Source organism: Methylobacterium sp. EM32 (assembly GCF_040593685.1).
In the GTDB taxonomy this organism is placed as follows: Bacteria; Pseudomonadota; Alphaproteobacteria; order Rhizobiales; family Beijerinckiaceae; genus Methylobacterium.
In genome coordinates this window covers 1-54335 of the sequence record NZ_JBEXZS010000112.1, presented here as the reverse complement: position 1 = coordinate 54335, position 54335 = coordinate 1, and the positions used below count along the sequence as shown (strand labels likewise).

54 protein-coding genes, 3 tRNA genes and 1 pseudogene (1 of these 58 running past the window's edge) are annotated in these 54335 nt (G+C 71.9%); 32 read left to right on the top strand and 26 right to left on the bottom strand.

From position 1 onward, the window contains the following. Both ABZT49_RS15950 and ABZT49_RS15945 read right to left on the bottom strand, forming a co-directional pair. Nucleotides 1-547, bottom strand: partial view of a hypothetical protein gene (locus ABZT49_RS15950; protein WP_355286988.1) — the 5' portion only. It extends 128 nt beyond the left edge of the window; 547 of the gene's 675 nt are visible here — the first part of the coding sequence; the start codon lies at nucleotides 545-547; its stop codon lies off the left edge, out of view. A 10-nt stretch (nucleotides 548-557) separates the two neighbouring features. Beyond that, entirely contained in the window at nucleotides 558-1199 is a 642-nt protein-coding gene (locus ABZT49_RS15945) for a hypothetical protein (RefSeq protein WP_355286986.1), read from the bottom strand. Between the two features lie 123 nt (nucleotides 1200-1322). Between ABZT49_RS15945 and ABZT49_RS15940 the strand changes: the two genes are divergently transcribed. Continuing rightward, nucleotides 1323-2306, top strand: coding sequence for a hypothetical protein (locus ABZT49_RS15940; RefSeq protein WP_355287006.1), 984 nt, complete (start codon nucleotides 1323-1325; stop codon nucleotides 2304-2306). 267 nt (nucleotides 2307-2573) lie between these two features. Here the strand turns inward: ABZT49_RS15940 and ABZT49_RS15935 are convergent, their stop codons facing one another. Continuing rightward, nucleotides 2574-3758, bottom strand: coding sequence for a glycosyltransferase family 4 protein (locus tag ABZT49_RS15935; protein WP_355286984.1), 1185 nt, complete (start codon nucleotides 3756-3758; stop codon nucleotides 2574-2576). Continuing rightward, complete coding sequence (locus tag ABZT49_RS15930) at nucleotides 3758-4798, bottom strand: glycosyltransferase family 4 protein (RefSeq protein WP_355286983.1); 1041 nt, start codon at nucleotides 4796-4798, stop codon at nucleotides 3758-3760. The genes ABZT49_RS15935 and ABZT49_RS15930 overlap by 1 nt, the downstream gene beginning before the upstream one ends. Nucleotides 4799-4858: 60 nt before the next feature. Here ABZT49_RS15930 and ABZT49_RS15925 point away from each other — a divergent pair, with 60 nt between their 5' ends. From ABZT49_RS15925 to ABZT49_RS15895, 7 genes are all read left to right on the top strand, one after another. Continuing rightward, nucleotides 4859-6937 (top strand): HAD-IIB family hydrolase, encoded by a 2079-nt coding sequence (locus ABZT49_RS15925; RefSeq protein WP_355286981.1) that lies wholly within the window; start codon nucleotides 4859-4861, stop codon nucleotides 6935-6937. Beyond that, entirely contained in the window at nucleotides 6927-7787 is an 861-nt protein-coding gene (locus ABZT49_RS15920; protein WP_355286979.1) for a galactosyltransferase-related protein, read from the top strand. The genes ABZT49_RS15925 and ABZT49_RS15920 overlap by 11 nt, the downstream gene beginning before the upstream one ends. A gap of 8 nt (nucleotides 7788-7795) precedes the next feature. Beyond that, nucleotides 7796-8926, top strand: a complete 1131-nt coding sequence (locus ABZT49_RS15915; protein ID WP_355286977.1) for a glycosyltransferase — start codon at nucleotides 7796-7798, stop codon at nucleotides 8924-8926. Nucleotides 8927-8964: 38 nt separating this feature from the next. After that, nucleotides 8965-9891 carry a glycosyltransferase gene (locus tag ABZT49_RS15910; RefSeq protein WP_355286975.1) on the top strand — a complete coding sequence of 309 codons (927 nt, stop codon included), beginning with the start codon at nucleotides 8965-8967 and terminating at the stop codon, nucleotides 9889-9891. Beyond that, nucleotides 9888-10979, top strand: a complete 1092-nt coding sequence (locus tag ABZT49_RS15905; RefSeq protein ID WP_355286973.1) for a glycosyltransferase — start codon at nucleotides 9888-9890, stop codon at nucleotides 10977-10979. The genes ABZT49_RS15910 and ABZT49_RS15905 overlap by 4 nt, the downstream gene beginning before the upstream one ends. After that, a complete protein-coding gene (locus ABZT49_RS15900) occupies nucleotides 10976-11653 on the top strand; it encodes a class I SAM-dependent methyltransferase (RefSeq protein ID WP_355286972.1) in 678 nt (225 codons plus the stop codon). Before ABZT49_RS15905 ends, ABZT49_RS15900 begins: the two co-directional genes overlap by 4 nt. Nucleotides 11654-12070: 417 nt before the next feature. After that, nucleotides 12071-12148: transfer RNA gene (locus ABZT49_RS15895), tRNA-Pro, on the top strand. Nucleotides 12149-12400: 252 nt separating this feature from the next. Here the strand turns inward: ABZT49_RS15895 and ABZT49_RS15890 are convergent. The 3 genes from ABZT49_RS15890 to ABZT49_RS15880 form a co-directional block, all read right to left on the bottom strand. Beyond that, nucleotides 12401-13054, bottom strand: a complete 654-nt coding sequence (locus tag ABZT49_RS15890; protein ID WP_355286970.1) for a hypothetical protein — start codon at nucleotides 13052-13054, stop codon at nucleotides 12401-12403. Continuing rightward, the gene (locus ABZT49_RS15885; protein WP_355286968.1) at nucleotides 13054-13854 is read right to left on the bottom strand and encodes a TPM domain-containing protein; all 801 of its coding nucleotides are present in this window, start codon (nucleotides 13852-13854) and stop codon (nucleotides 13054-13056) included. The genes ABZT49_RS15890 and ABZT49_RS15885 overlap by 1 nt, the downstream gene beginning before the upstream one ends. A gap of 208 nt (nucleotides 13855-14062) precedes the next feature. Beyond that, entirely contained in the window at nucleotides 14063-14668 is a 606-nt protein-coding gene (locus ABZT49_RS15880) for a LemA family protein (protein WP_109974161.1), read from the bottom strand. A 195-nt stretch (nucleotides 14669-14863) separates the two neighbouring features. Here ABZT49_RS15880 and ABZT49_RS15875 point away from each other — a divergent pair, with 195 nt between their 5' ends. After that, nucleotides 14864-15838, top strand: coding sequence for a hypothetical protein (locus ABZT49_RS15875; RefSeq protein WP_355286966.1), 975 nt, complete (start codon nucleotides 14864-14866; stop codon nucleotides 15836-15838). A gap of 67 nt (nucleotides 15839-15905) precedes the next feature. Here the strand turns inward: ABZT49_RS15875 and trpS are convergent, their stop codons facing one another. From trpS to ABZT49_RS15860, 3 genes are all read right to left on the bottom strand, one after another. Continuing rightward, entirely contained in the window at nucleotides 15906-16922 is a 1017-nt protein-coding gene (trpS, locus tag ABZT49_RS15870) for a tryptophan--tRNA ligase (protein WP_355286964.1), read from the bottom strand. A gap of 194 nt (nucleotides 16923-17116) precedes the next feature. Then, entirely contained in the window at nucleotides 17117-18094 is a 978-nt protein-coding gene (locus ABZT49_RS15865) for an amidoligase family protein (protein ID WP_355286962.1), read from the bottom strand. Between the two features lie 41 nt (nucleotides 18095-18135). Then, nucleotides 18136-19410, bottom strand: a complete 1275-nt coding sequence (locus ABZT49_RS15860) for an adenylate/guanylate cyclase domain-containing protein (RefSeq protein WP_355286961.1) — start codon at nucleotides 19408-19410, stop codon at nucleotides 18136-18138. 293 nt (nucleotides 19411-19703) lie between these two features. On the opposite strand from ABZT49_RS15860, the gene ABZT49_RS15855 reads away from it, so the two are divergent. Then, entirely contained in the window at nucleotides 19704-20138 is a 435-nt protein-coding gene (locus tag ABZT49_RS15855; protein ID WP_355286959.1) for a CopG family transcriptional regulator, read from the top strand. Between the two features lie 93 nt (nucleotides 20139-20231). Beyond that, nucleotides 20232-21542, top strand: a complete 1311-nt coding sequence (locus ABZT49_RS15850; protein ID WP_355286958.1) for a PHB depolymerase family esterase — start codon at nucleotides 20232-20234, stop codon at nucleotides 21540-21542. A gap of 18 nt (nucleotides 21543-21560) precedes the next feature. Here the strand turns inward: ABZT49_RS15850 and ABZT49_RS15845 are convergent, their stop codons facing one another. From ABZT49_RS15845 to ABZT49_RS15835, 3 genes are all read right to left on the bottom strand, one after another. Beyond that, nucleotides 21561-23141, bottom strand: a complete 1581-nt coding sequence (locus ABZT49_RS15845; protein WP_355287004.1) for an iron ABC transporter permease — start codon at nucleotides 23139-23141, stop codon at nucleotides 21561-21563. Between the two features lie 191 nt (nucleotides 23142-23332). After that, on the bottom strand, nucleotides 23333-24346 hold the full coding sequence (locus ABZT49_RS15840) for an extracellular solute-binding protein (RefSeq protein ID WP_355287002.1): 1014 nt from the start codon (nucleotides 24344-24346) through the stop codon (nucleotides 23333-23335). A gap of 110 nt (nucleotides 24347-24456) precedes the next feature. Continuing rightward, nucleotides 24457-25527, bottom strand: a complete 1071-nt coding sequence (locus tag ABZT49_RS15835) for an ABC transporter ATP-binding protein (protein WP_355286956.1) — start codon at nucleotides 25525-25527, stop codon at nucleotides 24457-24459. A gap of 215 nt (nucleotides 25528-25742) precedes the next feature. Between ABZT49_RS15835 and ABZT49_RS15830 the strand changes: the two genes are divergently transcribed. Next, the gene (locus ABZT49_RS15830) at nucleotides 25743-26159 is read left to right on the top strand and encodes a hypothetical protein (RefSeq protein WP_109974169.1); all 417 of its coding nucleotides are present in this window, start codon (nucleotides 25743-25745) and stop codon (nucleotides 26157-26159) included. A 13-nt stretch (nucleotides 26160-26172) separates the two neighbouring features. On the opposite strand, the gene ABZT49_RS15825 is transcribed toward ABZT49_RS15830, so the two are convergent. Next, nucleotides 26173-26931 carry a hypothetical protein gene (locus tag ABZT49_RS15825; RefSeq protein WP_355286954.1) on the bottom strand — a complete coding sequence of 253 codons (759 nt, stop codon included), beginning with the start codon at nucleotides 26929-26931 and terminating at the stop codon, nucleotides 26173-26175. Nucleotides 26932-27361: 430 nt separating this feature from the next. Between ABZT49_RS15825 and ABZT49_RS15820 the strand changes: the two genes are divergently transcribed. The 3 genes from ABZT49_RS15820 to ABZT49_RS15810 are packed head-to-tail and all read left to right on the top strand — an operon-like array spanning nucleotide 27362 to nucleotide 30208. Continuing rightward, nucleotides 27362-29113 carry a glycosyltransferase family 39 protein gene (locus ABZT49_RS15820; protein ID WP_355286953.1) on the top strand — a complete coding sequence of 584 codons (1752 nt, stop codon included), beginning with the start codon at nucleotides 27362-27364 and terminating at the stop codon, nucleotides 29111-29113. A gap of 29 nt (nucleotides 29114-29142) precedes the next feature. Beyond that, nucleotides 29143-29877 (top strand): glycosyltransferase family 2 protein, encoded by a 735-nt coding sequence (locus ABZT49_RS15815; protein ID WP_355287000.1) that lies wholly within the window; start codon nucleotides 29143-29145, stop codon nucleotides 29875-29877. Nucleotides 29878-29881: 4 nt separating this feature from the next. Beyond that, entirely contained in the window at nucleotides 29882-30208 is a 327-nt protein-coding gene (locus tag ABZT49_RS15810; RefSeq protein ID WP_355286952.1) for a lipid-A-disaccharide synthase N-terminal domain-containing protein, read from the top strand. A gap of 163 nt (nucleotides 30209-30371) precedes the next feature. On the opposite strand, the gene ABZT49_RS15805 is transcribed toward ABZT49_RS15810, so the two are convergent. Continuing rightward, nucleotides 30372-30812, bottom strand: coding sequence for a PRC-barrel domain-containing protein (locus tag ABZT49_RS15805; RefSeq protein ID WP_355286951.1), 441 nt, complete (start codon nucleotides 30810-30812; stop codon nucleotides 30372-30374). A 188-nt stretch (nucleotides 30813-31000) separates the two neighbouring features. Here ABZT49_RS15805 and ABZT49_RS15800 point away from each other — a divergent pair, with 188 nt between their 5' ends. The 3 genes from ABZT49_RS15800 to ABZT49_RS15790 all read left to right on the top strand — a co-directional run bounded on the left by ABZT49_RS15800 (nucleotide 31001) and on the right by ABZT49_RS15790 (nucleotide 32918). Continuing rightward, entirely contained in the window at nucleotides 31001-31288 is a 288-nt protein-coding gene (locus tag ABZT49_RS15800; protein ID WP_093564910.1) for a GlsB/YeaQ/YmgE family stress response membrane protein, read from the top strand. A 204-nt stretch (nucleotides 31289-31492) separates the two neighbouring features. Continuing rightward, a complete protein-coding gene (gene lipA / locus ABZT49_RS15795) occupies nucleotides 31493-32455 on the top strand; it encodes a lipoyl synthase (protein ID WP_093564912.1) in 963 nt (320 codons plus the stop codon). 4 nt (nucleotides 32456-32459) lie between these two features. Continuing rightward, on the top strand, nucleotides 32460-32918 hold the full coding sequence (locus ABZT49_RS15790; protein WP_355286950.1) for a type II toxin-antitoxin system RatA family toxin: 459 nt from the start codon (nucleotides 32460-32462) through the stop codon (nucleotides 32916-32918). Between the two features lie 204 nt (nucleotides 32919-33122). Here ABZT49_RS15790 and ABZT49_RS15785 read toward each other — a convergent pair whose 3' ends face one another. Together ABZT49_RS15785 and ABZT49_RS15780 are read right to left on the bottom strand one after the other, a co-directional pair. Next, nucleotides 33123-33653, bottom strand: a complete 531-nt coding sequence (locus tag ABZT49_RS15785; RefSeq protein WP_355286949.1) for a hypothetical protein — start codon at nucleotides 33651-33653, stop codon at nucleotides 33123-33125. A gap of 43 nt (nucleotides 33654-33696) precedes the next feature. After that, nucleotides 33697-33849 carry a hypothetical protein gene (locus ABZT49_RS15780; protein ID WP_355286948.1) on the bottom strand — a complete coding sequence of 51 codons (153 nt, stop codon included), beginning with the start codon at nucleotides 33847-33849 and terminating at the stop codon, nucleotides 33697-33699. Nucleotides 33850-33902: 53 nt separating this feature from the next. Between ABZT49_RS15780 and ABZT49_RS15775 the strand changes: the two genes are divergently transcribed. Beyond that, nucleotides 33903-34457 (top strand): GNAT family N-acetyltransferase, encoded by a 555-nt coding sequence (locus tag ABZT49_RS15775; RefSeq protein WP_355286947.1) that lies wholly within the window; start codon nucleotides 33903-33905, stop codon nucleotides 34455-34457. Nucleotides 34458-34461: 4 nt separating this feature from the next. On the opposite strand, the gene ABZT49_RS15770 is transcribed toward ABZT49_RS15775, so the two are convergent. After that, on the bottom strand, nucleotides 34462-35787 hold the full coding sequence (locus tag ABZT49_RS15770; RefSeq protein ID WP_355286946.1) for a GDSL-type esterase/lipase family protein: 1326 nt from the start codon (nucleotides 35785-35787) through the stop codon (nucleotides 34462-34464). Between the two features lie 355 nt (nucleotides 35788-36142). On the opposite strand from ABZT49_RS15770, the gene ABZT49_RS15765 reads away from it, so the two are divergent. Both ABZT49_RS15765 and ABZT49_RS15760 read left to right on the top strand, forming a co-directional pair. Then, nucleotides 36143-36619 carry a hypothetical protein gene (locus ABZT49_RS15765; protein ID WP_355286945.1) on the top strand — a complete coding sequence of 159 codons (477 nt, stop codon included), beginning with the start codon at nucleotides 36143-36145 and terminating at the stop codon, nucleotides 36617-36619. An 84-nt stretch (nucleotides 36620-36703) separates the two neighbouring features. Continuing rightward, nucleotides 36704-37435, top strand: coding sequence for an alpha/beta fold hydrolase (locus ABZT49_RS15760; protein ID WP_355286944.1), 732 nt, complete (start codon nucleotides 36704-36706; stop codon nucleotides 37433-37435). Between the two features lie 46 nt (nucleotides 37436-37481). Here the strand turns inward: ABZT49_RS15760 and ABZT49_RS15755 are convergent, their stop codons facing one another. Together ABZT49_RS15755 and ABZT49_RS15750 are read right to left on the bottom strand one after the other, a co-directional pair. Then, nucleotides 37482-37766 (bottom strand): hypothetical protein, encoded by a 285-nt coding sequence (locus ABZT49_RS15755; protein WP_355286943.1) that lies wholly within the window; start codon nucleotides 37764-37766, stop codon nucleotides 37482-37484. Between the two features lie 85 nt (nucleotides 37767-37851). After that, entirely contained in the window at nucleotides 37852-38163 is a 312-nt protein-coding gene (locus ABZT49_RS15750; RefSeq protein WP_355286942.1) for a hypothetical protein, read from the bottom strand. Nucleotides 38164-38345: 182 nt separating this feature from the next. On the opposite strand from ABZT49_RS15750, the gene ABZT49_RS15745 reads away from it, so the two are divergent. After that, complete coding sequence (locus ABZT49_RS15745; protein WP_355286941.1) at nucleotides 38346-39095, top strand: gamma-glutamylcyclotransferase; 750 nt, start codon at nucleotides 38346-38348, stop codon at nucleotides 39093-39095. On the opposite strand, the gene ABZT49_RS15740 is transcribed toward ABZT49_RS15745, so the two are convergent. Beyond that, the gene (locus ABZT49_RS15740; protein WP_355286940.1) at nucleotides 39050-39370 is read right to left on the bottom strand and encodes a hypothetical protein; all 321 of its coding nucleotides are present in this window, start codon (nucleotides 39368-39370) and stop codon (nucleotides 39050-39052) included. The two genes, ABZT49_RS15745 and ABZT49_RS15740, sit on opposite strands and share 46 nt — an antisense overlap. Before the next feature lie 124 nt (nucleotides 39371-39494). On the opposite strand from ABZT49_RS15740, the gene ABZT49_RS15735 reads away from it, so the two are divergent. Continuing rightward, nucleotides 39495-40088, top strand: coding sequence for a pyridoxamine 5'-phosphate oxidase family protein (locus ABZT49_RS15735; RefSeq protein WP_355286939.1), 594 nt, complete (start codon nucleotides 39495-39497; stop codon nucleotides 40086-40088). Between the two features lie 258 nt (nucleotides 40089-40346). On the opposite strand, the gene metC is transcribed toward ABZT49_RS15735, so the two are convergent. Beyond that, nucleotides 40347-41534 carry a cystathionine beta-lyase gene (gene metC / locus ABZT49_RS15730; RefSeq protein ID WP_355286938.1) on the bottom strand — a complete coding sequence of 396 codons (1188 nt, stop codon included), beginning with the start codon at nucleotides 41532-41534 and terminating at the stop codon, nucleotides 40347-40349. A gap of 231 nt (nucleotides 41535-41765) precedes the next feature. On the opposite strand from metC, the gene ABZT49_RS15725 reads away from it, so the two are divergent. The 4 genes from ABZT49_RS15725 to ABZT49_RS15710 all read left to right on the top strand — a co-directional run bounded on the left by ABZT49_RS15725 (nucleotide 41766) and on the right by ABZT49_RS15710 (nucleotide 46080). Continuing rightward, on the top strand, nucleotides 41766-42788 hold the full coding sequence (locus ABZT49_RS15725; protein WP_093564929.1) for an amino acid ABC transporter substrate-binding protein: 1023 nt from the start codon (nucleotides 41766-41768) through the stop codon (nucleotides 42786-42788). A gap of 76 nt (nucleotides 42789-42864) precedes the next feature. Next, nucleotides 42865-44076 carry an amino acid ABC transporter permease gene (locus ABZT49_RS15720; protein ID WP_355286937.1) on the top strand — a complete coding sequence of 404 codons (1212 nt, stop codon included), beginning with the start codon at nucleotides 42865-42867 and terminating at the stop codon, nucleotides 44074-44076. A 7-nt stretch (nucleotides 44077-44083) separates the two neighbouring features. Next, complete coding sequence (locus ABZT49_RS15715; RefSeq protein WP_355286936.1) at nucleotides 44084-45241, top strand: amino acid ABC transporter permease; 1158 nt, start codon at nucleotides 44084-44086, stop codon at nucleotides 45239-45241. Between the two features lie 8 nt (nucleotides 45242-45249). Then, nucleotides 45250-46080: an amino acid ABC transporter ATP-binding protein gene (locus tag ABZT49_RS15710; protein WP_407943516.1), complete on the top strand. Its 831-nt coding sequence runs from the start codon at nucleotides 45250-45252 to the stop codon at nucleotides 46078-46080. A 269-nt stretch (nucleotides 46081-46349) separates the two neighbouring features. Here ABZT49_RS15710 and sseA read toward each other — a convergent pair whose 3' ends face one another. Then, nucleotides 46350-47192, bottom strand: coding sequence for a 3-mercaptopyruvate sulfurtransferase (gene sseA, locus ABZT49_RS15705; RefSeq protein WP_355286935.1), 843 nt, complete (start codon nucleotides 47190-47192; stop codon nucleotides 46350-46352). Between the two features lie 525 nt (nucleotides 47193-47717). Here sseA and ABZT49_RS15700 point away from each other — a divergent pair. Beyond that, on the top strand, nucleotides 47718-47939 hold the full coding sequence (locus ABZT49_RS15700; protein WP_355286934.1) for a hypothetical protein: 222 nt from the start codon (nucleotides 47718-47720) through the stop codon (nucleotides 47937-47939). A 128-nt stretch (nucleotides 47940-48067) separates the two neighbouring features. Here ABZT49_RS15700 and ABZT49_RS15695 read toward each other — a convergent pair whose 3' ends face one another. Beyond that, nucleotides 48068-48244, bottom strand: coding sequence for a DUF1328 domain-containing protein (locus tag ABZT49_RS15695; RefSeq protein ID WP_048431004.1), 177 nt, complete (start codon nucleotides 48242-48244; stop codon nucleotides 48068-48070). 212 nt (nucleotides 48245-48456) lie between these two features. Next, nucleotides 48457-48532, bottom strand: a tRNA-Asn gene (locus tag ABZT49_RS15690). A gap of 272 nt (nucleotides 48533-48804) precedes the next feature. Between ABZT49_RS15690 and ABZT49_RS15685 the strand changes: the two genes are divergently transcribed. Beyond that, nucleotides 48805-48878 (top strand) — tRNA-Cys (locus ABZT49_RS15685). A 283-nt stretch (nucleotides 48879-49161) separates the two neighbouring features. On the opposite strand, the gene ABZT49_RS15680 is transcribed toward ABZT49_RS15685, so the two are convergent. Beyond that, on the bottom strand, nucleotides 49162-50373 hold the full coding sequence (locus ABZT49_RS15680) for a hypothetical protein (protein WP_355286933.1): 1212 nt from the start codon (nucleotides 50371-50373) through the stop codon (nucleotides 49162-49164). Between the two features lie 589 nt (nucleotides 50374-50962). Between ABZT49_RS15680 and ABZT49_RS15675 the strand changes: the two genes are divergently transcribed. From ABZT49_RS15675 to ABZT49_RS15665, 3 genes and pseudogenes are all read left to right on the top strand, one after another. Continuing rightward, nucleotides 50963-51631, top strand: a complete 669-nt coding sequence (locus ABZT49_RS15675; RefSeq protein WP_355286932.1) for a protein-L-isoaspartate O-methyltransferase — start codon at nucleotides 50963-50965, stop codon at nucleotides 51629-51631. A 579-nt stretch (nucleotides 51632-52210) separates the two neighbouring features. After that, entirely contained in the window at nucleotides 52211-53566 is a 1356-nt protein-coding gene (locus ABZT49_RS15670; RefSeq protein ID WP_355286998.1) for a TolC family outer membrane protein, read from the top strand. 194 nt (nucleotides 53567-53760) lie between these two features. Next, nucleotides 53761-54335: pseudogene (locus tag ABZT49_RS15665) on the top strand (hypothetical protein); the annotation flags it as partial.

Genomic DNA, 54335 nt, shown 5'->3' with positions numbered 1-54335 from the left:
GATCGTAGAAATCGAGCAGGTCCGGATACCGCTGCTGGAGGAAGGCGGGCCTCTGCCCCCGGCGGGCGAGCCAGTGGTCGATGACGACCTGGTCGCCGTGGACCGCGTTCGGGACCGGGCCGCAGGAGCCCGGCTCCATCCAGCGCCCGGGCTCGGCTGCGAACGCCGCGTAGAGCGGGGACAGCGCGTCGCCCTGCCAGCGCAGCAGCGCGCTCGAGACGCGTCCTTTGTGAAAATAATCCTCCATCGCCGCGAGGCCCGGCTCGGCCAGCGCGTCGGCCGGCCCGGTCAGGATGGTGTCGAGGTCGCACAGGAGCACCGTCCCGTCGGCGAGGCCGGGGCGAAACGCCTCCATCTTCGCCCACCAGGCCGGCCAGTCGTGCCGGAGCGGCACCCGCTCGACGCCCGCGACCGCGAGGGGCAGGTCGGTGAGGCAGAGGATCCGCCCGAAGGCCGGCGCGTGGCGCCGCACGCCGCGGGCGAGGCGCGCGACCCACGTCGCGTCGTAGCGGCCGCCGCTCTTCAGGACGGTGATCAGGGTTGCCATGATGGAAAGGTCATCCGTCGGACGGGGGAGGGTGCAGGCGTAAGCGGCCGGCCGCCGCGGCGGCGCTGAACCAGGCGCGCTCGGCCGCCCAGGGATGGCCGGGCCAGCCGGCGAAGCCGAAGCCGTGGGCCTCGACAGCGGGCGCGCCCGCCGGGCGCCCGAGGAGGAGGGCGAGCGCCATGAGGAAGCCGGTGCTCGGGTTCGGCCTGCCGCCGGCGCCAATACCGGCCTTGAGCACGCGCCGGGCCTCGTCGTGGAGCGCTTCGGGCAGGACGTGGACCGGCTTGCCGAGGGGGCGCAGCAAAGCCAGCGCCCCGCGGGTGAAGCAGATCGGCTCGGGGCGATTGTGCGCCTCCGGCAGCATCGGGAACGGCAGCACGAAGGCCTCGGTCTGCCGGACCACCGGGCGGTCGAGGAAGCCCGGATCGGCGAGCCATTCGCGCATCTGCCCGCCGCGATTGACCAGGGCGAGATGGGTGACCCGCGATCCGCTCCGGCCGCCGAAGCCCGGCGCGTTGTTGAAGCGCAGCACGGCCGCGGCCGCGTCGGCCGCTCTCGCCTCGGTCCCGGGGGCGTTGCCCACGAGGGCGACCGCGCCGAGGTCGGACAGGCCCGGCCAGGCCGCGCGGAGGGGGTCGACGTCGTCGGGCACGCGCGGCAGATGTCTCGGGGCGGGGGAACCGACGACCGGGTTCGTCGGATGCACCCCGGAGGTATGGCGCCCGGCCCGCGCGACCAGCCCCGACCGGTACGGACCCGAGCGATGCCCGTGACGATCTCTTCGCGCCGCTGCTTCCTCTGCGCGGCCGCCATGCTGGCGCCGGGCGACCGCCGCCTGACCGATCCGTCCGGGCGCGAGCGCGCCTTCCCGGTGGCCTGCGGGTCCTGCGGCGTCCTGACCGAGCGGGACGCGGATCCGGCGGCGTGCTGGCGCGACCTCGGACATCGACTCGCCGCGCCCACCTTCGTGCCCGACCTGGCGGCGCCCTACGGCCTCGACCTCTACACCCTGCGCATCGCCGCGACCCGCCTCGGCCGCGGCCTCGCCCCGCTCGATCCGGAGGGCCGTGCCGCCCTCCTGGCGCCGCACAGCCGACGGGCGGCGCGGGCCCGGCTCCACGACCTCGGGGAGGGCCCTCCGGTCTCCCTCGGCCTGCTCTGCCGCCCGGCCGAGCTCGCCGCCTTGCTGGCCGGCCTCGCGCCCCACGCCGCCTGGACCGACGACGTCGCGATCCTCCTCGACGGCGCGGCGGCGCCGCCCCGCGCGGTGGCGGTCGCGGGCTTCGCCGACGGCGCGGTGCGGGTGGCGAGCCGCCCCCTCGCGGGCGACTTCGCCGGGCAGCGCAACGCCCTCCAGGACCTGGCGCGCCACGCCTGGATGCTGCAGCTCGACGCCGACGAGACCCTCGAGCCTCAGACGGGCCGGCTTCTGCCGGCGCTCGCGGCGCTGGCCGAGGACGGCGACGTCGTCTCGGTCGGGCTGCCCCGGCGCAACCGCGTCGACGGGATCCTGTCGGACGTCTACCCGGACGTGCAGTACCGGCTGAACCGGACGACCGTGCGCTATACCGGCCGCGTCCACGAGCGCCCGGTCCTCGACGGCGGCTGGCGCCGCAGCTTCATCGCCCTCCACGGCGCGATCGATCATCGCTTGAGCCGCGCCCATGTCCTGGCCCGGTCGCGGACCTACGAGGCGCTCGATCCGGGGCGGGGGCGGATCGAGGAGGAGGAGGCGTTGCTGCGGCCTTACCTCCCGTGATGTCGGAGCTTGTTCGAGTTAGCCGACCGCATTGAAACCCTCGATGTCATCCCGGGGCCGCGGAGCGGAACCCGGGATCCATAACCGCTGACGGTGCCGGGCAAGGCGGCCGGCGTTCCGCCTCATCTTGCACCGTCGGCGGTTATGGATCCCGGGTTCTCGTCTTCGACGAGCCCCGGGATGACGTAGAGAGATGTCAACCTGTGCGCGGATCGATTGGCGCAACCGCTCAAACAGGCTCCCGGACGACTCAAGGCAGACGCTGGATCACTCTCCACGCGCCGCCGCGATCGCCCGCCGATACAGCGCAAGCGTCTCAGCCCCCAGGCTCGCCCGGGTGAAGCGCCCGGCCGCCGCGAGCGCACGGGCGCGGTAGGCCCGGCGCAGGGCGGGATCGCGCAGCAGCGGGCGCAGGGCGTCGGCGAGCGCCGGGCCGGTGGCGGCCGCCGCGAGCGGTCCCGCCTCGGGCACGCCGACGAAGGCGCGGGCGCTGGCATCCTCCGCGCAGGCCACCACCGGCCGGCCATAGGCCAGGGCCTCCTGGTAGACGAGGCCGAAGCTCTCGTAGCGCGAGGGCGCCAGGACCGCGTGCGCCTCGGCATAGGCCGCGGCGAGCGCCCCGGAATCGATCCGGCCGCGGGCGCGGAGGCGTTCCAACGCCGCCGCGGGCAGGTCCGCCGGCAGGTCGCCGGGCGGCACCCCGACGAGGTCGAGCCGGAACGGCGGCACCTCGCCCCGCTCCTGCTCCGCGGCCAGCAGCGCGACCGCGGAAAGCAGCGCGTCGAAGCCCTTTCGCGGTTCCGCCCGCCCGACGAAGAGCAGGCGCACAGGTGCCTCCGCCGCCGGGTAGGGCGCGTCGCGGGCGCTCGTGGCGATCTCCGGCGGCAGGCTGAGACCGATCACCGCGTCGGGCCGGCGGCCCGGGAGGCGGTAGGCCCGGGCGATCACCGCCGCGTGCGCCGCGGTGTTGGCGATGAGCCCGGCGCTCCCGCGCGCCTGGCGCCGTTCGAGGGCGTCGGCGGTTTCCCTGTCGAGGCGGTCGCGCAGCGAGGTCGGCACACCGCGGGTGAAGGCCGCCGGGGTCGAGGAGCGGGTCACCAGCGGCAGGTCGCGGCGCCCGGCGAGCAGGGCCGCCGGGGCGTACCAGTTCGTCGCCTCGACCACGTCGAAGGGCGCGCGGGCCTGGGCGGCGAGCACCGCGCGGCGGAAGGCGAGCGGCGCGGCGAGGTGGCCGACCGAGCCCCATAGGCGCAAAGCGGCGAGGCCGCCCGCCGGCGGCAGGCCGAGGCCGACGACCGTGACGCCGCCGACCCGCACCGTGCCCGTGCGGTCGAGGGTGAACACCGTCACGTCGGCGCCGGCCTCCGCCAGGCTCTCGGCGATCTCCCGCGCCGCGGTCGAGAGGCCGCTCGGGGCCGGCGGGTAGTCCCAGGCGAGGAGGGCGGTGCGCATCAGGCCGCCAGCAGGCGGCGGTAGAGGGCGAGGTAGTCCCGCGCCATGCGCTCGGCGGTGAACCGCTCCTCGAAGCGGCGGCGCACCCCCGCCCGGTCGATCTCCCCGATCCGGGCCAGCGCCGCCACGGCCTCGTCCTCGGAGGAGACCACAAAGCCCGTCACCCCGTCCTCGACGATCTCCGGCACCGAGCCGCGGTTCCAGGCGATCACCGGGGTGCCGCAGGCCATCGCCTCGATCATCACGAGGCCAAACGGCTCCGGCCAGTCGATCGGGAACAGGAGCGCGGCGGCGCCGGAGAGAAGCGCGCCCTTGGCCGCGTCGTCGACGGGGCCGAGATAGACCGCGTCATCGCCGAGCAGCGGGCGCACCGCCCGGTCGAAATAGCCCGGATTGCCGACATCGATCGTGCCGCCGAGCCGGATCGGGAAGCCCGCCGCCCGCGCCACCCGGATCGCGGTGTCGGGCCGCTTCTGGTCGGTCATCCGCCCGACGAAGGCGAGGTAGTGTCCCGGCGCGAGGCAGGCGGCGTAGCGGTCCCGGTCGATGCCGTGATGCACCATCCCGGCCCGGTTCGCGGCCGGGATGCCGCCCTGTTGCGCCGCCGAGATCGCCGCCACCGGCAGGTCCGGAAACCCTTCGAAGAACAACGCCCGGTCGAGCTCGTCGACCCGCCAGTGGATCGTCGTCAGGCTGCGTCGCCGGCGCTCGCCCAGGAGCGCGGCATGGGCGAACTCGCCGTGGCCATGGACGATGTCGAAGTCGTCGAGGCGCAGGCGCAGGGCCTCGAGCTGCAGGGCGTCGAGCGCCGCCGGCACCCCGGGCGCAACGGTGCCGTAGCGACGCTCCAGGGCCGCGAGGCTCGGATAGCTACCGATACGGGGTAAGTGTGTCGCACTGTCCGAGGGGGCGAACAGCGTTACCTCCACGCCCAAGCTTCGCAGCGCCGTGCTGAGGTCGTGGATGACCCGCTCCGTGCCGCCGTGATGGGTCGGGGGAATGGGAAAGATGTTCGGAGCGATTTGGGCGACGCGGATCACAGACTGTACCTCACCTGAATCGTCCTATCCTTCGGGATACCCCGCTACGGCAGCGGTTTGATGTTCGTTCTTCACGTCGCCCTGCAGGGCTGCCTGCGCGGCCGGGACGTCGTCTACGGGCTCACCGCCGATACCGGCGGCCATATCCGCTACCTGCTCGATCTCGTCGCCGCCTCGGCGCAGGATCCCGGGATCGACCGGATCGTGGTGGCGACGCGCCTGTTCGATGGCCCGCCCGGGCCCGATTACGCCGTGCCCGAAGAGCGCCTCGGCGACAAGGTCGCGCTCGTGCGGCTGGCGAGCGCGTCCCCGGGCTACCGGACCAAGGAGGAGATGCACGCGGAGGTCGCGAGCTTCGCCGGGAGCCTGATCGCCTGGATCGGCGCGCAAGGATCGGCCCCCGACCTGATCCACGCCCATTACGCCGACGCCGCCGCGGTGGCGGCGATCGTCGAGGCGCGCCTGGGCATCCCGTTCGTGTTCACCGCCCACTCGCTGGGCCGGGTCAAGGCGTCGATGCTGGGGGAGGGGGCGGCGGAGAACCCCGACCTCGCCCGCCGGATCGCCACCGAGGAGGCGGCGCTCGCCCGCGCCAGCCTCGTCATCGCCTCCTCGCGCGACGAGGCGGAGGTGCAGTATGCGGGCTATGCCGCCTACGATCCGGGCCGGGTGCGCGTCCTGCCGCCGGGCAGCGACCTCGCCCGCTTCGCCGACAGCCGGCCCGACCCGCGGGTCGACGCCACGATCGCGCGCTTCCTGCACGATCCCGAGAAGCCGGTGCTGCTGGCGCTGGCCCGGCCGGTGGCGCGCAAGAACCTCGCCGCCCTGGTCCGGGCCTATGGCGAGAGCGCAGACCTCCAGGCGCGGGCGAACCTCGTCGTCGTCGCCGGCACGAGGGAGGACATCGACGCCCTCGACGGCGACATGGCCGCCACGATGCGCGACCTCCTGGTCCTGATCGACCGCCACGATCTCTACGGCCGGATCGCCTATCCGAAGACCCACCGGCCCGAGGACGTGCCGGCGCTCTACGCCCATGCGCGGGCGCGCGGCGGCCTGTTCGTCAACCCGGCGCTCAACGAGCCCTTCGGCCTGACCCTGCTCGAGGCCTCCGCCGCCGGCCTGCCGCTCGTCGCCACCGACAGCGGCGGACCGAACGACATCGTCGAGACCTGCGGCAACGGAATCCTGGTCGATCCGCGCGACCCCGGCGCCATCGCGGCGGCCTGCACGCGCATCCTCGACGACGCAGGCCTCTACGCGGCCTGCGTCGCCGGCGGCGCGCGGGCGGCCGCCGCCTACGACTGGGACCGGCACGCGGCGCGCTACCACGCCCTGCTGCGGGCGCTCGGCACGCCGGTGCCGCCGTTGCGGGCGCCGCGCCAGCTCCTGATCTGCGACATCGACAACACGCTCGTCGGCTGCGCGGCGGGCTTGAGCACCTTCCGGCGCTGGCGCAGCCGGCAGGCCGGGCTGGCCTTCGGGGTCGCGACCGGGCGCTCGTTCCACAGCGCGATGGCGGTGCTGGAGCAGCAGGACAGCCCGCGGCCGCAGGTGATGATCACCTCGGTCGGCTCCGAGATCTACCACCTCGATGGCAACGGCGTGACCTACACGGCGGATGCCGCCTGGCGCGGGACGATCGCCGCCGGCTGGGAGCGGGAGCCCTTGCGCGCCGCGCTTCAAGGCCTCGACGGGCTCGCACCCCAGGGCCCGCTGGAGCAGCGCGCGTTCAAGCTGAGCTATTTCGGCGACGCGGCGGCGGCTCAAGGCGTGCGGGCCCGCCTCGCCCGCGCGGGGCTGCGCGCCAGCGTGATCCACAGCCACGGCCGCTACCTCGACGTCCTGCCCGAGCGGGCCTCGAAGGGGACCGCCGTCGACCACGTCCGCGCCCTCTACGGCCTGCCCGAGCGGGCCCTGTTCGTGGCCGGGGATTCGGGCAACGACGTCGAGATGCTGCGCGCCCGCGCCCAGTCGATCATCGTTGCGAACTATTCCGACGACCTCGCCGGCCACGCGGCGCTCCGGCACTCCTACGTCGCCCGGGCCTCGCATGCCCGCGGCATCATCGAGGGCGTCGGGCATTTCCGCCGGGCGCTCGCGCATGCCGACGCTTATGCCGACGCCCATGCCGGCTGACCCCAGCGTGCTGACCCTGGTGCGCGGCCGGGCCGACCGGCTGCGCCACCTGATGCGCGGCCTCGCCCGCCAGACCGCGCGCCCGCGCGAGCTCGTCATCGCCTGGATGCAGGCGGAGCCCGCCCCCGACCTGCCCGATCCCGGCTGCCCCGTGCGCCACCTGCACGTGCCGGGCGAGCCGATGCCGCTCGCCGCCGCCCGCAACCGGGCGGCGGAGGCGGCGTCCGGCGACCTCCTGGTCTTCCTCGACGTCGATTGCATCCCGGGCGCCGGCCTCGTCGCGGCCTATGCGGGGGCCGCCGCGCGGACCGACGGCCTGTTCCTCGGCGAGGTGCTGTACCTGCCCCCCGACGCCGCGGCGGGCGACGAGGCGGCGCTCGACCGGCTCGGCCGCGCCCATCCGGCCCGGCCCCCGGCGCCCGTGACCGGGATCCGCCCCGAGCCCGATTCCGGCCAGCTCTGGGGCCTGTCCTTCGCGCTCACGGCGCGGGCCTGGCGCGCGGTCGGCGGCATGGACGAGGCCTACGAGGGCTATGGCGGCGAGGAGACGGATCTGGCCGCCCGCCTCAGCCTGAGCGGCCTGCCGACCTTCTGGGTCGCCGGCGCGCGCGCCTACCACCAGCACCACCCGGTCCACGTGCCGCCCCTGCAGCATTTCGCGCCGATCCTCGCCAACGCGGCGCGCTTCCGGGCCCGGCACGGGCGCTGGTGCATGACCTACTGGCTCGGCCAGTTCCGCGACGCCGGCCTGATCGACTGGGACGAGGGCGCCGAGGCGATCCGCCTCCTCCGCCCCCCGACCCTCCCTGAGATCGCCGCCGCCTTGCGGCCCGACGCCCTGTATTCCTGAGAGATCTCATGAAGAAGCCGATCGCGTTCTTCGTCCATCACCAGGGCCGGGGCCACGCCAACCGCACGATGGCGGTGGCGGCCGAGTTCGCCCGCGACCGCCCGGTCTCGGTGCTGACCGCCGGTCCCCACCTGTTCGAGGGCTTTTCCCGCGACGTCGAGATCGTGGCCCTGCCGAACATGATCGGCGCCGCGGTGCCGACCCCGCGCCTCTACGCCGAGCCGACGCCGCAGGTGATGCATTGCGTCCCCCTCGGGCTCACCGAGATGCGCCGGACGATGCGCCAGATCCTCGATCACCTCGACGAGCGCGGCATCGGCCTGTTCGTCGTCGACGTCTCGGCCGAGATCGCGCTCCTCGCCCGCATCGCCAGCGTGCCGGCGGTGCAGATCCGCATGCACGGCGACCGCCAGGATATCGGCCATGTCGGGTCCTACGAGGCCTGCGTCGGGATGCTGGCGCCGTTCGACGCGCGGATGGAGCAGGACGACTATCCGGCTCACTTGCGGGCGAAGACCTTCTACAGCGGCGGGTTGTGCACCAGCGTCGACCGGGTGCCGGATCGGGCCGAGGCGCGGGCCAGGCTCGGCCTCGACCCGGACCGCGAGATCGTCGTGGCGGTCACCGGCGGCGGGGGCAGCGGCACGCCCTACGCCCCGCTCACCGTCGCGGCCCGCGCCGCGCCCGACGCCCTGTGGCTGACCCTCGGGCCGACCCACCGCGAGGGCCACGAGACCGATTTCGCCAACCTGCGCGAGCTCGGCTGGGTGCCCTCGGTCACCGAGTACCTGGCGGCGGCCGACCTCGTGGTGGCCTCGGCCGGCGACAACACGGTGCACGAGGTCGCCCGCGTCGGCGGCCGCCTGATCGTGATGCCGGAATGGCGCTATTTCGGCGAGCAGACCCGCAAGGCCGAGGCCCTGGTGCGCCTCGGCGCGGCGGTCCAGGCGCCGGTCTGGCCCGGCGACCTCCAGGGCTGGCGCGATCTCTTGGCCCGCGCCCGCGCCCTCGACGGGGCCGCTCTGCAGAGCCTCTACGCGCCGGACGCCGCCGCCCGCGCCGCCGGCTGGCTCGAAGGGCTGACCGACGAGCTCTGGCACGGCGCCGCTCCTCCGCTGCGCGTCGTCGCGGCCGGCTGACCCCTCCTCATCCCCCCTTGCCGGAGCCGAGAGCCCGCATGTTCACCGTTTCCGTCGTGACCCTGGCCAAGGGCCGGCCTGCCCATCTGGCGAACGTCCTGCGCGGCCTGGAGCGCCAGACGCATCGACCCGTCGAGTTCATCGTCGCGGTGATGCAGGACGACCTCTACGATCTGCCGCAGGCGTCCTTCCCGGTGCGCCAGATCCGGGTGCCGGGCGCGGCGCTGCCGCTCGCCGCCGCGCGCAACCGCGGCGTCGCGGCGGCCACCGGCGAGGCGATCGTCTTCCTCGACGTCGATTGCATTCCCGCCCCCGGCCTCGTCGCCGATTACGCGGCGGGCCTCGCCGCCCTCGACGGCCTGCTGATGGGCGAGGTCCTGCACCTGCCCGAGCACGCCGCCACCGGGGACTGGACCTACGAGGGACTGGCCAAAGTCGCGGAAAAGCATTCCGACCGCCGCGGGCCCCCGGCCTCGGGGATCGAGATCTGCCCCGACTACCGCTGCTTCTGGTCGCTCAACTTCGCGATCCGGCGCGCCACCTTCCTCGCCAGCGGCGGCTTCGACGAGCGCTATACCGGCTATGGCGGCGAGGACACCGATTTCGGCAAGGCCCTCGATCGGAGCGGCCTGCCGATCGCCTGGATGAAGGGCGGGCTCGCCTATCACCAGTACCACCCGCACCACATGCCGCCGGTCCACCACCTCGACAGCGTGGTGCGCAACGCCGAATTGTTCGAGGCCAAGTGGGGCTACCGCACCATGGGGCACTGGCTCCACGCCTTCCGGGTGATGGGGCTGATCGACGACACGCCGGACCGGCCGATCCGCATCCTGCGCCGCCCCGACGCCGACGACCTCGCGCTCACCGGCCAGCAGGGCCACCAGCCCTACACCAACTCGGCCTCCGTCATCCGCGCGATCGAAGCCCGCGGCGCGGCCGTCGCCGTTGCGGTCCCTGCGTGAGGATCGCGCTCCTCGCCCATCTGCGCCACCCGATCGCGCCGCCCTTCGCGGGCGGCCTCGAGGCCTATTGCTGGCACCTCGCCGCGGGGCTGACCGCCCGGGGCCACGAGGTCGTGCTGTTCGCCTCCGGCGACAGCGATCCGCGCTTCACCCTCGACGCGGTGAGCCCGGTCCACCACGAGGCGCGCTTTCCGGGGCTGGAGCATCGGGGCGATCCGGGGCTGAGAGCCCATGTCGACGCCGCCTACGAAGCCGCCTGCGACCGGATCGCGGCGGGCGGCTTCGACGTCCTGCACAACAACTCCTTCAGCCGCCTGCCGCTGGAGCAGCGGCGCACGGAGACGATCCCCACCGTCACCTCGCTCCACGCGCCGCCCTACGACGCCCTGCGCTGGTTCGTGCATGACAGCCCCGGCCCGACCCACCGCCTCACCGCGACCTCGGCCGCGCATCTCCGGGCCTGGTGGCCGGACGGCGCCCCGCCGGAAGCGTCGATCCTCCACAACGGCATCGATCCCGCCGCCTGGCCCTGGAGCGAGCGCGGCGACGGCTCCGCCGTCTGGAGCGGGCGCCTCACGGCCGTGAAGGGCGCGCATCTCGCGATTCACGCGGCGCGGCGTGCCGGCCTGCCCCTGACCCTGTTCGGCCCGGTCGAGGAGCCGGATTACTGGGAGGGCGCGGTCGTCCCGCTGCTCGGCGGGCCGGTCCGCTACGGCGGCCACCTGCCCGGACCGGCGCTCGCCGCCGAACTCGGCCGCGCCTCGGTCTTCCTGTTCACCCCGTGCTGGGACGAGCCGTTCGGCCTTTCGGCGATCGAGGCGATGGCTTGCGGTCTCCCGGTCGCCGGCTTCGCCCGCGGCGCCGCCGCGGAGATCGTCGGCGAGGCCGGCCGCCTGGTTCCGTCCGAGGACGCCGCGTCCCTGGCCGCGGCGATCCCGGCGGCCCTCGCCATCCCGCGCCGGGTCCCGCGCGAGCGGGTCCTGCGCCTGTTCACCCGCGACCGCTGGTTAGAGGCCTGCGAGACCCTCTACGCCGAGGCCCGCGCCGGCGCGCCCTCTTCGTCCCCCGCCTTCCGAGCCGCACCATGACCCGCCAGACGATCATCGACGCACTGTGGCACGGCCGCGACCCCTTCGCGAATCCGCCGAAAACCTTGCGCCCCCTCGACCTCCAGGGCTGGCGCAGCGTCCACCCCTATCTCGACGAGGCGGTGCAAGAGTGGCGCCCCGGCGTGGTGGTCGAGATCGGCACCTGGAAGGGCGCGAGCGCGCTCCACCTCGCCCGGACGATGGAAGCGGGCGGCGTTCCCGGCACCGTCATCGCGGTCGATACCTGGCTCGGCGCCGTCGACCACTGGGCCGATCCGGCGTTGTTCGCGGAGCTCGCGATGGAGAATGGCTATCCGAGCCTCTACCGCACCTTCCTGGCCAACGTCCTGCGCGAGGGCATGGCCGACCGGATCGTGCCGCTGCCGCTCGACTCGGTGAACGCCGCCGAGCTCATGCGCCTGCGCGGCGTCGCCGCCGACGTGATCCACCTCGATGCCGGCCACGAGGAGGCGTCGGTGGCGGCGGATCTCCGGGCGTGGTGGCCGGTCCTGCGCCCCGGCGGGTTGTTCATCGCCGACGACTACGACCGTCTCGGCGGACAATTTCCCGGCGTAGGCCGCGCCGTCGACGCGTTCTGCGCCGAGCACGGGCTGGAGGGGCCTTGGTCGTTCCGGGGCAAGGCCAAGTTCCTCAAGCCGCTGTCGGGCGGATGAGCAGGGGGAGTGGCGGTGCCCGTGGGCGGCATCGCTCGGACCGAGGCTTGCAGGATGTGGCCCAGCGCGGCATCGAGCGTCTAGCCGGAGCTGACATCGCGCCGTCCATTGGCAGCGTCGGCGCCTCGCCCGATGACCTCCGAGGTCATCCACGGGCGCGGCCCGACCCGCCCGAAGGTGATTTTCCGGCTTCGTCATTGCCTTCCCGGACCGCGTCCGGGCCCGGTACGAGTTCCCCACCGACCAGGCGACCCTGCGCCTGCGCACCACCGCTTCCGACGGCGTCGCCTTCCTGATCAACAGCGTCCCGCCGGCCATCGCAGCCCCGACGCCCACGCCGATCGACCCGCGCGTGCGGAAGGGGCTTGCGTCCCGATGAGCGCGGCGCTAATACCCCGCTCGCCCTCTTCGGGGCGTCGGAGCGTAGCGCAGCCCGGTTAGCGCACTAGTCTGGGGGACTAGGGGTCGGAGGTTCGAATCCTCTCGCTCCGACCATTTAAAAACTTGCAACAAGAGCGAGTTACGACAGGCAGCCTTAGGGCTGCCTTCGTCGTTTGTGGGCTCAGGGTTCGATTGTGCAGGCCCTGTCGGCCGATCTGTCGCTCCGCAGCCGCGCATCGAGTGGCGGGCAGCGCCGTCGTCGGAACCAGAGAGGACGCGTGACCGAGCACCAGCGTCGGGCGCGCCCGCCATGGTGGTGTCGTACGAGGACCTGCAGGCCGTGACCGGACCGGGGTCGCGCCGCGCCTACTCGGTCACGATCACCCGGTTCGGCAGCTCGTCGGCGTCGCCGGGGCGCGGCGGGGCGGCCTCGGCCAGGATCGCGCCGGCGCCCGCCACCGCCCGCACCAGCCCCTCCGCCAGGGCGTCGCGGCGGAGCGCCGCCACGAGGTCGTCCAGCACCGGCCGCCAGGCATCGGGGGCCGTGCCGACCCCCGTGTCGGTCACCACGTCGGCGTAGCGCTCGGCCAGGGCGACGTAGATCAGCACGCCGGTGCGGCCGCTTGTGCGGGAAAGCCCGCGGGCCCGGAACTCGTGCCGGGCGGCGGCTCGCGCCCGGGCGCGGCGGAAGGCGCGGGGCAGGGCGCGGGGCAGGCGGGCGAGGCTCGGGGCCGCGGACAGGCCGAGGAGCAGCGCCAGGGCCACGGCGAGCTGGAGCAGGAAGATCCGGGTGGCGGAGAGCCCGGTGAGCAGGATCAGCGGCCAGGGCACCAGGAGCGCGCCCGCCAGCGCCAGGGCCGGCGGCAGGCTGCGATAGGCGCCCGAGCGGGCCGCCACCATCACGACGATCTCGCCCGCCGTGTCGCGCTCGGCCGCCGCGACCGCGGCGGCGATGCGGGCGCACTCCGCCTCGCTCAGGATCGTCGTCGGCTTCGCCGATTCGGGGTTCACGTCCGGCATCACCAGTCTCCCGAGGCGCCACCGCCCCCGGACGAGCCGCCCCCGCCCGAGAAGCCGCCGCCGAAGCCGCCACCTCCTCCGCCGAATCCCCCGCCATAGCCGCCGCCGAAGCCACCGCTCGGGCCGGGCACGACGATCCAATTGCCGCCGCTGCGCCGGTGCGGCCGCCCGGGACCGCCGCCGCCCCGGGTGAGGAGCCGGACGAGGACGAAGCCGATCACCCCGAGCAGGATCAGCACCAGGACCGGATCGAGGGTGCCGCCCGCATCCTCGCGCACCTCGGCCCGGCGCTGCCACTCGGCGGCGTCGCCCCCGAGGATGCCGAGGATCCCGTCGATGCCGGCCTGGATGCCGCCGGGAAAGTCTCCCGCCTTGAATTTCGGCGCCACCGCGCTCGCGATGATCACCTTGGACAGGGCGTCGGTCAGCGCCCCTTCGAGGCCGTAGCCGACCTCGATCCGCACCTTGCGCTCGGCGGGGGCGATCAGGAACAGCACGCCGTTGTTGCGCGCCTTGGTGCCGAGGCCCCAGGCGCGGAAGAGCCGGTTGGAAAAATCCTCGACCGAGGTGCCCTGGAGCGAGGGCACGGTGGCGACCACGACTTGGTCGGTGGTCTTGTCCTCGTGCGCCTTGAGTTTGGCGGCCAGCGCCGCGCGCTCCTCGGGCCGCAGCAGGCCGGCGCCGTCGACCACCCGGCCGGTGAGCGGCGGCAGGTCGAGGGCCACCGCCGCTCCGGCCAGGACGATCAGGAGGAGCGGGATCAGGCGAAGGGCGCGGATCGTGCCTGACGGGCTGCGCATCACCCCGAGCAGACTTGCGTCGGCAGGCCAACGCTTCGCCCGCTCAGGCTGTTGGTTTGTCGCAGATTTTTGTCGCAAAACCGGCCACCACTTTTGCTAAATCTGCTTAAAGAGCTTCACGATCGCGCTGCCATCGCGAAGCTCTCCAGATCTTTGATTGTGCCGCATTTTCTCCGGCGAACCCGCATCCGCTTCGTCGGAAAATGCTCTAGAACTTCACGTTCGGCGGGCGGCTGGCGTCGGGCGTGGCGGTGAAGGCCTCCATGGGCTTGGCCTCCGGGTAGAGGGTTGAGGCGATCCAGCGGCCCGGGATGGTGCGGATCTCGGTGTTGTAGGCCTGCACCGCCTGGATGTAGTCGCGCCGCGCCACCGCGATGCGGTTCTCGGTGCCCTCGAGCTGCGATTGCAGGGCGAGGAAGTTGGCGTTCGACTTCAGGTCGGGATAGCGCTCGACGGTGACGAGGAGCCGGCCGAGCGCCCCGGAGAGCTGGTTCTGGGCGTCCTGGAACTCGCGGAACTTCTGCGGGTCGCTCACCGTCGAGGCGTCGACCTTGACCGAGGTCGCCTTGGCGCGGGCCTCGGTGACCTGCACCAGCACGTCCTTCTCCTGCTGGGCGTAGCCCTTCACGGTCTCGACGAGGTTGGGGATCAGGTCGGCGCGGCGCTGGTACTGGTTCTGCACCTCGCCCCAGCGCGACTTCGCGGCCTCCTCCAGGGTCGGCACCCGGTTGACCGCGTCGCAGGCCGACAGGGTGGTGGCGAGGCCGAGCGCCAGGACGAGGAGGCGCAGGCGGCCGAGGAACGGTGCGGTCATGGTGGCTTTGGCTCCTGGTCCGGGAGCGGCGCCTCCCGGCGCCGCGAGCGTTGCCGTGGTCAGATAGGCGGCATTCCGCCGCGGACCAGCGGGGCGGGGCGGCCTTGAGGCGAGTATCCGGGCGGTCCGCTTGGTGCGGCGGCGCTCCAGCGTTATGCCCTGGCCGCGGCCGGTGCGGGCCGATTCGGGACCGGCATGGCGAAGCGAGCGGCCACGGCGAAGACGGTGACGGCGGCCAAGCGCGTTCCGGCCAAGCCGACCCTGGCGGAGCGGCTTCCAGCGCTCGGAGTCGCGGAGCCCGGGCCGGCGGGCCAGCCGCCCTCGGCGACCTCCCTGTGGCGCGAGGCCCGCAACGGGGCCGCCCGGGCGCGGCTGGAAAAGTCCCTGCCGGTGGTGTTCCCGCTGCCCGTGCTGCGCCACGCCCTGTCGCGGCCCCTGGTGCCGCCGACGCCGCGGCTCGCTGTCGAGAGCTACTGGCGCCACCACATCCTGCGGGCCGACCGGCTGGCGCGGGCACTCGCCGCCGCCTCCGGCCAGCCGGAGGGCTGGACCTGGCGCCTCGGCAGCTGGCGCCCCGACGACCGGCGCCTCGACCCGGCCGGGGCGGATCTCTCCGAGAAGGACTTGTCCGAGCAGGGCTTGGCGTTCAGCTTCCGGATGCCGCCGGCGCCGTTCCGCGAGACGCCCTACGCCCTGGGCAAGGGGCATTGCTGCATCTGCGGCCAGCCGGTCTACCGCTTCGGCTGGCACCGCGACCTGTGGGGGGCGGGTACGCCCAACCGCAACGCCGCGTGGCACGCCGCCTGCGTCGCCGCCTGGAAGCTCTGGACCGCCCCCAGCGACCACGTGAAGGAGCTGAAGCGCCGCCAGGGCCATCGCTGCGCCCAGTCCGGCAAGCGCCTGCTGCGCACTGCCGAGGTCGACCACCGGGTGCCGCTCTACCGGATCTGGCGCGAGGAGCGGGCGCGGCCCTGGCCCGAGCTCCTCGGCTACTGGGGCCTGCCGAACCTCCAAGTGGTCAACCGGGCGGTCCACGCCGACAAATGCGCCGCCGAGGCCAGCGAGCGGGCGAGCGCGCGCCGGGCGGGCGGTGCGGCGGACGAGGACCGTCCGGCCTCGCCCGATCTCGTCCGGGCGTGGGATCCCCTGTCCCAGGCGGGAGAGGGATGAGCGGATCCCGGCCGCGCCCCGGGATGGCCCGGAGCGGGCGGACTACCGTCTCGCGCAGCAGGTCCCGTCAGAGCCGGAACAGTCCCAGCGCGTCCTGCACCGCGTCCCGCGTGGCGGCGGTGACGGTTCTCGCCCGCGCGGTGCCGGTGCGCAGCACGTCCATCACGAGATCCGGATCGCGGGCGATCCCGGCCCGCCGCTCGCGGATCGGCCCGAGGAGGTCGCGCAGCACGCCCGCGAGGCGCTCCTTGAGCGCGGCATCGCCGAGGCCGCCGCGGCGGTAATGCGCCTTCAGCGCCGCGACCGCCTCCGGATCGGGGTCGAAGGCGTCGAGATAGGTGAAGACCACGTTGCCCTCGACCCGGCCCGGATCGCTGGCGCGCAGGTGGCCGGGATCGGTGTACATCCGCCGGACCGCCGCCGCGATCTCAGGCTCCGAGACCGAGAGCGGCACCGCGTTGCCGCCCGACTTGCTCATCTTCGCCCGGCCGTCGACGCCGGGCAGCCGGCCGACCTCGGGGATCAGCGCCCGCGCCTCGGGCAGGAGATCGTACCCGACCTGACGGTTGAGGCGGCGGACGATCTCGTTGGTCTGCTCGATCAAGGGCGCCTGGTCCTCGCCGACCGGCACCAGGGTCGCGCGGAACGCCGTGATGTCGGCGGCCTGGGCGGCGGGGTAGCACAGGAAGCCCGCCGGGATGTCGCGGCCGAAGCCGCGGGCCTGGATCTCGTCCTTGATCGTCGGGTTGCGCTCCAGCTGGGCCACCGTGACGACGTTCAGGTAGAGCAGGGTCAGCTCGGCCAGGGCCGGCAGGGCCGATTGCACGCAGATCGTCGTGACCGCCGGGTCGATGCCGACCGCGAGATAGTCGGTCGCGACCTCGATCACGTTGCGGGCGATCCGGGCGGGGTCGTGGGCGTTGTCGGTCAGCGCCTGCGCGTCGGCGAGGAGCAGGTACTGGCGGTGGCTGTGCTGCAACGCCACGCGGTTGCGCAGCGAGCCGGCATAGTGGCCGAGATGCAGCGGACCGGTGGTGCGGTCGCCGGTGAGGATGACGGGTTGGGACGGCGCTTCGACGGGCATGGGGGCTCTCCGGAGGATGAGCCGCCGCGCCGAAGGGAGCCGGAATACCAATGACCGTGCCCACCGGACGGCGGCATCGGTCGTGACAGGATGAACGACGGCCGCTTCCTCAGAGGAAGCGCCACCAGCAGGTCGCGAGAGGGGAGCGGTGGTCGGTCATCACCGTCACGCTCTACGCTCCGGCGGGGCTCCGCTCAAGCGGGATCGGGGCTTGCTGCCTGCGGAGCATTCTCCTCCGCCAGCTCCTCCACCCCGACCCACAGGTTCCAGGCCGGGGCCAGGCTCCAGCCCGCGAGCCCGACATGGGCCTGCGGCATCCGGTAATGCAGCACCGGGCGCGGGCTCACCTTCTCGTCCGGCGGCAGGGCCGCCCGCACCCCGGCCTCGTCGCGGTGGGCGAGGATCGGCAGCATGTCGAGGCCGCGGTGGCGGGTCGGGTTGTCGGCGAGGTAGTCGCGGGCGAGCGCGTCGAGGTCGGGCCGGTAGCCCGGATCGAGCACCCGCGCGACGTAAGGCGCGGGGAAGGGCGGCGGCAGGCCGCGGGCGGCCAGGAACCCGCCCGCGGCGGTCGCCCGGCGCAAATCCGGCTCGCGCCGCAGATAGGCGCGGAGCAGGCCCGTGAGGGTGGCGGCGTCGAGGTCCGGCGGCTCGACGTTGAAGTGGAGCCCGAGGGAGCCGAGCAGCACCGCCCCGCGCCCCCGCCCGCCGGCGCCGTGCAAGAGGGCGGCGAGGCGGTCGACCTCCGGCAGGCGGTCGAAGGCGAGGGGGCCGGTGATCGCCTCGCGCGGCACCACCGGCCCGAGGAAGGCCGCCAGCGTCCGTCCCGCGGCGCGGACCGGCAGGCCGGGCCCTGCGCCTTGCCCTGAACCTTGCCCAGAACCTTGCTTCGAGACCCGGCGCTGCGGATGGGCGGCGCGCAGGTCGAGCTCGACCCGGATGTCGCCAAGCGACGTCCCCTCGACCCGGAAGGCGTGCGGATCCTCCTCGGCGACGCGCCCGCCGAGGCCGGCGGCGAGCGCCGTGGCGGCGACCCGGGCCGGGGGGCCCATGAACTCGATCTCGACGCCGACGCGGCGCGGCGTCCCGTCGGCCCGCAGGGGCCGGGGCGGCCGGCGGAACGCGGCACTCGGAGACTCGGCCCTCGAAGACTCGGCCATGGGAGACTCGACCATGGACCTCTCCAACCCGCGAAACTCGGTCATCTGGGTTTCACTCACGACGCCACGGTCAGAGGAACGGGTTCGAGGCCGAACAGGTCCGGGCAATCCTCCTCGCCCGGGCGGCGCGGCAGGCGGCGGGCCGGCGGCGCGGCGGGGCCGAGGAGCCGCATCACCCGCTTCGAGACCGCGACCGGCAGGTTCTCGCGCTTGGCCCGGGCCTCGACCCGGGCGAGCGCGTTCATCGCCGGGCCGAGCACGGTGAACTCGGCCCGCAAGCCGTCGTCGAGCACCCCCACCAGCACCTCGCCGGCATGGAGCGAGGCGGTCAGCGCCAGCGGCGGCAGGTCCTGGCGCCGGCGGGCCTCGTTCATCGCCCGCATCCGGACCTCGATCTCCCGCACGCAGGCGAGCGCCGCCGCGGCTTGCGCGGCCGGCGCACCGTCGACGAACTGGGCCAGCACCCCGTCGCCGACATACTTGTCGACGAGGCCGCCATGCGCGGTGACCGCCTCGTGGGCGAGCGCCCGCACCGCCAGCAGCCAGTCGAGCACCCGGGCCTCGCCCCAGCGCCGGGTGAGGGCGGAGAAGCCCCGGATGTCGAGGGCGAGCAGGCAGGCATGGCGCGGCTGGAGCGCCGTCGGCCCGTCGCGCCGCACGAGGTCGATGCCGGCGGGCACGAAGCGCGCCAGGGTCGCCCGCTCGTGCTCCAGGCGCAGCATCGTCGCCACGCCCCGGCGCAGGCGCAGCGACCCCTCGATCACGAAGGCGCCCGCGACCAGGAAGGACAGGAGGCCGAAGATGTTGGGTCCCGCCGGCGGCAGGCCGAGGCGGGGTTCGAGCAGGCCGAGGCCGAGCGCCCCGGACCACACCCCGGCGACGAGCGCGACGAACACGGCGGTGTGGCGCGGCCGCAGGGTCAGGCCGGATTCGAGCAGCAGCAGGAAGGCCGGCAGCCGGCTCGCCAGGGTGCCGGGCTCGTCAGCGGCGTCGGCCGCCGCCATCATGTATTCGAGCACGATGTAGGCGGCGAGCGCCGCGTCGAGCAAGGTCGTGATCCAGGCCAGGCGCTCGCTGTTGCGCCGCCGTGCCGTGGCGGCGAGCCAGAGCGAGGAGGCCGCGTAGCCGGCGAGGATGAACCAGTGGCTGCCGGCATGCAGCGCGCCGTCGCTGAGAAGGGCCGAGACCGCCAGCACTCCCAGCATCACCAGCCGCATCGCGAGCACGCGGGTGGCCGTGCCCGCCGCGAGACCGGCGGCGAGGCCGGTCTCGTCCCCGGCAGGGCCGGGCGCCGCGCCGCGGTCGGGCGGGTTCGGATGGGGTCTGCTCATGCGGTGCCGATCATGGGAAGCTAGTCTTGAGGCCTTGAGCCGTCCGGCAAGGTCGAGCCTTCCCGCGAGGTGACGCCCTCCTGCAAGGTCAAGCCTTTACGTGGGGTGCCGGGCTGCGTCGAGGCAAGATGGTCGTTCGCTGAGCCTCGGCGAAGCCCCCGGATGGTCCGGGTCGCGACGCCGCCGGCGCCCCGGGCCGGACGGCCAGGCGTTCCGCCCGGCGCCACGCCCTTGCGGAGTCCGACGCCCCATACCATCTCCAGACCATCCGGTTGGATGGTCTGGAGATGGCAATGGCCGAGAACGTGCACGAGTTGCGGCCCAAGGGGCCGGGCCCCAAGCTGCCCGACAGCGAGAAGGTCACGGTCAATCTCGGCTTCGTCGATCTCGGCCGCATCGACCTGATGGTGCGGGACGGGTTCTACGCCAACCGGGCCGACTTCATCCGCACGGCGGTCCGCAACCAGCTCGACCGGCAGGACGAGGCGTTGCGCCAGTCGGTGGCGCGCCGGCAGCTCAGCCTCGGGCTCACCGCCATCACGCGGGCCGAGCTGGAGGCGGCGCGGGATGCGGGCACCCCGCTCAGCATCCAGGTCCTCGGGCTCGCCAGCATCGCCGACGACGTGACGCCGGAGCTCGCCCGCGCGGCCATCGCGTCGATCCACGTGCTCGGCGCCTTCCACGCCAGCGCCGCCGTCAAGGCGGCGCTGGCCGACCGCATCGTCTGACCCCTTTTCTCGCACAGGATCCCGATCATGAGCGCATTCAGGAATTTTCCCCCGGGCGGATCTTTTGCAGGCGGGCTCGGAGCCACCGTCGACATGGCCGAGGTGACCCGCCTCACCCGCGCCGGCCGGCTGACCGAGGCCGTGGCGCTGATCCAGGGCCGTCCGGTCCCGGCCGAGCCCGCCCAAGCGCCGGCCTCCCCCGCGCGCGCGGGGGAGGCCACGGAGTCCGCGATCGACCTCGTGGCCCCGGCCGAGCCGGGCGGCGCCTGGACGGTCGCGGGGGAGGCCGGCGCGCCGGAGGCGTCCGATCCGCCGCGAGACAGGCATGAAGCCTTTCAGGGCATGCCCGAGGCCATGCCGGGCGTATCCGAGGCCCTGCGGGGCATGTCCGACGCCCTGCGCGATCTGCCGGAGGCCCTGAAGACCTTCCGCCCGCCGGCCGGCCTGACCGGCCTGCTGCGCGAGGGCGCCTTCGACGGCTTGTCCGGCAACCTGGCCGGCGGTCTGGCGACCGGCCTCGGCGAGGGCCTGAAGCCCCGCCGTCCGGTGCCGGTGCCGGAGGGCGCGCGGTTCGAGGAGCGCAGCTTCACCAGCGCCGCCGGCAGCCGGACCTACAAGGTCTACGTGCCGGCCGGCCGGGAGGGCCAGGCGTTACCGGTCGTGGTGATGCTGCACGGTTGCACCCAGGACCCCGACGACTTCGCCCTGGGCACGCGGATGAACGACCTCGCCGAGGCGCGAGGCGCGATCGTGGTCTATCCGCGCCAGGAGCGCTCGGCCAACGCACAGAAATGCTGGAACTGGTTCCAGCCCGGCGACCAGGGCCGTGGCGCCGGCGAGCCGGCGCTGATCGCCGGGATCGCGAAGGCCGTGGTCGAGGAGTTCGGGGCCGATCCGACCCGGGTCTACGTCGCCGGGCTCTCGGCCGGCGGCGCGGCGGCGGCGATCCTGGCCGCGACCTATCCGGACGTGTTCGCGGCGGCCGGCATCCATTCGGGCCTCGCCTGCGGCGCGGCCCGGGACATGCCCTCGGCCTTCGCGGCGATGGGGCAGGGCGGCGCCGCCCCGCCGCGTCCGGGCGCGACCGTGCCGACCATCGTCTTCCACGGCGACGGCGACCGGACCGTGAATCCGATCAACGGCGAGCGGGTCGTGGCCCAGGCGCTGCCGGGGGCGCCGCTGCGGGAGACCGTGACGCGGGGCGAGGCGCCGGGCGGGATCGCCTATACGCGCCGGATCCACGCCGATGCCGCGGGGCGGGGAATGGTGGAATCGTGGGTGCTGCACGGGGCCGGCCACGCCTGGTCCGGCGGCAGCCCGGACGGCTCCTACACAGAGCCGCGCGGGCCCGATGCCAGCGCCGAGATGCTGCGGTTCTTCCTGGAGCATCCGCGCCAAGCCTGAGCCTCACAAGCCTGAGCCTCACGCCTTCGGCGTCGAGACCCGCAGCAGCAGCGCGACCGGCAGCAGCCCGACCGCGACGATCAGGAGGGCGGCGACCGCGCCGTCCTCGTAGGTGCCCCGGGCGGCCTCGCCGTAGAGGTGAGTCGCCAGGGTCTCGACGTTGAGCGGGCGCAGGATCAGGGTCGCGGGCAGTTCCTTGACGCAATCGACGAAGACCAGGAGGGCGCCGCCCAGGATCGCCGGCCAGGTCAGCGGCAGGTGGATCTGCGCCAGGGCGCCGGCAGGTCCCCGGCCGAGCACACGGGCGGCGTCGCCGAGGGAGCGCGGCACCCGGGCGAGGCCCGCCTCGCTGCTGCCGGCGGTGACCGCGAGGAAGCGCACCACGTAGGCGTAGACCAGAGCCGCCCCGGTGCCGAGGCCCATCGCGGCGAGCGGAACACCGACGAGCGCCCGGCTCACCCCGTCGAGCAGCCCGTCGAGGGCGGCGAGCGGCGGCAAGAGGCCGATCGCCAGGATCGCGCCCGGCACCGCGTAGCCGAAGGTGGCGCAGCGCAGGAGCCCTTCGCGCCAGCGCCCGCCGAGCAGCCGCGGGCCCGCCGCCACGACGAGGCCGAGAGCCGTGGCGATGAAGGTCGCTAAGCCGGCATAGAGCAGGGTGTTGAGGCTCTCCGACAGGATCGCCCCGGACAGGCCGGCGAAGTGGAGGCGCTTGCCCGCCTCGACCGCGAGGTAGCCCGCCGGCGCCAGGAAGCCGAGGGCGACCGGCACGAGGCCGAGACCCAAAGCCGCCAGCGCCGCCGGGCCGGCCAGGACCTTGCGCACCATCCGCCGCGGGCGCTGCGCCGCCCCGGCATAGCCGCGCCCGCGCCGGGCCCGGCGCTCGACCGCGATCAGGCCGAGGCAGGCGGCGAGCATCACGAGCGCGAGGCCGGCGGCGCCCGGCAGGTCGGAGCGGTTGACCCAGGTGTCGTAGATCGAGACCGTGAGGGTGCGGACTCCCAGAAATTCCGCCGCCCCGATGTCGTTGAGCGCCTCGAGCAGGGCGAGGCTGGCGCCGAGCGCGATGGCGGGGCGCGCCAGCGGCAGGGCGACCCGGAGGAAGACCGAGGCCGGCCCGGCCCCGAGGCTGCGCCCGGCCTCGACCAGGGTCGCCGACTGCATCAGGAACAGCGCCCGGGTCGGCAGGTAGACGTAAGGGTAGAGCACGAAGCCGAGGAGCAGGATGCAGCCCGGCAGCGAGCGCAGGTCGGGCAGGATCAGGTCGCGCGGACGGGCATAGCCGAGGAGGGCGCGGATCGCGCCCTGCACCGGGCCGACCGGGTGGAGCAGGTCGAGATAGGCGTAGGCCCCGATATAGGTCGGCACGGCGAGCGGCAGCAGCAGCGCCCAGTCGAGCAGGCGCCGGCCCGGAAACTCGTAGGCCGCGACGAGCCAGGCCGCCCCGGTGCCGACCGCCACGACGACGATCCCGACGCCGGCGAGCAGCAGGCCGGTCTCGACGAGGGCCGGGGGCAGGACGTGGGCGAGGAGGTGGGGCCAGAGCCCGCCCGAGCCCTGCAGCGCCTCGACGCCGAGGGCCGCGACCGGGGCGAGGACCAGGAGGGCGGTGAGGCCGGCGGCGAGCGTCCAGGCCCGGAGCCAGGGGCTGCGCGCGCGCGGGGCCGCGGCGGGGCGCGGTCGGGGAGGCCGCGCGGTCTGGCGAGCGGCTGCCGGCGGGCGCGACGGCACGAAGGCTCTTCCCTCCACGGCGGCTCCGCTTGTCCTGGGCGATGGCGGGACGGCGGCGGCCGTTACCGGTCGAACCCGACCTTGTCGACGAGCAGGCTCGCCGCCTTGCGGTTGCGGGCGATCTCGACGAGGGAGGTGGTGTCGACCTTGAGCGGGCCGAGGGCGGAGAGCAGCGGGTCGACCGCGACGCCGGGCTTCACCGGGTACTCGTAATCGGCCTTGGCGTAGAGGCCTTGAGCCTCGTCCGAGGCGAGGTATTCGAGCAGCTTGACGGCGTTGTCGCGGTTCGGGGCGGACTTGGCCACCACCGCGCCCGAGACGTTGACGTGGGTGCCGCCGCCCTGGAAGGTCGGCAGCACCACTTGGATGCCCTCGCCCCACTTCTTCTGCTCCGGGCCGCCCCGGCCGCTGCGCATCAGGCCGACATAGTAGGAATTGCCCAGGCCGATGTCGCAGAGGTCGGCGACGATGTCGCGGGCGACGTCGCGGTCGCCGCCGCCGGCCTTGCGGGCGAGGTTGTCTTTCAGCCCGCGCAGCCAGGCCTCGGTCTTGGCCTCGCCGTGCTTGACCAGGTAGGCGGCGATCAAGGCGGTGTTGTAGGGGTGCTGGCCCGCGCGCAGGCAGACCTTGCCCTTCCATTTCGGGTCGGCGAGGTCCTCGTAGGTCAGCCCGGCGAGGTCGCGCAGATCCGGATCGGCGTAGGCCACCCGGGCGCGGGTCGAGAGGGCGAACCAGCGGCCTTCCGCATCGCGCAAGTTCGCGGGGATCGCCGCCTCGAGGGCGGGCGAGCGCACCGGCTGGGCGAGGTCGCGGTCGACGAGCTCGATCAGATTGCCGATATCGACCGTCATCACCACGTCGGCGGCGGAGCGGGCGCCCTCGGCGGCGATGCGCTCGGCCAGGCCCTTGTCGACGAACACCGTGTTGACCTTCACGCCGCTCGCCTTGGTGAAGGCGTCGAGGAGGGGGCGGATCAGGCCGGGCTCGCGGGTGGTGTAGAGGTTCACCTCGCTCTCGGCATAAGCCGGGGCCGCGAGGGCGGCGAGACCGAAGAGGGCGAGCGCGGTGCGTGACAGGGACAAGGAGCGTCTCCCGGGAATGGCACCCTCTTGAGAAGCAAACCCGAAACAAAAGCAAGCGCGTTAGATTTTAGTTGTTTCAATGTAAAGCGGTCCGGATCTGCCGGTCACGCCGCTTCCTCCTCGGGCAGGACCAGCACCGCGTCCGGCACCAGCGTCACCCCGACGGCGTCGCCCGGCCCGTAGGGGCCCGAGCCGGGGAGGCGGGCCCGCAGCGGCCCCTCGACGCCCGGCACCCCGAGATGCAGCACGCTCGCCGCCCCCAGGAAGGTGCGGCGCGTGACCTGGGCCGGCATGCCCTCGCCGGGACGCCCGACCCGCAACGCCTCGGGCCGCAGGCAGACCCGGACCGCCGCGCCCTCGGGCAGGTGGAGAGCGGGCACGCTCCCGAGCGGCGTCCCGGCCCGGCCGGCCTCGATCCGGGCCGGGATCTCGGCCGCGTCGGCGAGGAAGCGGGCGGCGAACAGGCTCTCCGGGCGGCGGTACAGGGCCTCGCCGGTGGCGACCTGGACGATGCGGCCGCGGCGCATCAGGGCGATGCGGGTCGCGACCGCGAGCGCCTCCTCGGGATCGTGCGTCACCATCAGGGCGGTGGTGCCGGTGCGGCGCAGGAGCGCCACCGTGTCCTCCCGCACCCGGTCGCGCATGCGCCGGTCGAGGTTGGAGAACGGCTCGTCGAGGAGGAGCAGCCGCGGCCCGGGCGCCAGCGCCCGCACCAGGGCCACGCGCTGCTGCTCGCCCCCCGACAGGGTCTGGGGATAGGCACCGGCCCGGTCCGAGAGCCCGACCTGCTCCAGGAGTTCGTCGGCCGCCTCGCGGGTGGTGGCCGGCTGGCCCTTGAGACCGAAGCGGATGTTCTCCCGGACGGTCAGGTGGGGGAAGAGAGCATAATCCTGGAACATCAGCCCGACGCCGCGGGCCTCCGGCGGCAAAGCCGCCCCCTCGCCGGCGACGAGGCGCCCGTCGAGCCGCACCGTGCCGGAATCCGGCGCCTCGAGCCCGGCCACCACCCGCAGGAGCGTGCTCTTGCCGCAGCCCGAATCGCCGAGCAGCGCCATCACCTCGCCGGGCCGCAGGGTGAGCGAGACCCCCGCCAGGGCCTGCACCCGGCCGAAGCGGCAGGCCAGGTCCTCCACCGCCAGGGCGGGCGCCGGGCGGGACGGGGCCGGTTCGGTCATCGCGGGATTCCTCGGCGGGCGTGTCGGGGCGTCGCGCTCATACACGGGCCGGCGGGGGTGGGCGAGAGCGGGGGCAAGAGTGGGCGTATGCACCGATCCGGCACGGGGTGCGCCGCCACAGGGTCAATCGGGCGTTAAGCCGATTCGTCGAATCCTCCGTATCGCCGCGGCCCCGACGGGAGCCGACAGGCTGTGTCGCGAAGGGTATCGGGCGTATGCGTAACCTGTCGGGCGAGAGGAGCGCCGTCGAGGGCGGCACCGTGGTGGCGTTCCGGCGCAAGGAGCGGCCGGCCCGCACGGATCACGGCCTCGATCACGAGCTCGCCCCCAGCCCCCGGGTCGCCGCCGCGCGGCGCGACCAGCGCAGCCTGATGGATACGGTCTACGAGGCCGGCACCCTGCCGGTGGCCGCGGGCGACCGGGAGACCAAGCTCCTGGCCTCGCGCCTGCTCGTCTACGGCTTCCTCACCATCGACGAGGTCGGCGAGGACGGCGCCACCCGTTCCTTGCGCCCCTCCGAGGCCGTGCGCGCCGGCCGCGAGCGCCCCTGGCGCCTGTCGCGGGCCTCGCGCGGGGTCAGCCTGTCGGTGCCGATCCCGGCCCTGGATGGGTTCCTGTTCGAGAGGGCGTGACCCGAACCGCCGGCTACGAGATCCGATCGAGCGCGTCGCAGCGCGTGCTACGATCCGGCGATGGCCGACCCGCCTCCGACATGGTGCGATTTGAAGGTCGCGGCTGGTAATATAACCGCCCTGATTGGGCATCAGCATCGGCTGGCACCGGCCGAACCTGACAAGGACGCCGAGCGAGAAAGCTCCGCACGCGCCGCCAAAGACCGGACCAAAAGCCACCACCTCTGATTCCCATAACATCATTGCCGAGGCATGTCATGAGATCCGTATAAGCCTCCTCGTGCCTCTTATAGTTCAATCCGTAATCCGCAAATTCCGCCTCCCATCGAAAATCGTATTTGCTTCCCATATGCTGCTCAATATGCTCTCGATCGATAATCAGCTTAGCAACGACCCCCGGACCATTGAATTCCTTGAAGTACGTATCGACAAAGCGACGATAAGCAGAATATGTTGATTGAGACAATATATATCTAAACATATTGAAGTCTCGATCGACTTCGCGCTTTATGGTAATAATGCTTGATGGAGTGAGGCTGTGCCAATCGCCCACCGCGCGATAGAAACAAAATATCCTATTTAAGTTGGTCGCGACATCGTCGTAAAACTTCATTCTCCGCTTAACGAGTTCTTGATTGAGCTGCTTTCGCTTTTCAATGCTGATACCGATCATCACGTACACAAAAGCGAACGTGCTGCCCGCAAATGCCGCTATAATCGGTACAGATATCCTATACAGATCGTACCAATCAGTACCAGTATTAGCTGCCATCGACACGTCCCTTGCGCATAAGGGCATCATAATATCATCAAGCGGTCGGTATGAAGACGAATCAGAACAAGGTCAAGATCACGCGTGAAATCTAGATCTTACAGACTAAAATAGCAATAAACTTAATACTTGTTATATTATGACCGTATAGTCTGCCGACCATACAGAAGGATGCTGCGCTTTTTATGAGTCTATCGGCGCTTCAATACAAAAATCGATAAATGTCGCAGTCAATTCAATCCGTCTCGTTGTGAGAGGGCGACCCTGTCGGGCATCGCGGTTTCGGCCATGGCAGGGCGAGCGCGGGCCCCGCCCCGAAAAATTGACATTCCCACCCGGATCACCGACACGGGCGCCCGCCGCGACCGGCGCCGGTCGGGCGGCCCGGCCAAGGCCCTGGGCGTCGGGTTCCCCGGTTCGGAGCAGTGCATTGACGAGCCTTGCCGCCGGGCGCCGCCCCGGCCGCGCCGCCTCCGTGGGCCTTCTCGCGGAGCGCCTCCTCGATCTCGGGGCGCGCAGCCACGGGGTGGCCTGCGCGCTGCTCGTCGTCCTGTCGCTGATCTGTTTTCTGCCGGGCTTCGCCTCGCTCCAGCCGATGGACCGGGACGAGCCGCGCTTCGCCCAGGCCTCGAAGCAGATGCTCGAATCGGGCGACCTCGTCGACATCCGCTTCCAGGGCGAGGCCCGGCACAAGAAGCCGGTCGGCATCTACTGGGCGCAGAGCGCGGTCGTCGCCGCCGGCGAGGCGCTCGGCGTGCCGGGCGCCCGCACCGCCATCTGGCTCTATCGCATCCCGTCGCTCCTCGGCGCCGTCGCCACGGTGCTGCTGAGCTACTGGGCCGCGCTCGCCTTCCTGCCGCGGCGCGGGGCCTTCCTCGCGGCCGCCCTTGTCGGCGCCTCCGTCATGCTCTCGGCCGAGGCGCGGCTCGCCAAGACCGACGCGCTGCTCACCGCCTGCGCGGTCGCCGCCATGGGGGGGCTCGCTCGGGCCTGGCTCACCCGCGCGACCGCCCTCCGGTTGCCGAACACCACCGTCCTGACCTTCTGGCTCGCGGTTGCCGTCGGCATCCTGGTCAAGGGCCCGATGGTGCCGCTCTTCGCCGGCCTCGCGGCGCTCAGCCTCTCGGTCTTCGCGCGTTCCGGTGCCTGGCTGAAGGCGCTGCGGCCGGGCCTCGGCCTCGTCCTGGTGCTGGCCCTGGTGGCGCCGTGGTTCGTCGCGATCACGCTCAAGAGCGGCGGCGCCTTCTACGGCGAGGCGGTCGGCCACGACATGCTCGGCAAGGTCGGCACCGCCCAGACCCAGCACTGGGCGCCGCCCGGCACCTATCTGCTGGTCATCTTCGCCACCTTCTGGCCGGCGGCGGCCTTCGCGGCGATGGCCTTGCCCTTCGCCTGGACGAACCGGCGGGAGGATGGGGTCGCCTTCCTGATCGCCTGGGTGCTGCCGTCCTGGCTGGTCTTCGAGGCGGTGCCGACCAAGCTGCCGCACTACGTGCTGCCGCTCTGCACCGCCCTCGCGATCCTGGCGGTGACGGCGGTTGCCCGCGGGGCGGTGCACCGCGACCGGCCGGGCGCGCGATGGGTGGCGCTGCTGGTGCCGTTCATCCCCGTCGGCCTGACGGTCGGCCTGTGCATCGCCGCCTGGCGCCTCGACCGGACGATCCCGTGGGCGGGGCTGCCGCTCCTTCTGGCGGCGAGCGCGGTGGCGGTCCTGGCCTGGCGCGCCTTCGTCGACGGTTTCCCCGAGAGGGCGCTCGCCGTCGCGGTGCTCGCCGGGGCGCTGCTGGGCCCGGCAGTGTTCGGGCTCACCCAGCCGGCCTTGCACGCCCTCAAGGTCTCGCCGCGCCTCGCGGCCCTGCGCGACGCGCTGCCCTGCGCGAGCCCGAAGGTCGGCACGCTCGGCTACCGCGAGCCGAGCCTGGTCTTCCTGATCGGCACCGACCTCGCGATGCTCGATTCCGCAGAGGAAGCCGCCGCCTTCCTCCGGCAGGGCGGCTGCCGCCTCGTCTACGTCGAGGACCGCTTCGCCCCGGCGTTCGCGGCCGCGCAGGCGGCCGGCGCCGCGCAAGCGGCCGGCACGGCGGAGGCCGGAGCCCCGCCCCAGCCCGTCGGCCGCGTGACGGGCTTCAACATCAATGGCGGCAAGCCAGTCGGTCTGTCGGCCTATGCGGTGACGCCGTGATCCAGACCCAGCAAGAGAGCCCGAACGCCATGCCGGATCCGGAGGCGATCCGCCTCAGCGTCGTGGTGCCGGTGAAGAACGAGGCCGGCAACATCGCGCCCCTCGTCGCCGAGGTCGCGGCCGCCTGCGCGCCCTTGCGCCCGTTCGAGATCGTCTACGTCGACGACGGCTCGACCGACGCGACCCCGGCCGCCCTGGCGGAGGCGAAAGCGCGCCATCCGGAACTGCGGGTGCTGCGCCACCGCGAGAGCTGCGGCCAGAGCGCGGCGGTGCGCACCGGTGTGCTGGCGGCCCGGGGCGAGCTGGTCGCGACCCTCGACGGCGACGGCCAGAACGACCCCGCCTTCATCCCGGCGCTCGTCGCCGCGCTCACCGCGGCCGGGCCGGAGGCGGGACTGGCGCAAGGCCAGCGGGTCGGCCGCAAGGACGGGCGGCGCAAGATGATCCAGTCGCGCATCGCCAACGGGGTGCGCGGCCGCATCCTCAAGGACGCGACGCGGGATACCGGCTGCGGCCTCAAGGTCTTCCGCCGGGCGGTCTACCTGCGCCTGCCCTATTTCGACGCGCTCCACCGCTTCATGCCGGCCCTCGTCGCCCGCGAAGGTTTTTCCGTCGTCCATGCCGACGTGGTCGACCGGCCGCGCCTCACCGGGCACTCGAATTACGGCCTGTTCGACCGGCTCTGGGTCGGCATCCTCGACCTCGCCGGGGTGTGGTGGCTGATCCGCCGCCGGCGCCGGGTGCCGCAGGTCGAGACGGAGTAGCCCGATGGTCGCCGACATCATGCACGGGCTCAGCGCCTATTTCTGGTCGCTGTTCACCGGCCCGATCGACCTCGTGCTGATGGTCGGCCTCGTCGGGCAGGGGCTGTTCACCGCCCGCTTCCTGGTGCAGTGGATCGCCAGCGAGAAGGCGGGGCGCAGCGTGATCCCGCTCTCGTTCTGGTTCCTGTCGCTCGGCGGCTCGGCGGTGCTGCTCGGCTACGCGCTCTACCGGCGCGACCCGGTCTTCATCCTCGGCCAGAGCCTCGGCACGGTGATCTACCTGCGCAACCTCGCCCTGGTGTTCCGCGAGCGGCGGGCGGGGGCGAAGTAGCCGGAGCGCTCGGAACCCCTGTCAGCCTCTACGGAATTGATACCCACAGGGTCATCCCGGGGCCGCGAGGCGGAGCCCGGGATGACGCGGAGGATGTCAGCTCTGCCGAGCGAGAAGAAGACGCTCGAAGAGGCGCCCCGGTTTTCCGGGGCGCCGCAAGCCATCAGCCCTTCTTCTTGTACTCGAAGGCCGGGGCCTTGTTCAGCTCGTCCTTGGTGGTGGCGACGCTCGCCTTCCAGCCGTCGCCGTCGCGGACCAGGGTCACGCTCTCGGGGCTGACCGCGACGTAGCGCTCGCCGATGCCGAGGAAGCCGCCGACGCCGAGGACCACCGCCTGTACGGTCTTGCCGTCGACGATCACGAGGTCGGCGATGTCGCCGATCGACTCGTTCTGGGCGTTGGTGACCTTGGTGCCGAGGATGCGCGAGGTCACCGCCGCGGCGGGCGCGAGGGTGATGAACTGCACCGTGGCGGTCTTGACCTGCTGGGTCGTCATCGCGCTGGTCTCCGGCTGCGTCGCGGTCGGGGCCGCGGCGGACTGGGCCAGGGCAGGCCCGCAGGCGAGCAGGAGGGCGGCCGTCGCGAGGGCGGTCTTCAGCGTCATGGGACAGATCTCTCCGGGGGAGGCCCGCGCGTGGGGCGGTGCGGGCCCGCTCCCAGAACGGCCCCGCGCCGGCGGGGTTCCGCATCGTCAGGTTTCACGGTGAGTGATACGCGGCGGGTGCAACACGGCCACGCCGACCCCATCTAGGAGCTTGGCGGCCGCGCAGGGCGGCGCGACAGGGGAACACCATGGACGGTCACGTGTACGGAGCGCTCGGTCAGCCGGGCGTCGGCTTCCTGATGGCCATCGTCATCGGGGCGCTGGCGGGCTGGCTGGCGGAGCGGTTCATGAATTCCAACATGGGCCTGCTCGGCAACATCGTGCTCGGCATCATCGGCGGCGTGGTCGGCAACTTCCTGGCGGCGCAGTTCCACATCCCGATCTTCGGGTTCTGGCGCAACCTTTTCTCCGCCACCATCGGGGCGGTCATCATCATCGCGGTGGTGCGGGCGGTCCGGGGCGAGCGGCGCTACTGACCCGTAGAACCCGTTGCGCGACGGCAAGCCGGCACGCGTGTGCCGGGCGCCTTCGCAGACATGCGAAGGCACAAGGAGGACGCGCCGCGCGGCGGCGCGTCACGCCCCATTTGCCCCGGGGCCCCGGACATCTTAAGTCACGGAGGCGCCGCGAGGGGTTCGCGGGCGCTCTTCGTCTCGAAACCCCTTGCCGTTCCGGATCCCATGGCCGTCGTCCTCGATCTCCTGCGCAACGACCAGCGTCCCCGTCACCCGGAGAAGGCGCACCGGCCCGACCAGCCGATCCTGCGCAAGCCAGACTGGATCCGCGTCAAGGCGCCGGGCTCGCCGAAATGGGCCGAGACCCAGGCCATCGTACGCGAGAACAAGCTCGTGACGGTGTGCGAGGAGGCCGGCTGCCCCAATATCGGCGAGTGCTGGGAGAAGAAGCACGCCACCTTCATGATCATGGGGGATACCTGCACCCGGGCCTGCGCGTTCTGCAACGTGCGCACCGGAATGCCGGAGGCCCTCGACCTGGCCGAGCCCGAGCGGGTGGCGGAGGCGGTGGCCAAGCTCGGCCTGCACCACGTCGTCATCACCTCGGTCGACCGCGACGACCTGAAGGACGGGGGCGCGGCGCACTTCGCCGCGGTGATCGGCGCGATCCGGCGCCTGAGCCCCACCACCACCGTCGAGATCCTGACCCCCGACTTCCTGCGCAAGGACGGCGCCCTGGAGGTCGTGGTGGCGGCCCGCCCCGACGTGTTCAACCACAACCTCGAGACCGTGCCGTCGAAGTACCTGACGGTGCGCCCCGGCGCCCGCTACTTCCACTCGATCCGCCTGCTGCAGCGGGTCAAGGAGCTCGATCCGACCATCTTCACCAAGTCCGGGATCATGGTGGGCTTAGGGGAGGAGCGCAACGAGGTGCTCCAGCTGATGGACGACCTACGCTCGGCCGAGGTCGACTTCCTGACAATCGGGCAATACCTGCAGCCGACGAAGAAGCACCATCCGGTCCTGTCCTTCGTGACGCCGGACGCGTTCAAGGCCTACGAGACCACGGCCTACGCCAAGGGCTTCCTGCTCGTCTCGGCGACGCCGCTCACCCGCTCCTCCCACCATGCCGGCGAGGATTTCGCCCGGCTCAAGCAGGCCCGGCTCGACCGGCTGGGGACCGTCTGACCCGATGCCGAGCTTCCGCACCACCCGCACCGTCCGCCACAGCCCGACGGAGATGTTCGACCTCGTCGCCGACGTCGAGCGCTATCCCGAGTTCCTGCCGCTCTGCGAGTCGCTGCGGGTGCTGCGCCGGCAGGAGGGCGAGGACGGCACCGAGACGCTCGTCGCCGACATGGGCGTCGGCTACAAGGCGATCTCGGAGCACTTCACCACCCGCGTCCGCCTCGACCGGCCGAACCACAAGATCCTGGCCGAGTACATCGACGGCCCGTTCCGGCATCTGGAGAACCGCTGGACCTTCCGCGAGGCGCCGAACGGCGGCTGCACGGTCGAGTTCTTCATCACCTACGAGTTCAAGAGCCTGGCGCTCGGCCTGCTCATGGGCAAGATGTTCGACCGCGCCTTCCGCAAGTTCACGGACGCGTTTGAGAGCCGGGCGGACCGGTTGTACGCAAGAGCCTCCTGACATCCTCCATCGTCATCCCGGGGTTCGGCGCAGCTGAGAACCCGGGATCGATAACCGCTGAGGATTTACGGCTTGGTAGGCGGCGTTCCGCTATCCTAAAATTGCAGCGGTTGTGCAACTCGAGTTCCGCTGCGCAACCTCAGATGACTTTGTGGTGTAGATCTGTTGCACATGTTCGCTCAGCGCCACTCGCCCTTCATCCGCTTACTGTTTCAATGGAAATGAACAAAAATGCTGATTCTGATATTTTTTCCTATAGGGAGTGTAACCCTCGCCCAATAATTCAATACATTCTGGCAGCCGAGAGGCTGAAATGAATCCGTCGGCACTCGCATAGCCGAGAAATATCCACTTTTCATCGTCAGTTTTATTCCTCTCTTTGTCGGTCAACATACGCGGCCCCGACTTATCAACAACGTCAATCATGACCGCATCACCACCGCCGCCGATGCCAACAAGCCAGTCTTCAGGCGTACGGTACAGGTTGATCGTCCTGGCCGGCCCCCAATTGACCCATAGTTTCGCCGACAGCGTTCCATATGGAGTGTCGATCCGCAGCACGTAGGGCTGAGGCTCGATGAATCCTCCCCACGCCTGAAAACGCGCGATTGCCTCGCCCATTGGAAGCTGAACGACAGACTCATCCCACGGCCAGAGAGACATGCGAGTATACAAGGACAGCGATACCAGAGCTATCGCCGCAGCAAAAATCTGAAGACAGCCAATTTTCTTCATCGCTTACCAGCAGAACCCGCGAGAATCTTGAGCCCGAACCCTTTCAGCCCATTCCAAGATTAATCACGCTCACTACCGCCAGGTAGCTCGCCCGCTTCAGGCGCAAGATGGAGCGCCAGAGCTGCGTGGACCGCTCCAGGCTGGTCACCTGCAGGCTGAGGCCGGCGATGAGACCGGGCTGGCTGGGGAAGCGCATGGCGTGCCAAGCTCCGCGGGTCGATTCGCGATGTCATGAGCTTACGCTGCGACATGAGCGCCGCAAACCTCACCCCCCCGCCCAGCCTCACGACGGCGCGCCTCATCCTGCGGCCGGCGCAGCCCGCCGACGCGGAGGCGTTGTTCTCCGCCTACACGGCCGATCCGGAGGTCGCCCGTTTCATGACGTGGCGCCCGCACCGGAGCGTCGAGGAGACGCGAGATTACCTGCACGCCTGCGCGGACCGGTGGGCGGCCGGGACCGGCTTCACCTACGTGCTGGAGGAACCGGGCCGAGCCGGGCCGGTCGGCGCCATCGACCTGCGCCCGGGCGGGACGAGCGCGGATTTCGGCTACGTGCTGGCCCGCGCCGCCTGGGGGCGCGGCCTGATGCCGGAAGCCCTGCGGGCGCTCGGCGACTGGGTCCTGGCGCAGCCCGGCATCTGGCGTGCCTCCGCCACCTGCGACGGGGAAAACCACGCCTCGGCCCGGGTGATGGAGAAGGCCGGGATGCGGTTCGAGGGCGTCCTGCGCCGTCACACCGTCCATCCCAACCTCCAGCCCGAGCCGCGCGACTGCCGCCTCTACGCCCGGGTGAAGGGCCATTGAGACCTTACCGCCTCGTCAGCACCACCCCGAGATCGATCCCGCTCCCCATTGCCAGATAGCCGGCCCGGTTCGGATGCAGCCGGTCGCCCTTGCCGCCGGTGGTGCTCTCCGGGACCATCTCGGGGCGCAATCCGCCGGTCGTGGGATCGAGGGTCGCGGCGTCGAAATCCACCACGCCGTCGAACACGCCCGAGTCGCGAATGAAGGCGTTGAGGCCGCGGCGCTTCTCGTCCTGCTCGGGATGGCCGTGGGCGGGGCTGGAGCTGCCCTTGGCGGAAGGGAGGGTGGCGCCGATCACCCGCACGCCGGGGATGCGGGCGCGCAGGCGCGCGACGCCCTCCCGCATCCCGGCCTCGACGGCGGGAAGCGAGGCCTCGCCGTTGCGGCTGAAATCGTTGATGCCCTCGAGCCAGATCACGCTGGCGACGCCCGACAGCCCGATCACGTCGCGGTCGAGCCGGGACAGGGAAGAGGGCCCGCCCGGGAAGGGCTTCTGCGGCCCGTATTCCGCCGGGCCGACCACCTGGTTGCCGCCGATGCCGGCATTGATCACCGCAACCCGGTTGCCGAGCGTCGCGTGCAGGCGGCGCGACAGCACGTCGGGCCAGCGGTCGTCGCCGTTCATCGTCGAGGCGGTACCGTCGGTGATCGAATCGCCGAAGGCGACCACGACCGGGGTCGGCGCGCTCGTCGCCATGTCGACGGCATCGACGAAGAACCACGACGCGGTGGAGTACGGGAAGGCGGCCTCGCCCTCTTCAGTGCCCCGCGAACCGGCGCCCGGCGCGGTGGCGTAGGAGGTCTGCAGCGCCTTGGCGTGCCAGGTCATCGGCCCGCTTGATCCCACGACGTGGAGCGAGACCGCGAGCTTGCGCCCGGCGAGCAGCGGCGCCTCCGGATCGGCCGCGAAGGGCAGGGCGACCGGATCGGACCACACCTCGCCGCCGGGCGGGACCGTGACCCGGTCCTGGCCGGCGAAGCGCACCGGACGGTTGGTGCCCGGCACCAGGGCCGCGCCGCCGAGCTGCAGCCCGGCATGGACGCCGTCGAGGGTGAGGGGCTGCGTGCCGAAGGCGTTGGAGACCCGGATGCGGGCCTGGCGGCCCCAGACGTCCGGCCGCAGCACCAGCCGCATGGTCTGGTCGCGGGCGCCCTCGGCCGGGTCGGGGAAGGCGAAGCTCTGATCGGGCTGGGCCGACGGGTTGCCGACCGGGTAGGGCCCTTGGACCGAGCCGGCCCAGGCGGTCGCCCAACGCTGTGCCTGCGGGGTCCGCCCGTCCTGCGCCCGGGCCGGAACGGCCCATAGGGTCCCGAGGCAGATCGCGGCCATCACGGCCGTTGCATGTCTGAGAAAGACCGCAGCCGTGCCGGCTGCTGGATGCCGATGCATATCGTCCTCCCGATCGCGGGCGCCGTCACCGCGCCATTGCCGACAGGAAGAGCAAGGCGACCGGAAAATCATCCACCCCTGCGCGCGGAATGTGCGCTGGAACACGCCCATGGCCACCCACAAGGCCTAAGCCTTCGCCTACCTCGCGAGGTCCCGATGCCGCCGCAAGATCGTTCGGCGATCGGCCGCGGCTTTTCGTCCTGCCGCGACCCTCCTGCCGACCCTTTTGCGACCCGGCCACCTTGATCAATCACGCGAGGCCCCGGAGTCCCACCCTGCCCGAAGGGGGTGCTCGATGACCCATCCGTGGCCCCACCACCACACCGACGGTTCGGTGCACTACACCCATTGCTGGCCCGAAGCCGTGGAGGCCCTGCCGGCCTCCGAAGCGGCGCGGCCCGACTGGCGCCGGCGCCTGCGTGGCGCCGCCGGCATGGTCGGCGCCTCCGGCCTCGCCGCCGGGGCGATCTGGTTCGCGATGCTGTGCGATCCCACGGTCTCCCGCGCCGCCCTACCACCCTCGGCGGATGTCTGCACCAATGCCGGCCACGCCGTGCGGGTCTGGTTCGACGCCGAGACCGCCCGGCGCGCCCGCGTCGCCGAGGCGCCGCACCAGCACGCCTTCAACAGCATGCTGCTGTGGTACCGCTCGGCCGAGGGCAAGTGCGCCGCCGGCCGCACCCAGGAGGCGGTCCGCAGCTTCCAGTCCTTGGAGCGGATGATCGCCGGCTTCGATGCGAACCGGCAGGACCGGGACGAAGCGGACGAGTGATCCGGATGCCGACCTCGAAAGGGCGGCCTTGCGCGCCGCCTCCGTTCGCGCTTCGCTCCCCCGAACGATGACGGGAGGGGCGGGATGCCGGATGGTCTGACCTTCGTGCTGGTGCACGGCGCCTGGCACGGCGGCTGGTGCTGGGTACGCGTCGCGGAGATCCTGCGGGCGCAAGGCCACCGGGTCTTCACCCCGACCTGCACCGGCCTCGGCGAGCGGGCGCACCTCCTCTCGAAACAGATCACCCTCGACACCTTCGTGCGCGACGTCGCCGGCGTGATCGCGGCCGAGGAACTGGGCGACGTCGTGCTGGTCGGGCATTCCTTCGGGGGCCTCGCGATCAGCGGCGTGGCGGAGGCGATGCCGGAGCGGCTGCGCCACCTCGTCTACCTCGATGCGCTGATCGCGGAGCCAGGCCGCTCTCCCTTCGACGGGCTGCCGCCCGAGGTGGTGGCGGCCCGCCGCCACGCGGCCGCGGAATCGAGCGGGGGCCTGAGCCTGCCGCCGCCGCCGGCCGCCGCCTTCGGGGTGCTCGACCCGGCCGATGCGGCCTGGGTGGAGCGGCGCCTGACCCCGCACCCTCTCAGCACCTACGAGAGTCCGCTGCCGATCCGCGGCCCGGTCGGCAACGGCCTGCCGCGCACCTACGTCGATTGCACCGCGCCGTCCTACGCCACCCTCGACGGCGTCAAGGATTGGGTCCGGCGCCAGCCCGGCTGGGGCTGGCGGGACCTGGCCACCGGCCACGACGCCATGGTGAGCGCCCCCGGCCCGCTGGCGGAGCTGCTGGTCGAGCTCGGCAAGAGTCGAGCCTGACGGGCCGTCGAGCCTGACGGGCCGTCGAGCCTGACGGGCCGTCGCTTCAGCCCATCGTCACCAGGGTGCGGCCGGGATCGATCTCGATCAGCCGCAGGCCGAAGCTGCGGCCCTCCTGTGCCTCCCAGTCGGCCAGCACGGCGTTGACCCGATCGGGGCCGTGCTCGGCCAGGGTGCGGGTGCCCACCGGCTCCTCGATGGCGTGCATCACCTCGCCCATCAGCCGGGCGCGGGCCGGCGCCTCGGCGGGCTCGGCGGCGGCGCAGTAGGTCGTGACGATCTGCTCCGACAGCGCCTCGATCACGGCCTGGTTCACGAAGGTCATGCCCATGCTGCGCGCTCTCCCGTTCGACGCGGCCGTGATTCGTCGGCCTTCCGGACCGGGACAACGCGGCCGGGCGCGCGCGGTGCCGCGCTCACCCCGCCTGCTGCTGGCCGACGGCGCGGTGGGCCGCCAGGGTCACCACCTCGGCGGAGGGGGTCTCCCTCGGACCCTGACCCATCATGAAGATCACCGGGTTGCGCGGCATGTAGCCGGGGTTGCGGCGCAGGTTCAGCAGTTGCTGCAATTCCACCGCGGTCAGGTCCTTCGGCGTGGCGTCGCGCCAGACATGGCCCGGCGAGGCGGCGCGGGCGAAGGGCCACCAGGACCGGCGCTCGGTCTCGACCTGCAGGACGAGCTTGCCGGTGACGGTCTTGCGGAAATTGAAGCGACCCGTGATGGCCATGACGCGTCCTCCATTCCCGGACAACCCGATCCCGGATCACCCTCCGGGATCAACCTAGACCTGTGCTGTTAGCACGGCACTAACATGGGGCGGCCACGCTTGGCGGAAAAGGCGATCCGCACCGATCGCCTGCGATCGGCCCAAAGCTGCGCTGCCGCACCCCTCTCCGACTAACGGCCACGATGCTGAAACGCTCCCTCACGCTCGATGCCGCGCTGATCGCCCGGGCCCATCCCCACCCAGTGACCGCCGACGGGCGCGGCCCCGGCTACGGCATGGCGCTGATGGGCGAGGCGGAGGCCGATGCACGCCTCGACGCGGCGCTGGCCGAAAAGCCGGGCGACGCGAACACCCTGTGGCTGTTCGCCTACGGCGCCCTGATGTGGCGGCCGGAATTCCCGTTCTCGGAGAGGCGCGAGGCCCGGGTGCGGGGCTGGCACCGCCGGTTCTGCCTGTGGCAGCCGGGCTTTCGCGGCACGCCGGAGCGGCCCGGGGTGATGCTGGCCCTCGACTGGGGCGGGCAGTGCCGCGGCTTCGCCTACCGGATCGCCGGCGACGACCTGCGGGCCTCCGTGCGGCCGGTCTGGCGGCGGGAGATGCGCGGGCGCGGCTACGCGGCCCGCTGGGTCGCCGCCGAGACCGCGGAGGGCCCGGTGCCTGCGCTCGCCTTCGTGGCCGACCGGAATGGGGCGCGCTACGCCGGGCGGCTCACCGACACGGAGATCGCCGCGCACATCGCCGCGGCCTGCGGCCCCACCGGCCCGAGCGCCGAGTACCTGCTCAACACGGTGGCGGCCTGCGAGGCGACGGGCATCCGCGACCGCCACCTCTTCGCGATGCAGGCGCTGGTGGCCGAGCGACTCGCCGCCTGCGAGGCGCCCGGATCTCAGAACAGCCCGACGCCGACCCCGGGCTCGCGCCGCGGCGGATAGTTGTAGGGGCCGGTCGAGACGCCGTAATAGGGCAGGATCGGCGCGTAGCCGAATCCAAGGAGCCGGCGGGGCGGCGGTTCGACGACGACCACATCCGCCTCGACCGCGACGGCGGGAGGCGGCGGGGGCGGCGGCAGCCAGCCGGCGGAGGGTTCCGCCCCGCCGCGTGCCGCGTAGGCGCCGGGCATGTCGGCCGCCATCGCCGGCACGGCCGTGAGGGCGGCCATCAAGGGCAGCCAAGCCAGCGTCGTACGGAGCGTCATACCGAGCGTCATGGCGCAAAAACCTCGGGCAGGGTGACCTTACGGACAAGCTTCGTCAGACAAGCTTCACCGGGGCATCCCGGTTCCGCGGATCGTGCCCTAGATTGGTGAACGAACCGGAGGGCGCGAGCCCCGCATGACCGAGTTGCCCCCCTTCTACGACGACCTCGCGGGCTGCCTCGCCGAGGCTTGGCGCCGGCTGGAGGAGGGGGCGGCGCATCAGAGCGGCTTCCACGCGCCGGCGCTCGCCACCCTCGGCCGCGACGGCGCCCCGCGCCTGCGCACGGTGGTGCTGCGCGGGGTCGACCGAGCGGCCCGCTCCCTGCGGATCCATTGCGACGCCCGCTCCGCCAAGGCCGCCGAGATCGCCGCCGACCCCCGGGCGGCGCTCCACGCCTACGATCCCAAGGCCAAGATCCAGGTCCGGATCGAGGGCACGGCCCGGCTGCACGGGCAGGACGACGTGGCGCTGGCCGCCTGGGCGGCGTCGCGGCCGATGAGCCGGATCTGCTACGGCACCGCGCCCGGCCCCGGCACGCCCCTGCCCGAGGGCGGCGCCTACGCCCAGCCGCAGGACGACGCCGCGGTGGAGGCGGGTTTTCCGGAGTTTCGCGTGGTGGTGCTCACCGCCGCCCGGCTCGAATTCCTGTACCTCGCCCGGGCGGGGCACCGGCGGGCCCTGTTCACCTGGGACGGGGCGGAGCCGGGGGCGACGTGGCTGGCGCCGTAAAATAATTCTATGTCTGTTCGGAATAAAATTGGGTCGCGGGATCCCCTCTCCCGTGTGGGAGAGGGGTAGGGGTGAGGGTGGCTCGGCTTCAGAATTCAGCACTGTGCGTCGAGCTGCGCAGCTCAGCGGTTCAGGGTCATTGCGGAAACCGAGCCACCCTCACGCGGGATCTTCGATCCCCACGGCCCCTCTCCCACACGGGAGAGGGGAGGCGCGCTCGACCTTGCAATGTCACTCACCTGCTAGTGAATTCTATTTTCAGCTCGCCGCCCGCAACCGCGCGAACCCCGCCTCCAGATCCCGCGTCAGGTCGTCCATGTCCTCCAGCCCGACCTGGAACCGCAGGCCCGGCCCGCCGGGCGCCCACGGATTGGCGGTGCGGTAGGGCGCGCAGTCGAACGGGATCACCAGGCTCTCGAACCCGCCCCAGGAGAACCCCATCCCGAACAGCTCCAGCCCGTCGAGCATCGCCGCCACAGCGGCCTCGGGGCAGGGCTTGAGGATGATCGAGAACAGGCCCGAGGAGCCGAGGAAGTCGCGCGACCAGATCGCGTGGCCGGGATCCTCCGGCAGGGCCGGGTGCAGCACCCGGGCGACCTCCGGCCGGCCCTGGAACCAGCGGGCGAGGGCGAGCGCCTGCTCGCCGTGCTCGCGCAGGCGAAGCGGCAGGGTGCGCATGCCCCGCAAAGCCAGGAAGACGTCCTCCGCCCCGGCGCAGATCGCGAGCTGGTCGAAGGTGCGCCGCAGGGCCGGCCAGTACTGGGCGTTGGCGGAGGTGAGGCCGAGAAGCAGGTCCGAGCCGCCCGACAGGTACTTGGTGCCGGCCTCGATCGCGATGTCGACGCCGCGCTCGTGCGGCGGGAACAGGAGCGGCGTCGCCCAGGTATTGTCCATCAGCACGCAGGCGCCCCGCGCATGCGCCGCCTCGGCAATGGCCGGGATATCCTGCATCTCGAAGCTTTGCGAACCCGGCGCCTCGGTGAGCACGGCTTTGGTGTTCTCCCGCATCAGCTCCGCGATGCCGGCCCCCACCGTCGGGTCATAATAGGTGGTCTCGATCCCGAAGCGCGTCAGGAACCCGTCGCAGAAGATCCGGGTCGGGCGGTAGGCGGAATCGGTCACCAGCAGGTGGTCGCCGGCCTCGAGGCACGAGAGCAGCCCGACTGTGACGGCGGCGAGGCCCGAGGGGGTGAGCACCGTGCCGGCGGCCCCCGCGAGCTCGGTCCAGGCGGCCTCGAGGGAGCGGATCGTCGGCGTGCCCACCGTCCCGTAGGTGTATTCCGACCGCCGGTGCTTGAGCGCGTCGTAGCTCTCGTAGAGCACGGTCGAGCCGCGATAGATCGGGGTATTGACGAAGCCGTGCTGCTGCGACGGGTCGCGGCCGGCATGGACCAGGCGGGTGCGGGTGCCGAGGCGGCTCTTGTCGCGGGGCGGGGTGATGCTCATCGGGACCCTGGTGCGTGATCTGTCGCGCCGGAGCACATCCCGCGCCACCGGTCGCCGTCAAGCCTGGGTTGGGAGAGCCCGGCACCGCCTAGGCTGTTCGTCGCACGGGCCAACCCCTTGACCGAACAATCCGCTTCGCTTGGAATGCCTCTTGCTTAGGCAGCGTTCGTGCTTGGGCAAACGGGTGGCGGCCGAGAGAGCGCCGCAACCGGAACGGGAGACGCAGACCGCATGAAGAGAATCGTTGCGGCCCTGGCCTTCGGGCTCGGTGCCACCCTGCTGGCGGGCGCCGCCCAGGCTCAAGGGACGCTGAACAGCATCAAGCAGAAGGGCTACATCTCCTGCGGCTCGAACCCGGGCCTCGCCGGCTTCGGCGTGCCGGACGCGCAGGGCCGCTGGACCGGGCTCGACGTCGATTTCTGCCGCGCGCTCTCCGCGGCGATCTTCAACGACGTCACCAAGGTCCGCTTCATCCCGCTCTCGGCCAAGGACCGCTTCACGGCGCTCCAGTCGGGCGAGGTCGACATCCTGTCGCGCAACACCACCTGGTCGATGTCGCGCGACACGACTCTCGGGCTCGACTTCCCGGCCGTCAACTTCTACGACGGCCAGGGCTTCATGGTGAAGAAGAAGCTCGGCGTGACCTCGGCCAAGCAGCTCGACGGCGCCTCGGTCTGCACCCAGCAGGGCACGACGACCGAGCTGAACCTGGCCGACTACTTCCGGGCCAACAAGCTGAAATACGAGGTCGTGGCCTTCGCCAGTGCCGACGAGACCTTCAAGGCCTACGATTCCGGCCGCTGCGACGCCTTCACCACCGACGCCTCGGGCCTCTACGCCGAGCGCCTGCGCGCCTCGGCGCCGGACGACAACATCGTCCTGCCGGAGATCATCTCGAAGGAACCGCTCGGACCGGCGGTGCGCCAGGGCGACGCCCAGTGGGCCGACATCGTCCGCTGGACCCACTACGCGATGCTCAACGCCGAGGAGGCCGGCATCACGCAAGGAAATGTCGACCAGATGGTGAAGTCGTCCGACAACCCGGACGTCAAGCGCATCCTCGGCACCGAGGGCAAGTACGGCACCGATCTGGGTCTCACCAACGACTGGGCCTACCGGATCATCAAGCTCGTCGGCAACTACTCCGAGGTGTTCGAGAAGAACGTCGGCCAGGGCTCGCCGCTGAAGATCCAGCGCGGCGTCAACGCCCTGTGGTCGAAGGGCGGCCTGCAATACGGCCCGCCGATCCGCTGACCTCATGACACGCGGCGCCCGGTCCCCCGGGCGCCGGCCCCCGGCCCCCGGTCACCACAGACGCGAGCACACCGCCTTGCCGACGCAGCTTCCGGCCGATGCGCCGTCCGGTCCGCCCCGGGTCTCGCCCCTCTACGATCCCCGCATCCGCGGCGCGGCGTACCAGATCCTGCTGCTGCTCGCGGTCGGCGTGGTGGCCTGGATCGCGATCGGCAACGCCGCCGAGAACCTGCGCAACGCCCGCGTCGCCTCGGGCTTCGGCTTCCTCGGCAACACCGCCGGGTTCGACGTCAACCAGACGGTGATCCCCTTCACGGCGGCGACCTCCACTTACGGCACCGCCTTCCTGGTCGGGCTCACCAACACCCTGATCGTCGCCGCCATCGGCATCGTGCTCGCCACCTTGCTTGGCTTCGCGGTCGGCGTGGCGCGGCTGTCGCCGAACTGGATCGTGCGGACGCTCGCCACCGTCTACGTCGAGGTGTTGCGCAACATCCCGCTGCTGCTGCAATTGCTGTTCTGGTACGTCGCGGTGCTGGCGAGCCTGCCCTCCGCGCGCGATTCCTACGCCCTCGGCACCTCCGTCTTCCTCAACCAGCGCGGCCTGTACCTGCCCAAACCCCTGCTCGCGGCGGATGCCTGGGCCTTGCCCCTCGCCCTCGCGATCGGGATCGCCGGCACGCTGCTGTTCCGGGCCCATGCCAGGCGCGAGCAGGCGCGGACCGGCCGGCGCCTGCCGGTGCTGGCGGTCGGCCTCGCCCTCGTCCTCGGCCTGCCGCTCCTCGCCTACGGGGTGCTGGCGCTGCTCGGTATCGCCCCGGTGGCGCTCGATTTTCCGGTGAAGGGCACCTTCAACCTGCGCGGCGGGATGCAGCTCTATCCGGAATTCGTCGCCCTGGTGCTCGGGCTCACGGTCTACACCGCCGCCTTCATCGCCGAGGTGGTGCGGGCCGGCATCCAGGCGGTCAACCGCGGCCAGACCGAGGCGGCGCGGGCGCTGGGCCTCCAGCCCGGCCCGACCATGCGGCTCGTCGTGATCCCGCAGGCGATGCGGGTGATCGTGCCGCCGCTGACCAGCCAGTTCCTCAACCTCACCAAGAACTCGTCGCTGGCGGTCGCCATCGGCTACCCCGACCTCGTCCAGGTCTTCATGGGCACGGTGCTGAACCAGACCGGCCAAGCGGTCGAGGTGGTGGCGATCACCATGGCGGTCTACCTGACGATCAGCCTCGTCACGGCCTTCGCGATGAACCTCTACAACCGGCGCGTCGCGCTGATCGAGCGGTGATACTCCGATGACTGCCGGCTCCCAGCCCCTGCCGCTCACCTTCGTCCGCCGCGAGGCGGTGCCCGCTTCCCCGCCGCCCTCCCTGGTCGCCGGGCCGCTCGCCTGGCTGCGCCAGAACCTCTTCTCCAGCCCGGCCAACGCCGTGATGACGCTGGCGGCGCTCGCGGTCATCGCGCTCGCGGTGCCGCCGCTGCTGCGCTTCCTCGTCTTCGACGCGGTCTGGACCGGCGAGAACCGCGACGCCTGCCGGGCCGAGGTGATCGGCCGCCCGGTCGGGGCCTGCTGGGCCTTCGTCGGAGCCAAGATCAACTACTTCATCTACGGCTCGTACCCGATCGAGGAGCGCTGGCGGCCCAACGTCTTCTTCGCCCTGATGGCTTTGGGCGTCGGCTGGATGCTGTGGCTCGACGCGCCGAAGCGGGCACTCGGCGCGCTCTACTTCTTCGTCGTGTTCCCGGTCGCTTCCTACCTGCTGCTCACCGGGGTGCCGAGCTTAGGGCTTCCCGCCGTGCCGACGGCGCTCTGGGGCGGCATGCTGGTGACGCTGATCGTGTCGCTCGTCGGCATCGTCGCCTCGCTGCCGCTCGGCATCCTGCTGGCGCTCGGGCGGCGCTCGCGGCTGCCGATCGTGCGGCTGTTCTGCGTCATCTTCATCGAGTTCTGGCGCGGCGTGCCGCTGATCACCGTGCTGTTCATGGCCAACGTGATGCTGCCGCTGTTCCTGCCCGGCGACGTCACGGTCGACCGGCTGGCGCGGCCGCTCGTCGGCATCGCGCTGTTCTCCGCCGCCTACATGGCCGAGACGGTGCGCGGCGGCCTGCAGGCGATTCCCCGGGGCCAGACCGAGGGGGCGATGTCGCTGGGCCTGAGCCCCTGGCACCGGATGCGCCTGATCATCCTGCCCCAGGCGCTGCGCATCGTGATTCCCGGCATCGTCAACAGCTTCATCGCGCTGTTCAAGGATACCAGCCTCGTCTCGATCGTCGGCATCTTCGACTTCATCCGCACGATCGAATCGGCCCGGGTCGATCCCGCCTGGGCGGCGCCGACCGTGGTGATGACCGGCTACGCCTTCGCCGCCCTGTTCTACTTCGTCTTCTGCTTCGGCATGTCGCGCTACGCCCGCTTCGTCGAGCGGCGGCTCGCGGCCGGCCAGACACGGTGAGTTCCCCGATGGCTTCCTCCCCCCTTCCGACGGCCCCTGGTCCCTTGCCCGAGACCGATCCGGACCTCGCGCCCCGCAACACCTCGGCGGCGCGTCTCGCCAGCGCGCCGGTCGCGGTGTCGCTGGAGCGGGTCAACAAGTGGTACGGCGCCTTCCACGTCCTGCGCGACGTCGACCTCAGCGTGCGCAAGGGCGAGCGGATCGTGATCTGCGGTCCCTCGGGCTCCGGCAAGTCGACCCTGATCCGCTGCATCAACCGCCTGGAGGAGCATCAGGCCGGGCGCATCGTCGTCGACGGGATCGAGCTCACCAACGACCTCAAGCGGATCGACGAGATCCGGCGCGAGGTCGGCATGGTCTTTCAGCACTTCAACCTGTTTCCGCACCTGACCGTGCTCGAGAACTGCACGCTGGCGCCGATCTGGGTGAAGAAGATGCCGAAGGCCGAGGCCGAGGCGGTCGCGATGAAATACCTGACCCGGGTGAAGATCCCGAACCAGGCGCACAAGTATCCGGGCCAGCTCTCCGGCGGCCAGCAGCAGCGCGTGGCGATCGCCCGCTCCCTGTGCATGGCGCCCAAGATCATGCTGTTCGACGAGCCGACCTCGGCGCTGGACCCCGAGATGGTCAAGGAGGTGCTCGACACGATGGTGGGGCTGGCCGACGAGGGCATGACCATGCTCTGCGTCACCCATGAGATGGGGTTCGCCCGCCAGGTCGCCGACCGGGTGATCTTCATGGACGAGGGCCAGATCGTCGAATCGAACACCCCCGAGGCGTTCTTCCGCGCGCCCGAGCACGAGCGGACCCGGCTGTTCCTGAGTCAGATCCTGCATTGAGGGTTGATGCGGGAGCCCGGCGCGGGTCGAATCAGCGGCTGCGCCAGCCATTCTCAACGTCATTCCGGGGCTCGCCGAAGGCGAGAACCCGGGATCCATAACCGCTGGCGGTGCAGAACTCAGCGGTATGCGTTCCGCCTCATCCTCGAACGTCGGCGGTTATCGATCCCGGGTTCCGCTTTCGCGGCCCCGGGATGACGTCGGAGGTGTTGAAGCCGTCGGGCGACTGCCATGCCGCAGGGCATCGCACCCAGGCTGGAACGAGGTGGCTACCGCCCCGTCGCGACCGGCAGGTCCTCCCGCGAACCCCATTCCGACCACGAGCCGTCGTAGAGGGCGCGCGGCGGCCGTCCCAGGCTCTCGAGGGCGACGCCGACGATCGCCGCGGTGACGCCGGAGCCGCAGGTGGTGACGACCGGGCGGTCGAGGTCGATGCCGGCCTGCGCCACCGCCGCGCGCAACGACGCCTCGTCCTTGAGCCGGCCGTTCTCCTGCAACGCCGCATAGTGCAGGTTCAGGGCGCCGGGCATGTGGCCGGGGCGCACGCCGGGGCGCGGCTCGGGCTCCTCGCCGGCGAAGCGGGCGGCGGAGCGGGCATCGACCACCTGGGCCTGGCCGGCGAGCGCCCGCTGCACGTCGCCGACATTCGCCACCGCCGAGTGGTCGAGGCGGGCGGTGAAGTGGCGCCGGTCGCGCGGGCGCGCCTCGCCCTCCTCGACCGGGTGACCGCCCGCGACCCAGGCCGGGAAGCCGCCCTCCAGGATCGCGACGTCGCGGGCACCGAACGCCTTCAGGGTCCAGCGCACCCGCGGGGCCGAGAACAGGCCCATCCCGTCATAGACCACGATCGTCATGCCGTCGCCGATGCCCATCTGGCGCATCCGCGAGGCGAAGACCTCCGGCGAGGGCAGCATGTGGGGCAGGGCGCTGCCCTCGTCGCGCACCGCGTCGATGTCGAAGCGGATGGCCCCCGGGATGTGGCCGGCGCGGAACTCGGCCTCGGCGTCCCGGCCCATCGCCGGCAGGTACCAGGAGCCGTCGAGCACGACGATGTCGGGCGCCGCGAGCCGCTCTGCGAGCCAGTCCGCCGTGACGAAGGGGCCGATCGACATGCCTGTCTGTCTCCGAAGAAGGGGCGCCCGAGACGGAATACTCGAGCCTGAAGGGCCTTTGGGCCGGTCGGGAGCATTGTGCCCGAATTCCGGGCGGGGCCGCCACCCGTCCGCGCGCGAAAGCGGCGTTTCGCGGAGCGATCGCCCTCGAGGCCCGCAGGTGATGCCGCAGCCCCTAACCCGGCTCGGACCCGATTCCTGTCGAATGTTAACGAGAGGAGGGCCGGGCCTGCCTAGAACGAGGGCGCCCGTTCCCCCCGCGAGAGGCCCGGCCGATGCCCCGTCGCGTTGTCCACATTCCGACACGCCCTCGTGCCGCTTCTGGCACGGCGCTTGCGAAGTCCTCCTCACTGCACCCGCCGTGTCCACTCTCCCTTGCACGGCCGGGCGTGGTCGACGGGCCAGGCAGTGAGACTCCGAGGGCTGCCTGGCCCGCCCGTCCGCCGCGGGAGACCGAACGGGGCCGCGCCGAGCGCGTGCGATCCCATGCGTGACTCGATGACTGCAGTGACAGGGAGGGTGCGAATGAAGACCACGGCCCGCTTCGAATGGCCGATCCGTCCCGACAGGATCGAGGTCTCCGTGCGCGGCTACCTCGCCGCGGCCATCCTATGCGCCGATCTGCGCGCCGCCCGTGCCGCGGCGTCGCGCCCGCTGCCCTCCGCGACGGTGCACCGGCTGGTGCCGCGCCGGGCGCGGACGCGGCCGGCACCGGCCGACGGGATGCGGCGCGCCGCCGAGGGCTGACGCAGCCGCGCCGGCCTGCACGACGATCCAGCCCATCAAAGACGATCCAGCCAATAAAAAAGGCGGCCCCGCGGGGCCGCCTTGATCCGGGAAGGCGGGCTCATCGCGGCCCGCCCACCGGTCTGACGTCAAATTCTGGGCGAGCGGCCGCGCATCAGGCCGAAGATCGCCGAGACGGCGAACAGCACGATCGCCACGAAGAACACGATCTTGGCCGCCTCCATGGCGGTGCCGGCGATGCCGCCGAAGCCCAGCAGAGCCGCGACGAGGGCGACGACGAGGAAGGTGATAGCCCAGCCGATCATTGGTAACTCCCGTATCGATGGCTGCTGGATTGCTTCGCGGCGCCGTGCAGAGAAGCGTTGCAGCAAGTTGAACGAGAAACCACCGGACTGGGCGACAGGTTCCGTCGATTTTTTCGGATGAAAGCCGGCAGGCGACCGTACGGGCTCTCGCGCCGGCCTGGAGCGCAGGCTCGGGCCGATGCGGCGGCGGTCTCGCGATGGGCGGGAGAAGGTGGCTCCCCGAGCAGGACTCGAACCTGCGACAAGGCGATTAACAGTCGCCTGCTCTACCAACTGAGCTATCGGGGATCGCGGCGGGACCTCTACCCAAGGCGGGCAGGGGGCGCAAGAGGTTTCTGGCCGGATCCCCGGCCAAGCGGGGATCTTCGGCGGGATTTTCGGAAGCCGGCTCATTTCACGGCCCCGATCGCAGTTTTGCCACCGGATCCCTGTTGCGGAGCCGGGCCGGGCTCTGCTAATGACCCCTCGTCCCCGGGTCGTCCGCCCGACGCCGGGGAGACGGCGCTGCCGGTGCTCACGAGCCCGGACCGCCCGATCGCCGGCTGATTGCCGGCCCGGATGGCCTCGTGGCGGAGTGGTTACGCAGAGGACTGCAAATCCTTGCACCCCGGTTCGATTCCGGGCGAGGCCTCCATCTATTCTTCGAGCCGGCTGAAATCCCAGTGAGGATCTCGCCGTGCCCCCAATTTTCAAACTTATCAGGAGCAGGGCGCAGCCGCCCTAGGCGACGCCCGGGCCATGCAGCGGCGTCCGGCACAATTCGCGCCGGCCTCCGGCGCGGTCGCCACGGGACGGGCAGCCCGCGCGCTGCGGCGCCCGGCTGCGATTCCGGGCGCCCGTGGATCCGGCTGCCTCGTGGGGACGGTGTCGGACACGCTTCTCGGGACGGGGAGCGTCGCCTCGTGCGATCGCTGCGCTCAGGGCAGGCCGTTGCGCGCCCAGTGGTCGGCGAGGGAGCCGAGATCGATGGCGACGCCGCGGCGGTCGCGGATGGTCTGGATGTACCGCTTGCCCACGTAGCCCGCCGCCACGAGCCAGATCCGTCCGGCCTGGCTCTCGGCGCCGAGTTGGGCATCGACCTGTTCGAGGAAGTCTGGGTACTGGCAGACCGGCTCGTCCGAGCCTTCGCCCCGCGAGAAGTTCCGGCTGTCGCCCGGCACCACGTAGGCGTGGTCCACGGTCACGCCCCTGGCGCGGAGCAGGTCGGCGAGGCCGGGCTGGCTCGTGATGATCCCGAACGGGCGGCCGGTCGCGATCAGGTCGCGGTAGAACGGCGTGTCGTTCAGGGTGAGGTTCATGCTGTTCGAGGTGAAGCGCTTGCTGGCCGGCCCCGGCATCGCCTCGATATACCGGAAGACGTTCACCGAAGACGCGATCCCACGCGTGCTCAGGAAGCCCTGCTCCTGGTCCAGGCGGACTGCGGGCGGGATGCCGATGAGGTCGTGACCGGCGAACCCGGTCTGGAGGCCGATCGAGAAGCGGAAGAAGCCCTCGGCGTCGATCAGCCGGTCGGTGCCGAACCAGTCGCGCAGGAACTCGATCCGGTGGGCGCGGTAGAGTGCGTCGTAGCGGCCCTCGTCGTAGTCGTTGAACGACAGCCAGGCGCCTTCGCCGTCGCCCAGGCGCGCGAACGAGAACGGCCGGCCCTGCGTCACCGCCTCGAGAACATGGTGGCGAACGGCATCGGCCTCCAGGAAGAGCCCGTCCTCGACGAGGCGGTCGAGGGTGTCGCGGGCGCCCTGCAGCGGGTGCGCCTCGCAATAGTCGATGAACTGGCTGATCCGCGCGAAGAATCGGCGATGGTCCGGGTTGGTCTCGTGCGAGGTCAGCATCAGGCGACGCGCCGCGCCCGTCTGCCCCGCGATCGACAAGGCCCGGACGAGCAGGGAGCGGTACTCGATGTTCGAGGGCTGGATCTGCAAGGCGCGGCGCCCGAACGGGATCGCGCCCGCGAGATTGCCCATCATCGCGCTATTCAGCGCGGCTTGATAATAGGCGATGTCGTTCAGCGGATTCTTGGCGCGGATGCGCTCCAGGATCGTCAGGGCCTCCCGGTGCCGGCCCCCGTCCCTGAGATAGATCGAGATGTCGAGCGCCGGGATCTCGCCGTCGATCTCGATCGCCCGCATGTCCCGGTCCAGGTCCGTGCGCCCGCCTATCCAGCTGCGGTCCCTACTTAGAAGATCGGCAAGATATGATGCGCTTCTCTCCGTCGCCGCAGCAAACGTTCCGCCCATGGCTCCGCTCAACGCCCAGCCCCCGCTATCGACGACATGCTCTACCTAGGGCGTAGCACTTAGTTCGCTCAGGCTATCCTTGCAATCGCCATTCTGCCGGCGCAGTTGCGGTACAATTCTTGCTTGTCGAGAATCGTAGACTTGCCGGCCGAAAATGGTTCGCCGAAGGGGCGCGCGGCGAGGCCCGGGCGGCCCGGAGCGTGCGCGCTGCCCTCAACGGCGAGAAACGAGGCATCCCGCCTCATCCGTGTGCGATTCGGACAGCTGAGGGGGGGGCGAGAGGCAAGGTGAGTCCGGCGGCCGCCGCCTGTCGTGCCTGGCGCAGCCGAGCCCGGCGCGGACCGTCGTTCTCACGAAAGACCGGGCGTTGCTGGCTCCCTGCCCGAATCCTTGCCTTTTGGCCGGCGATCCACCACAACCGCGTCGCCCGGCGGCTTGACCGTCGCGGCTTGGCCGTCGCTCAAGCTCTCCAGAGACGTTCATGCTCGACTACGCGCAAGCGCGCCGCCTCATGGTCGATTGCCAGCTCCGGACGTTCGACGTGACCGACATCGCGCTGCTCGACGCGTTCGACGCCGTCCCGCGCGAGCGGTTCATGCCGGCGGAAAGGGAAGCCTTCGCCTATATCGACCAGCCGCAGGCGGTCGGCACGGAGGAGGGCGAGACCCGCTTCATGCCGGCCCCGATGGTGCTGGCGCGCCTGATCCAGGCGCTGGCCCTCAAGCCCGGCCACCGCGTCCTCGAGGTCGGGACCGGGCTGGGCTACGGGGCGGCCGTCCTGCGCCGCCTCGGCGTCGAGGTGGTCGCCCTCGAATCGCTCCCCGGCCTCGCAGCGGCGGCGCGCGAGCGGCTGGCCCAGTGCGGGGTCGGCGACGGCGTCACCGTCGAGGTCGGCCCGCTCGAGAAGGGCGCGCCCAGCCACGCCCCCTACGACGCGATCCTGATCAACGGCCAGGTCGAGCAGCGCCCGCAAGGATTGCTGGAGCAGCTCACCGATGGCGGTCGCCTCGCCTGCGTCCAGGGCCAGGGCCGCCCGGCCAAGGCGACCCTGTGGGTGCGCTCCGGCGACGCCTTCGGCTCGCGCCCGCTCTTCGACGCCACCCTGCCGCCGCTGCGCGCCTTCGCGGTCGAGGCCGGCTTCGCGTTCTGACGCTCCGGCGCGGGACAGCCCCACGCGGAAGTCACGGATCACCACCGGAAGAGGGTGGTCCTGCGCCGATCGGGTGAGCCGGCCGGCGGCTCCGGGCCGCCGCCCCGGCGCGGTTTTTCCTTGGTGCGGCGCACGGGCCCACCATCCGGGCCGCGCGCCGACCCGACCCGGCGCCCCGATCCGGGGCGTCATCCCCGGCGACCGGGGCCGCGGCCGCGAGACCGGCGGCCCGCGAAAGCATTCGTTCACCAACGACTTGCAGGCTACGCGCGCTCCGCCGGCATCCGGCGCGGGACCGCCCGCGAATCGCCGATCCCGCTGCCCGGATTTCCCTAACGATACCTGTCGCTTTTATGCGGCACCGCCGGTCAAACTCGGTCATCCACAGTGCGGGGACGATGCCCCCGGCACCGCCCTCGGCTAAGGTCATCATCGAGGTGGGCACAGCGATATGACGAACCGGTTCAGTCGCCCGCGGTGCAGGGCCGGTCATTGTGAGCTAGCCGCACAGGGTAGACAGGCGTGACTGACACAGGAACTCAGGCGTTCCGCAGGCTTCGGCTGGGCGGGTTCGCCGCCATGGCGCTCGCCATGGCGGGCCAGGGCGCGGCCGCGGAAACCCTGGATACCGCCCTCGCGCGGGCCTATGCGGGCAACCCGACGCTCAACGCGCAGCGCGCCGGCCAGCGCGCCAACGACGAGAACGTGCCGCGGGCGCTGGCGGGCTACCGCCCGACCGTGAGCGCGCAGGCCAGCGTCGGCGTCGCCAACGTCTCGGGGCGCCTCGGCGCCAACCGGGGGGAGATCGGCGGCGGTGACGCCTCGCAGACCCTGATCCCGGGCTCCGCCGGCGTCTCCGTGACCCAGACGCTGTTCAACGGCTTCCGGACCGACAACCAGACCCGGCAGGCCGAGTCGCAGGTGCTGGGCGGCCGCGAGACCCTGCGCAACACCGAGATGTCGACGCTGTTCTCGGCGGCGCAGGCCTACATGAACGTGCTGGCGGACACCGCCACGCTGGAGCTCAACCGCAACAACGTCGAGGTGCTGGAGGAGCAGCTCCGCCAGACCCGCGACCGCTTCAACGTCGGCGAGGTCACCCGCACCGACGTCGCCCAGGCCGAGGCGCGGCTCGCCGGCGCCCGGGCCCAGGTCAGCCTGGCCGAGGCCAACCTGCGCACCAGCATCGCGACCTACCGGCAGGTGATCGGCGTCGAGCCGCGCCAGCTCGCCCCCGGCCGGCCGATCGACCGCTACGTCCCCTCGACCCTGACGGCGGCGGTCGAGATCGGCCTCTCCGAGCACCCGGCGATCCTCTCCGCCCTCCACTCGGTCGACGCGGCCGAGGCGCAGGTCAAGATCGCCGAATCGGCCCTCTACCCGACGGTCGCGCTGAGCGGCAACGCCGCGCAGGTCTTTGACCAGCAGATCGCCAATACCCGCTACTTCCAGGGCTCGATCGTCGGCCAGCTGACGGTCCCGCTCTACCAGGGCGGCACCGAATACGCGCAGATCCGCCAGGCCAAGGAGCAGGTTGGCCAGACCCGGCTCCAGGCCGAGCTGACCCGCGACCAGGTCCGCGCCGGCATCGTCACCGCCTGGGGCGCCCTCGAGGCGGCCAAGGCCCGCGTCATCGCCTCCCAGGCCCAGGTCCAGGCCAACGAGGTGGCGCTGAACGGCGTGCGCGAGGAGGCCCGGGTCGGCCAGCGCACGACCCTCGACGTGCTGAACGCCCAGCAGGAGCTCCTGACCGCCCGCGTCAGCCTGATCGCGGCCCAGCGCGACCGGGTGGTGGGCTCCTACCAGGTGGTGCAGACCGTCGGCCGCCTCACCACCCGCTTCATCGCCGTCCCGGTGGCGCAGTACAGCGCCAAGCAGCATTACGACCAGGTCAAGGACCTCTGGTACGGCGTGCGCACGCCGGACGGCCGCTGACCCGCGGCGCCGAACCGGCGAGCGTCGTCCCGGACGACGCCGTCCCGGCAGGCGCCGAACTGGAAGGCGACGCGCTGGAGCGCGCCTTCCTGTGAGTTGCGCGGGCCGCCTCGCTTGTGCGGGGCCGGCCCTGTGGAATACTGCGTACCCGAGACCCAAGACCCCCGATCCTCTGCACTCGAGCGTTGAGCCGGATGAGCGCCGCGAGCCCCAAGACGCAGGACAAGACGCAGGAACCCTCGATGGAGGAGATCCTCGCCTCCATCCGCCGCATCATCGCCGACGACCAGAAGCCGGCCGAGCCGCCCGCTCCCGGGTCGCGCCCGGTGGCGGTGCCGAAGCCCGAGCCCGACGAGGACGACGTGCTCGACCTCGCGATGGTGGCCAAGCCCGCGCCGAAACCCGCCCCGAAGCCGGAGCCGGTGGTCGCCAAGGCACCACCTGCACCGCCGCCCGAGCCCGAGCCGAGCTTCGACGACAAGTTCGACCCGATGTCGGAGATCGCGTTCCGCGACGAGCCGATGGATTTCGACGCGATCGAGATCGAGCCGGAGCCCGCCCCGCCGCCGGAGCTCCCGAAGGCCGACGCCCCCCCCCCCCCCCCCCCCCCCCGGCCCCCCCCCCCGGCGCCCGCCCCCCCCCCCCCCCCGCGGGGCCCCCCCCCCCGGCCCCCGCGACGCCTGCCGGTGCTGCGGCCGGGCTTCGCCGGTTGGCCACAGCTCCGTCGATTTTTCCACAAATCTGCCCGGACCCCGGCCAGATGTCCCGC

Coding starts and splice junctions, on each gene's coding strand:
- ABZT49_RS15935 (WP_355286984.1), bottom strand. CDS start 3,758: ATGCGCACCGCCCTCCTCGCCTGGGACTACCCGCCGGCCCCGAGCGGC.
- ABZT49_RS15925 (WP_355286981.1), top strand. CDS start 4,859: ATGTTCGTTCTTCACGTCGCCCTGCAGGGCTGCCTGCGCGGCCGGGAC.
- ABZT49_RS15920 (WP_355286979.1), top strand. CDS start 6,927: ATGCCGGCTGACCCCAGCGTGCTGACCCTGGTGCGCGGCCGGGCCGAC.
- ABZT49_RS15915 (WP_355286977.1), top strand. CDS start 7,796: ATGAAGAAGCCGATCGCGTTCTTCGTCCATCACCAGGGCCGGGGCCAC.
- ABZT49_RS15910 (WP_355286975.1), top strand. CDS start 8,965: ATGTTCACCGTTTCCGTCGTGACCCTGGCCAAGGGCCGGCCTGCCCAT.
- ABZT49_RS15900 (WP_355286972.1), top strand. CDS start 10,976: ATGACCCGCCAGACGATCATCGACGCACTGTGGCACGGCCGCGACCCC.
- ABZT49_RS15890 (WP_355286970.1), bottom strand. CDS start 13,054: ATGCCGGACGTGAACCCCGAATCGGCGAAGCCGACGACGATCCTGAGC.
- ABZT49_RS15885 (WP_355286968.1), bottom strand. CDS start 13,854: ATGCGCAGCCCGTCAGGCACGATCCGCGCCCTTCGCCTGATCCCGCTC.
- ABZT49_RS15880 (WP_109974161.1), bottom strand. CDS start 14,668: ATGACCGCACCGTTCCTCGGCCGCCTGCGCCTCCTCGTCCTGGCGCTC.
- ABZT49_RS15875 (WP_355286966.1), top strand. CDS start 14,864: ATGGCGAAGCGAGCGGCCACGGCGAAGACGGTGACGGCGGCCAAGCGC.
- trpS (WP_355286964.1), bottom strand. CDS start 16,922: ATGCCCGTCGAAGCGCCGTCCCAACCCGTCATCCTCACCGGCGACCGC.
- ABZT49_RS15865 (WP_355286962.1), bottom strand. CDS start 18,094: ATGGTCGAGTCTCCCATGGCCGAGTCTTCGAGGGCCGAGTCTCCGAGT.
- ABZT49_RS15860 (WP_355286961.1), bottom strand. CDS start 19,410: ATGAGCAGACCCCATCCGAACCCGCCCGACCGCGGCGCGGCGCCCGGC.
- ABZT49_RS15855 (WP_355286959.1), top strand. CDS start 19,704: ATGGCCGAGAACGTGCACGAGTTGCGGCCCAAGGGGCCGGGCCCCAAG.
- ABZT49_RS15850 (WP_355286958.1), top strand. CDS start 20,232: ATGGCCGAGGTGACCCGCCTCACCCGCGCCGGCCGGCTGACCGAGGCC.
- ABZT49_RS15835 (WP_355286956.1), bottom strand. CDS start 25,527: ATGACCGAACCGGCCCCGTCCCGCCCGGCGCCCGCCCTGGCGGTGGAG.
- ABZT49_RS15830 (WP_109974169.1), top strand. CDS start 25,743: ATGCGTAACCTGTCGGGCGAGAGGAGCGCCGTCGAGGGCGGCACCGTG.
- ABZT49_RS15825 (WP_355286954.1), bottom strand. CDS start 26,931: ATGGCAGCTAATACTGGTACTGATTGGTACGATCTGTATAGGATATCT.
- ABZT49_RS15815 (WP_355287000.1), top strand. CDS start 29,143: ATGCCGGATCCGGAGGCGATCCGCCTCAGCGTCGTGGTGCCGGTGAAG.
- ABZT49_RS15810 (WP_355286952.1), top strand. CDS start 29,882: ATGGTCGCCGACATCATGCACGGGCTCAGCGCCTATTTCTGGTCGCTG.
- ABZT49_RS15805 (WP_355286951.1), bottom strand. CDS start 30,812: ATGACGCTGAAGACCGCCCTCGCGACGGCCGCCCTCCTGCTCGCCTGC.
- ABZT49_RS15800 (WP_093564910.1), top strand. CDS start 31,001: ATGGACGGTCACGTGTACGGAGCGCTCGGTCAGCCGGGCGTCGGCTTC.
- lipA (WP_093564912.1), top strand. CDS start 31,493: ATGGCCGTCGTCCTCGATCTCCTGCGCAACGACCAGCGTCCCCGTCAC.
- ABZT49_RS15790 (WP_355286950.1), top strand. CDS start 32,460: ATGCCGAGCTTCCGCACCACCCGCACCGTCCGCCACAGCCCGACGGAG.
- ABZT49_RS15785 (WP_355286949.1), bottom strand. CDS start 33,653: ATGAAGAAAATTGGCTGTCTTCAGATTTTTGCTGCGGCGATAGCTCTG.
- ABZT49_RS15780 (WP_355286948.1), bottom strand. CDS start 33,849: ATGCGCTTCCCCAGCCAGCCCGGTCTCATCGCCGGCCTCAGCCTGCAG.
- ABZT49_RS15775 (WP_355286947.1), top strand. CDS start 33,903: ATGAGCGCCGCAAACCTCACCCCCCCGCCCAGCCTCACGACGGCGCGC.
- ABZT49_RS15770 (WP_355286946.1), bottom strand. CDS start 35,787: ATGGCCGCGATCTGCCTCGGGACCCTATGGGCCGTTCCGGCCCGGGCG.
- ABZT49_RS15765 (WP_355286945.1), top strand. CDS start 36,143: ATGACCCATCCGTGGCCCCACCACCACACCGACGGTTCGGTGCACTAC.
- ABZT49_RS15760 (WP_355286944.1), top strand. CDS start 36,704: ATGCCGGATGGTCTGACCTTCGTGCTGGTGCACGGCGCCTGGCACGGC.
- ABZT49_RS15755 (WP_355286943.1), bottom strand. CDS start 37,766: ATGGGCATGACCTTCGTGAACCAGGCCGTGATCGAGGCGCTGTCGGAG.
- ABZT49_RS15750 (WP_355286942.1), bottom strand. CDS start 38,163: ATGGCCATCACGGGTCGCTTCAATTTCCGCAAGACCGTCACCGGCAAG.
- ABZT49_RS15745 (WP_355286941.1), top strand. CDS start 38,346: ATGCTGAAACGCTCCCTCACGCTCGATGCCGCGCTGATCGCCCGGGCC.
- ABZT49_RS15740 (WP_355286940.1), bottom strand. CDS start 39,370: ATGACGCTCGGTATGACGCTCCGTACGACGCTGGCTTGGCTGCCCTTG.
- ABZT49_RS15735 (WP_355286939.1), top strand. CDS start 39,495: ATGACCGAGTTGCCCCCCTTCTACGACGACCTCGCGGGCTGCCTCGCC.
- metC (WP_355286938.1), bottom strand. CDS start 41,534: ATGAGCATCACCCCGCCCCGCGACAAGAGCCGCCTCGGCACCCGCACC.
- ABZT49_RS15725 (WP_093564929.1), top strand. CDS start 41,766: ATGAAGAGAATCGTTGCGGCCCTGGCCTTCGGGCTCGGTGCCACCCTG.
- ABZT49_RS15715 (WP_355286936.1), top strand. CDS start 44,084: ATGACTGCCGGCTCCCAGCCCCTGCCGCTCACCTTCGTCCGCCGCGAG.
- ABZT49_RS15710 (WP_407943516.1), top strand. CDS start 45,250: ATGGCTTCCTCCCCCCTTCCGACGGCCCCTGGTCCCTTGCCCGAGACC.
- sseA (WP_355286935.1), bottom strand. CDS start 47,192: ATGTCGATCGGCCCCTTCGTCACGGCGGACTGGCTCGCAGAGCGGCTC.
- ABZT49_RS15700 (WP_355286934.1), top strand. CDS start 47,718: ATGAAGACCACGGCCCGCTTCGAATGGCCGATCCGTCCCGACAGGATC.
- ABZT49_RS15695 (WP_048431004.1), bottom strand. CDS start 48,244: ATGATCGGCTGGGCTATCACCTTCCTCGTCGTCGCCCTCGTCGCGGCT.
- ABZT49_RS15680 (WP_355286933.1), bottom strand. CDS start 50,373: ATGCGGGCGATCGAGATCGACGGCGAGATCCCGGCGCTCGACATCTCG.
- ABZT49_RS15675 (WP_355286932.1), top strand. CDS start 50,963: ATGCTCGACTACGCGCAAGCGCGCCGCCTCATGGTCGATTGCCAGCTC.
- ABZT49_RS15670 (WP_355286998.1), top strand. CDS start 52,211: ATGGCGCTCGCCATGGCGGGCCAGGGCGCGGCCGCGGAAACCCTGGAT.